At 41.4% G+C, this 57671-nt stretch carries 59 protein-coding genes and 1 riboswitch (2 of these 60 cut by a window edge); of the genes, 49 read left to right on the top strand and 10 right to left on the bottom strand.

The features are described 5' to 3' along the window. The 6 genes from ACFQV5_RS11005 to ACFQV5_RS10975 form a co-directional block, all read left to right on the top strand. Nucleotides 1-3132: the 3' portion of a HAMP domain-containing protein gene (locus ACFQV5_RS11005; protein ID WP_379246619.1), read on the top strand. It extends 2619 nt beyond the left edge of the window; only the last 3132 of its 5751 coding nucleotides appear in the window; the start codon falls outside the window, past its left edge; the stop codon is at nucleotides 3130-3132. A gap of 233 nt (nucleotides 3133-3365) precedes the next feature. Further along, nucleotides 3366-3935 carry a uridine kinase family protein gene (locus tag ACFQV5_RS11000; protein ID WP_379246617.1) on the top strand — a complete coding sequence of 190 codons (570 nt, stop codon included), beginning with the start codon at nucleotides 3366-3368 and terminating at the stop codon, nucleotides 3933-3935. 65 nt (nucleotides 3936-4000) lie between these two features. Further along, nucleotides 4001-4630, top strand: coding sequence for a bis(5'-nucleosyl)-tetraphosphatase (symmetrical) YqeK (gene yqeK, locus ACFQV5_RS10995; RefSeq protein ID WP_483874798.1), 630 nt, complete (start codon nucleotides 4001-4003; stop codon nucleotides 4628-4630). Between the two features lie 80 nt (nucleotides 4631-4710). Continuing rightward, nucleotides 4711-5427: a DsbA family oxidoreductase gene (locus ACFQV5_RS10985; RefSeq protein WP_379246615.1), complete on the top strand. Its 717-nt coding sequence runs from the start codon at nucleotides 4711-4713 to the stop codon at nucleotides 5425-5427. Nucleotides 5428-5543: 116 nt separating this feature from the next. Next, nucleotides 5544-6359, top strand: a complete 816-nt coding sequence (locus ACFQV5_RS10980; RefSeq protein WP_379246613.1) for a GNAT family N-acetyltransferase — start codon at nucleotides 5544-5546, stop codon at nucleotides 6357-6359. Between the two features lie 14 nt (nucleotides 6360-6373). After that, nucleotides 6374-6970, top strand: coding sequence for a DUF4269 domain-containing protein (locus ACFQV5_RS10975; RefSeq protein WP_379246611.1), 597 nt, complete (start codon nucleotides 6374-6376; stop codon nucleotides 6968-6970). Nucleotides 6971-7008: 38 nt separating this feature from the next. Here ACFQV5_RS10975 and ACFQV5_RS10970 read toward each other — a convergent pair whose 3' ends face one another. The 5 genes from ACFQV5_RS10970 to ACFQV5_RS10950 form a co-directional block, all read right to left on the bottom strand. Then, nucleotides 7009-8973, bottom strand: a complete 1965-nt coding sequence (locus ACFQV5_RS10970; RefSeq protein WP_379246609.1) for a CotH kinase family protein — start codon at nucleotides 8971-8973, stop codon at nucleotides 7009-7011. A 19-nt stretch (nucleotides 8974-8992) separates the two neighbouring features. Then, nucleotides 8993-9694, bottom strand: a complete 702-nt coding sequence (locus ACFQV5_RS10965) for a DUF4956 domain-containing protein (protein WP_379246607.1) — start codon at nucleotides 9692-9694, stop codon at nucleotides 8993-8995. A gap of 5 nt (nucleotides 9695-9699) precedes the next feature. Continuing rightward, nucleotides 9700-10413, bottom strand: a complete 714-nt coding sequence (locus tag ACFQV5_RS10960; protein WP_379246605.1) for a polyphosphate polymerase domain-containing protein — start codon at nucleotides 10411-10413, stop codon at nucleotides 9700-9702. 266 nt (nucleotides 10414-10679) lie between these two features. Then, the gene (locus ACFQV5_RS10955) at nucleotides 10680-11954 is read right to left on the bottom strand and encodes an MFS transporter (protein WP_379246603.1); all 1275 of its coding nucleotides are present in this window, start codon (nucleotides 11952-11954) and stop codon (nucleotides 10680-10682) included. 168 nt (nucleotides 11955-12122) lie between these two features. Beyond that, nucleotides 12123-12281 carry a hypothetical protein gene (locus ACFQV5_RS10950; protein WP_379246601.1) on the bottom strand — a complete coding sequence of 53 codons (159 nt, stop codon included), beginning with the start codon at nucleotides 12279-12281 and terminating at the stop codon, nucleotides 12123-12125. A 206-nt stretch (nucleotides 12282-12487) separates the two neighbouring features. On the opposite strand from ACFQV5_RS10950, the gene ACFQV5_RS10945 reads away from it, so the two are divergent. From ACFQV5_RS10945 to ACFQV5_RS10895, 11 genes are all read left to right on the top strand, one after another. Continuing rightward, nucleotides 12488-13243, top strand: coding sequence for a DUF2087 domain-containing protein (locus ACFQV5_RS10945; protein WP_379246599.1), 756 nt, complete (start codon nucleotides 12488-12490; stop codon nucleotides 13241-13243). A gap of 25 nt (nucleotides 13244-13268) precedes the next feature. Continuing rightward, on the top strand, nucleotides 13269-13628 hold the full coding sequence (locus ACFQV5_RS10940) for a GIY-YIG nuclease family protein (RefSeq protein WP_379246597.1): 360 nt from the start codon (nucleotides 13269-13271) through the stop codon (nucleotides 13626-13628). Between the two features lie 337 nt (nucleotides 13629-13965). After that, on the top strand, nucleotides 13966-14814 hold the full coding sequence (locus ACFQV5_RS10935; protein WP_379246595.1) for a DegV family protein: 849 nt from the start codon (nucleotides 13966-13968) through the stop codon (nucleotides 14812-14814). 205 nt (nucleotides 14815-15019) lie between these two features. After that, nucleotides 15020-15175 (top strand): hypothetical protein, encoded by a 156-nt coding sequence (locus ACFQV5_RS10930; protein ID WP_379246593.1) that lies wholly within the window; start codon nucleotides 15020-15022, stop codon nucleotides 15173-15175. A 64-nt stretch (nucleotides 15176-15239) separates the two neighbouring features. After that, nucleotides 15240-16544: a beta-N-acetylhexosaminidase gene (gene nagZ / locus ACFQV5_RS10925; protein ID WP_379246591.1), complete on the top strand. Its 1305-nt coding sequence runs from the start codon at nucleotides 15240-15242 to the stop codon at nucleotides 16542-16544. Between the two features lie 64 nt (nucleotides 16545-16608). Then, nucleotides 16609-18870, top strand: coding sequence for a PAS domain S-box protein (locus ACFQV5_RS10920; RefSeq protein ID WP_379246589.1), 2262 nt, complete (start codon nucleotides 16609-16611; stop codon nucleotides 18868-18870). Between the two features lie 185 nt (nucleotides 18871-19055). Then, a complete protein-coding gene (gene rpoD / locus ACFQV5_RS10915) occupies nucleotides 19056-20006 on the top strand; it encodes an RNA polymerase sigma factor RpoD (protein ID WP_379246587.1) in 951 nt (316 codons plus the stop codon). Nucleotides 20007-20053: 47 nt separating this feature from the next. Further along, a complete protein-coding gene (locus tag ACFQV5_RS10910) occupies nucleotides 20054-20284 on the top strand; it encodes a hypothetical protein (protein ID WP_379246585.1) in 231 nt (76 codons plus the stop codon). Nucleotides 20285-20489: 205 nt separating this feature from the next. Next, entirely contained in the window at nucleotides 20490-21512 is a 1023-nt protein-coding gene (locus ACFQV5_RS10905) for a UDP-N-acetylmuramate dehydrogenase (protein WP_379246583.1), read from the top strand. A 124-nt stretch (nucleotides 21513-21636) separates the two neighbouring features. Next, complete coding sequence (locus tag ACFQV5_RS10900) at nucleotides 21637-22566, top strand: manganese-dependent inorganic pyrophosphatase (protein WP_379246581.1); 930 nt, start codon at nucleotides 21637-21639, stop codon at nucleotides 22564-22566. 286 nt (nucleotides 22567-22852) lie between these two features. Further along, a complete protein-coding gene (locus ACFQV5_RS10895) occupies nucleotides 22853-23350 on the top strand; it encodes a hypothetical protein (protein WP_379246579.1) in 498 nt (165 codons plus the stop codon). Between the two features lie 53 nt (nucleotides 23351-23403). Here the strand turns inward: ACFQV5_RS10895 and ACFQV5_RS10890 are convergent, their stop codons facing one another. Further along, a complete protein-coding gene (locus ACFQV5_RS10890) occupies nucleotides 23404-24057 on the bottom strand; it encodes a hypothetical protein (RefSeq protein ID WP_379246577.1) in 654 nt (217 codons plus the stop codon). A 297-nt stretch (nucleotides 24058-24354) separates the two neighbouring features. Here ACFQV5_RS10890 and ACFQV5_RS10885 point away from each other — a divergent pair, with 297 nt between their 5' ends. The 6 genes from ACFQV5_RS10885 to ACFQV5_RS10860 all read left to right on the top strand — a co-directional run bounded on the left by ACFQV5_RS10885 (nucleotide 24355) and on the right by ACFQV5_RS10860 (nucleotide 28869). Then, nucleotides 24355-25131: an amino acid ABC transporter substrate-binding protein gene (locus ACFQV5_RS10885; protein WP_379246575.1), complete on the top strand. Its 777-nt coding sequence runs from the start codon at nucleotides 24355-24357 to the stop codon at nucleotides 25129-25131. Between the two features lie 89 nt (nucleotides 25132-25220). Beyond that, the gene (locus tag ACFQV5_RS10880) at nucleotides 25221-25880 is read left to right on the top strand and encodes an amino acid ABC transporter permease (protein ID WP_379246573.1); all 660 of its coding nucleotides are present in this window, start codon (nucleotides 25221-25223) and stop codon (nucleotides 25878-25880) included. A gap of 15 nt (nucleotides 25881-25895) precedes the next feature. Then, nucleotides 25896-26642, top strand: coding sequence for an amino acid ABC transporter ATP-binding protein (locus ACFQV5_RS10875; protein ID WP_379246571.1), 747 nt, complete (start codon nucleotides 25896-25898; stop codon nucleotides 26640-26642). A gap of 141 nt (nucleotides 26643-26783) precedes the next feature. Next, nucleotides 26784-26987 (top strand): hypothetical protein, encoded by a 204-nt coding sequence (locus tag ACFQV5_RS10870; protein WP_379246569.1) that lies wholly within the window; start codon nucleotides 26784-26786, stop codon nucleotides 26985-26987. A gap of 161 nt (nucleotides 26988-27148) precedes the next feature. Further along, nucleotides 27149-27721 carry an RNA polymerase sigma factor gene (locus tag ACFQV5_RS10865; protein WP_379246567.1) on the top strand — a complete coding sequence of 191 codons (573 nt, stop codon included), beginning with the start codon at nucleotides 27149-27151 and terminating at the stop codon, nucleotides 27719-27721. Further along, nucleotides 27721-28869: a hypothetical protein gene (locus ACFQV5_RS10860; RefSeq protein WP_379246565.1), complete on the top strand. Its 1149-nt coding sequence runs from the start codon at nucleotides 27721-27723 to the stop codon at nucleotides 28867-28869. Before ACFQV5_RS10865 ends, ACFQV5_RS10860 begins: the two co-directional genes overlap by 1 nt. A 106-nt stretch (nucleotides 28870-28975) precedes the next feature. Here the strand turns inward: ACFQV5_RS10860 and ACFQV5_RS10855 are convergent, their stop codons facing one another. Continuing rightward, a complete protein-coding gene (locus ACFQV5_RS10855; protein WP_379246563.1) occupies nucleotides 28976-29644 on the bottom strand; it encodes a pentapeptide repeat-containing protein in 669 nt (222 codons plus the stop codon). Nucleotides 29645-29677: 33 nt separating this feature from the next. Beyond that, nucleotides 29678-30640 carry a helix-turn-helix transcriptional regulator gene (locus tag ACFQV5_RS10850; RefSeq protein WP_379246993.1) on the bottom strand — a complete coding sequence of 321 codons (963 nt, stop codon included), beginning with the start codon at nucleotides 30638-30640 and terminating at the stop codon, nucleotides 29678-29680. 132 nt (nucleotides 30641-30772) lie between these two features. On the opposite strand from ACFQV5_RS10850, the gene ACFQV5_RS10845 reads away from it, so the two are divergent. From ACFQV5_RS10845 to ACFQV5_RS10775, 15 genes are all read left to right on the top strand, one after another. Next, nucleotides 30773-31675 carry an SDR family oxidoreductase gene (locus ACFQV5_RS10845; RefSeq protein WP_379246561.1) on the top strand — a complete coding sequence of 301 codons (903 nt, stop codon included), beginning with the start codon at nucleotides 30773-30775 and terminating at the stop codon, nucleotides 31673-31675. A 245-nt stretch (nucleotides 31676-31920) separates the two neighbouring features. Then, on the top strand, nucleotides 31921-32775 hold the full coding sequence (locus ACFQV5_RS10840) for a hypothetical protein (protein WP_379246559.1): 855 nt from the start codon (nucleotides 31921-31923) through the stop codon (nucleotides 32773-32775). A 31-nt stretch (nucleotides 32776-32806) separates the two neighbouring features. Then, nucleotides 32807-33562 carry a class I SAM-dependent methyltransferase gene (locus ACFQV5_RS10835; protein ID WP_379246557.1) on the top strand — a complete coding sequence of 252 codons (756 nt, stop codon included), beginning with the start codon at nucleotides 32807-32809 and terminating at the stop codon, nucleotides 33560-33562. A gap of 671 nt (nucleotides 33563-34233) precedes the next feature. Further along, nucleotides 34234-34908, top strand: coding sequence for a hypothetical protein (locus ACFQV5_RS10830; RefSeq protein ID WP_379246555.1), 675 nt, complete (start codon nucleotides 34234-34236; stop codon nucleotides 34906-34908). A gap of 33 nt (nucleotides 34909-34941) precedes the next feature. Next, complete coding sequence (locus ACFQV5_RS10825; protein WP_379246553.1) at nucleotides 34942-35508, top strand: peroxiredoxin family protein; 567 nt, start codon at nucleotides 34942-34944, stop codon at nucleotides 35506-35508. Between the two features lie 108 nt (nucleotides 35509-35616). Beyond that, complete coding sequence (locus tag ACFQV5_RS10820) at nucleotides 35617-35949, top strand: LSm family protein (protein ID WP_379246551.1); 333 nt, start codon at nucleotides 35617-35619, stop codon at nucleotides 35947-35949. A 274-nt stretch (nucleotides 35950-36223) separates the two neighbouring features. Next, nucleotides 36224-37075 carry a WXG100 family type VII secretion target gene (locus tag ACFQV5_RS10815; protein WP_379246549.1) on the top strand — a complete coding sequence of 284 codons (852 nt, stop codon included), beginning with the start codon at nucleotides 36224-36226 and terminating at the stop codon, nucleotides 37073-37075. Nucleotides 37076-37105: 30 nt separating this feature from the next. Further along, complete coding sequence (locus ACFQV5_RS10810; RefSeq protein WP_379246547.1) at nucleotides 37106-37306, top strand: hypothetical protein; 201 nt, start codon at nucleotides 37106-37108, stop codon at nucleotides 37304-37306. Between the two features lie 6 nt (nucleotides 37307-37312). Beyond that, a complete protein-coding gene (locus ACFQV5_RS10805) occupies nucleotides 37313-37603 on the top strand; it encodes a DUF4176 domain-containing protein (RefSeq protein WP_379246545.1) in 291 nt (96 codons plus the stop codon). 227 nt (nucleotides 37604-37830) lie between these two features. Continuing rightward, entirely contained in the window at nucleotides 37831-39108 is a 1278-nt protein-coding gene (locus ACFQV5_RS10800; protein ID WP_379246543.1) for a class II aldolase/adducin family protein, read from the top strand. Nucleotides 39109-39253: 145 nt separating this feature from the next. Next, the gene (locus ACFQV5_RS10795; RefSeq protein ID WP_379246541.1) at nucleotides 39254-41323 is read left to right on the top strand and encodes a bifunctional aldolase/short-chain dehydrogenase; all 2070 of its coding nucleotides are present in this window, start codon (nucleotides 39254-39256) and stop codon (nucleotides 41321-41323) included. A gap of 195 nt (nucleotides 41324-41518) precedes the next feature. Continuing rightward, nucleotides 41519-42295, top strand: a complete 777-nt coding sequence (locus ACFQV5_RS10790) for a DeoR/GlpR family DNA-binding transcription regulator (RefSeq protein WP_379246539.1) — start codon at nucleotides 41519-41521, stop codon at nucleotides 42293-42295. Between the two features lie 116 nt (nucleotides 42296-42411). After that, nucleotides 42412-43137 (top strand): (Fe-S)-binding protein, encoded by a 726-nt coding sequence (locus ACFQV5_RS10785; protein WP_379246537.1) that lies wholly within the window; start codon nucleotides 42412-42414, stop codon nucleotides 43135-43137. Continuing rightward, nucleotides 43134-44648, top strand: a complete 1515-nt coding sequence (locus tag ACFQV5_RS10780) for a LutB/LldF family L-lactate oxidation iron-sulfur protein (protein ID WP_379246535.1) — start codon at nucleotides 43134-43136, stop codon at nucleotides 44646-44648. Before ACFQV5_RS10785 ends, ACFQV5_RS10780 begins: the two co-directional genes overlap by 4 nt. After that, nucleotides 44641-45402: a LutC/YkgG family protein gene (locus ACFQV5_RS10775; RefSeq protein WP_379246533.1), complete on the top strand. Its 762-nt coding sequence runs from the start codon at nucleotides 44641-44643 to the stop codon at nucleotides 45400-45402. The genes ACFQV5_RS10780 and ACFQV5_RS10775 overlap by 8 nt, the downstream gene beginning before the upstream one ends. 108 nt (nucleotides 45403-45510) lie before the next feature. On the opposite strand, the gene ACFQV5_RS10770 is transcribed toward ACFQV5_RS10775, so the two are convergent. Further along, a complete protein-coding gene (locus tag ACFQV5_RS10770) occupies nucleotides 45511-46365 on the bottom strand; it encodes an SDR family oxidoreductase (RefSeq protein WP_379246531.1) in 855 nt (284 codons plus the stop codon). Nucleotides 46366-46544: 179 nt separating this feature from the next. On the opposite strand from ACFQV5_RS10770, the gene ACFQV5_RS10765 reads away from it, so the two are divergent. Beyond that, nucleotides 46545-46781: a ferredoxin family protein gene (locus tag ACFQV5_RS10765; RefSeq protein WP_379246529.1), complete on the top strand. Its 237-nt coding sequence runs from the start codon at nucleotides 46545-46547 to the stop codon at nucleotides 46779-46781. Nucleotides 46782-46874: 93 nt separating this feature from the next. On the opposite strand, the gene ACFQV5_RS10760 is transcribed toward ACFQV5_RS10765, so the two are convergent. Next, nucleotides 46875-47945, bottom strand: a complete 1071-nt coding sequence (locus ACFQV5_RS10760) for an Mrp/NBP35 family ATP-binding protein (protein ID WP_379246527.1) — start codon at nucleotides 47943-47945, stop codon at nucleotides 46875-46877. Between the two features lie 206 nt (nucleotides 47946-48151). On the opposite strand from ACFQV5_RS10760, the gene ACFQV5_RS10755 reads away from it, so the two are divergent. The 10 genes from ACFQV5_RS10755 to ACFQV5_RS10710 all read left to right on the top strand — a co-directional run. After that, complete coding sequence (locus tag ACFQV5_RS10755) at nucleotides 48152-48481, top strand: four-helix bundle copper-binding protein (RefSeq protein ID WP_379246525.1); 330 nt, start codon at nucleotides 48152-48154, stop codon at nucleotides 48479-48481. A 168-nt stretch (nucleotides 48482-48649) separates the two neighbouring features. Then, nucleotides 48650-48782, top strand: a riboswitch (cyclic di-AMP (ydaO/yuaA leader). A 3-nt stretch (nucleotides 48783-48785) separates the two neighbouring features. Next, entirely contained in the window at nucleotides 48786-49259 is a 474-nt protein-coding gene (locus tag ACFQV5_RS10750) for a C40 family peptidase (protein ID WP_379246523.1), read from the top strand. 95 nt (nucleotides 49260-49354) lie between these two features. Continuing rightward, complete coding sequence (locus tag ACFQV5_RS10745) at nucleotides 49355-50302, top strand: aminoglycoside phosphotransferase family protein (protein ID WP_379246521.1); 948 nt, start codon at nucleotides 49355-49357, stop codon at nucleotides 50300-50302. 34 nt (nucleotides 50303-50336) lie between these two features. After that, nucleotides 50337-50726 carry a 2Fe-2S iron-sulfur cluster-binding protein gene (locus ACFQV5_RS10740; protein ID WP_379246519.1) on the top strand — a complete coding sequence of 130 codons (390 nt, stop codon included), beginning with the start codon at nucleotides 50337-50339 and terminating at the stop codon, nucleotides 50724-50726. A 91-nt stretch (nucleotides 50727-50817) separates the two neighbouring features. Further along, on the top strand, nucleotides 50818-51222 hold the full coding sequence (locus ACFQV5_RS10735; RefSeq protein ID WP_379246517.1) for a VOC family protein: 405 nt from the start codon (nucleotides 50818-50820) through the stop codon (nucleotides 51220-51222). A gap of 40 nt (nucleotides 51223-51262) precedes the next feature. Next, complete coding sequence (locus ACFQV5_RS10730) at nucleotides 51263-52876, top strand: response regulator (protein ID WP_379246515.1); 1614 nt, start codon at nucleotides 51263-51265, stop codon at nucleotides 52874-52876. Continuing rightward, nucleotides 52873-54675 carry a cache domain-containing sensor histidine kinase gene (locus ACFQV5_RS10725; RefSeq protein WP_379246513.1) on the top strand — a complete coding sequence of 601 codons (1803 nt, stop codon included), beginning with the start codon at nucleotides 52873-52875 and terminating at the stop codon, nucleotides 54673-54675. The genes ACFQV5_RS10730 and ACFQV5_RS10725 overlap by 4 nt, the downstream gene beginning before the upstream one ends. Before the next feature lie 26 nt (nucleotides 54676-54701). Beyond that, nucleotides 54702-55658 carry a substrate-binding domain-containing protein gene (locus tag ACFQV5_RS10720; RefSeq protein ID WP_379246511.1) on the top strand — a complete coding sequence of 319 codons (957 nt, stop codon included), beginning with the start codon at nucleotides 54702-54704 and terminating at the stop codon, nucleotides 55656-55658. Between the two features lie 180 nt (nucleotides 55659-55838). Beyond that, complete coding sequence (locus ACFQV5_RS10715) at nucleotides 55839-57335, top strand: sugar ABC transporter ATP-binding protein (protein ID WP_379246509.1); 1497 nt, start codon at nucleotides 55839-55841, stop codon at nucleotides 57333-57335. Nucleotides 57336-57372: 37 nt separating this feature from the next. After that, on the top strand, nucleotides 57373-57671 hold the beginning of the coding sequence (locus ACFQV5_RS10710) for an ABC transporter permease (RefSeq protein WP_379246507.1). Its footprint extends 676 nt past the window's final position; 299 of the gene's 975 nt are visible here — the first part of the coding sequence; its start codon is at nucleotides 57373-57375; its stop codon lies off the right edge, out of view.

Genomic DNA, 57671 nt, shown 5'->3' with positions numbered 1-57671 from the left:
AAAGGTGAAATCGCGGAATTGACCGATACCATCAATAACATGATTGATACACTTGCGACGTTTGCGGATCAAGTAACGACTGTAGCCCGTGAGGTCGGAGCCGAAGGGAAGCTTGGTGGCCAAGCGAATGTACCAGGTGCAGCCGGAACGTGGCGTGATCTGACAGATAACGTTAACTATATGGCGAGTACGCTTACAACACAGGTTCGAGCGATAACGAATGTTGCCACAGCGGTTACGAAGGGGGATTTATCCCGTTCAATCGATGTAGCGGCTGCCGGAGAGGTAGCAGCACTGAAAGACAATGTGAACGAAATGATTCGTAATCTGAAAGAAACGACTCGAATTAATACGGAGCAGGATTGGCTTAAGACGAATCTCGCTAAGTTTTCAAGAATGTTGCAGGGACAGCGTGATCTGAATGCGGTCAGCCGAATGATCTTGTCGGAGCTTGCTCCGCTAGTATCTGCTCAGCACGGTGTTTTTTATCTGAATGAGGAAATCAATGGTACACCGCTGTTAAGATTGTTCTCTAGTTATGGATATCAGCAGCGCAAACATCTTTCGAATGAGTTTCGTGCAGGAGAAGGCTTGGTTGGACAGTGCCTGGTCGAAAAGCAACGCATATTGCTGACGAATGTTCCGTCCGATTATGTTGTTATCTCATCTGGGCTAGGAGAGGCTACGCCTCTGAACATTGTGCTGCTTCCTATTATTTTTGAAGATCAAGTACTTGCAGTGCTGGAACTGGCTTCATTCCGTACGTTCAGCGATATTGATCTTGCCTTCCTGGATCAATTAACAGAATCTATAGGAATCGTTATCAATACAATGCAAGTTAATCGTAGAACCGAAGAGTTGTTGGTTCAATCTCAATCTCTTACCGAAGAGCTGCAATACCAGCAGCAAGAACTTCAGCATACGAATGAAGAACTGGAAGATAAAGCGAAGCTTCTTGTGATTCAGAAGGCTGAGGTCGAGAGTAAGAATGATGAGATTGAACTGGCGAAACGTTTCTTGGAAGAAAAAGCGGAACAACTCGCACTGACTTCCAAGTATAAATCCGAATTTTTGGCCAACATGTCTCACGAGCTGCGAACACCACTCAATTCTTTATTACTTCTTGCAGAGCAGCTGGCAGAAAATCCAGACTCAAATCTGACCACAAATCAAGTGAAGTTCGCTAAAACAATTCAGGATTCTGGTATTGAGCTATTGAATTTAATAAACGATATATTAGATCTGTCAAAAATTGAATCGGGAACCGTCACACCTGATTATAATGAAATCCAAATCAGCGAATTGATTGATGGTTTAGATCGCAGTTTCAGGCATATCGCTGAGGATAAAGGAATTGGTTATAGTCTTACAGTTGAATCGGGAGTGCCGAATAAGATTATTACGGATTTTAAACGCCTGCAGCAAATTATGAAGAATCTCCTGTCCAATGCTTTTAAATTTACAGAAGAGGGCGAGGTCTCCTTGTATATTGCACCTGCTACAGAGGGGTGGAGCCGCGATAATGAGGCATTAAACGGAGCGAAGACGGTGCTTAGTTTTATCGTAAATGATACAGGCATTGGTATTCCAAAAGAAAAGCAACAGATTATATTTGAGGCGTTTCAGCAAGCAGATGGAAGTACGAACCGAGAGTATGGTGGAACCGGACTAGGACTCGCGATCTCCCGTGAGATTGCGGCACTTCTGGGTGGTGAGATTACTTTATTCAGTGTTCAGAGCAAGGGAAGCACATTCACTCTTTATTTACCATTTAATGAGGAGCTCTCCGGACCTGACCCTAAGCCGAAGTATGAGCCTGAAGTGATAGATGTGGCGCCTCCGTTACGAACACGCTCATTTACTCGAACGATGCAAAAGAGCATTGTTGACGATCGTAATAATATTCAGCCAGGAGATCAAGTTTTTCTTATTATTGAAGATGATTTGGTGTTTAGTGAAATCTTACTTAATATTTTGCATAGAAAAGGTATTAAAGCAGTCATTACTTCTATGGGATCAAATGCACTGGAAATGGCTCGGAAATATAAACCTGCAGCCATTACGTTAGATCTGCGGTTGGATGACATGGATGGATGGCTTGTAATTGAGCATTTGAAGAACGATCTTAGTGTTCGTCACATTCCGGTATGTGTCATTACGATTGAGGAAGATGAAGTTGGCTTGAAGCAAAAAGGCGTCTTTGATTATGTGTGCAAACCGGTATCTAATGAGGATCTGGAAAATGCAATTGATCAATTAAGCAATTATGCGAAGCAAGCTGTTCATCAACTCCTTGTTGTCGTGAGCGATGACTCAAGACGCAAAGAAGTAGTGAAGATGATCGATAACAAGGATCTTAATATAACTGCGGTAGAGACAGCTAAGAAAGCACTGAATCAACTTAATACGAAACAATATGATTGTATTATGATAGACAACGATCTGTCGGATATGGGTGTCTTGTCCTTCATAAGAGAGATTCAGAAAAATGCGAAGCATAAACATATGCCAATTGTTTTGAATCGGAGCAAAAAATGGAATGCAGAAGAAGAGAACGAACTTGAAGAGTTGTCCAAATATGCGGTAATTAAAGAAGTGAAATCTCCTATTCAAATTATTGATGAGACCGCATTATATTTGCATCGCAAGTCCGAGAATCTTCCTGAAGGACCAAGGGAGACACTTGTGAAATTGCATCAATCCGATGAGATGATTGAATTCAAGAACGTTCTGGTTGTAGACGATGATATCCGTAACATTTTTGCGCTGACAACGATTCTGGAGCGTCATAATATGAAGGTTATTCCTGCGGAGAATGGACATGAGGCTTTGAATATACTGGATCAAACACCTGATATAGATATCGTTCTCATGGATATTATGATGCCGGTCATGGATGGTTATGAAACGACACGGGCAATTCGTCAGAAACCACAATTCAGTGATCTTCCGATTATTGCGTTGACAGCTAAGGCAATGAAAGGTGATCGTGAGGAATGCCTTGAAGCTGGAGCCTCCGATTACATTACGAAACCTGTTAACAGTGCACAATTGCTGTCGATGATTCGAAGCTGGATTCGGGAGCCAGAGGCAGAGAAAGGCGAGGGAGAAGGTCCGAGCCCTACAGAGTAAATTAATCAGGGCGAGTAATTTAGCCATTCCGGCTAGGTTACTCGTCTTTTTGGTATATTCAGATGGGGAGAATCGTGACAACGATGCTGAACTATCAATAACCTTCCTTCCGTTGTATAATTATGGAATACACATCAGTGATGATAGGAAGTTTTTACATAAGAGATTAGTTAAAGAGGAGGTAATTTGATTGTTCCAATGGACTTGCTATGACACCTCTTGTGTGACAGCTTATGAAGCGTAATCATGTACAGACGATAGGTATTGCAGGAGGGTCAGGTAGCGGCAAGACCAGGCTTAGCTTGTATCTTGAAGAACAGTTAAGTCCTCTTGTTGTGAAAGTTTTTCATATGGACCGATACTATAAGTCGGTGAGGCCGTTTGTTAAAGCTCCCTTTTCGGAAAAAGAATATGAGGATTTTAATCATCCTGATGCAGTGGATATCACGAAACTTTATAATGAATTATTAACAGCTGTTCAAAGTCAAACTTTTGATGTCATTATTATAGAAGGTTTTTTATTATTTCATTTTCCAGAGCTACGAAAAGCGCTGGATTTAAAGGTTTATATCGATGTTAGAGCTGATGAACGGATGATCCGCAGAACAGCTTGGTTTGTTGAAAAGGGTTACATTTATGACGATATCATGAGTGAGTATTTGGATTTAGTTCGTTATCGACATGACAAATATGTAGAACCAACGAAGTGGTATGCTGATTTCATTATGAACGGGTCAGCAGGTAAATATAAAGGAACAGAAATGCTTCTTAAGTGGATTGTAATGAGAAGTCGGGGAATGTAATTAATCGAAGATATAAATGAAATCACAAGTATACATATGGCTTGCTATGTTAAGGGAGGAATAATATGAATCATCATAATGCTCTAACTCCATATTTCGATCACTATAACGAGAGTGAAGGCTTGTTCTCATATTTGGAAACATTCTATACCCTGCATCATAGCTTGGACACATGGGAGCATTGTCAGAAGGTAGCTACAGAAGCGAGACGGCTTGCTGCTACTTATGACGTTGAACCTGTAATCGCTGAACAAGCAGGCTGGCTGCATGATATCGGGACGGTGGTGCCAAATGATGACAAGGTGCGTTTATGTAAAGATCTGAATATTTCGGTGCTTGATGAGGAGCAGGTGTTTCCATATATTTTGCATCAAAAGTTATCAAGGGAGATGACAGTTCAAGTGTTTGGACTTTCAAATTCACTGTTGCTTAATGCAATCGAATGTCATACCACATTAAAGAACGATATGAGCACGATGGATAAGGTGCTTTTTGTTGCGGATAAACTGAGCTGGGATAATGCGGATGCAGCGCCATATATCAAAGAAATGAGAATAAAGGCTTCAGAATCGTTGGATGCGGCGGCAGTGGTCTATTTGAATCATGTATGGAAAAACCGGGAACATATGAAAGTTGTTCATCCTTGGTTAATAGAGGCTAGAGAGATTTTGATACAGAATGTGCATAAAGTATGATTACATGATAAGCTTGAAGAATTATCGAATGCAGGTTACAATAAGTAAGTTGCAATTATACCGTAGGGGGTTTATCTAACATGAAGGTAGAGATTTGGTCGGACTTTATGTGTCCATTCTGTTATATTGGTAAACGTCGCTTTGAGGCGGCTCTAAATCGTTTTCCGCAAAAAGATGACATCGAAGTAATTTATCGCAGTTTTGAGTTAGATCCGAATGCAGCTTATAAACCAGGTGTATCCATGGCTGAGCTGTTGTCTGTCAAATATGGAATGAGCGTAGAACAAGCACAAGCTTCGAACGATAATATTACCCGTCAAGCTGCGCAATTGGGACTCACCTATCATCTGGATAAGATTCTTCATGGTAATTCTTTTGATGCACACCGTTTGGTTCACTTTGCATCACAACATGGCAAAATGAAGGAAATGACAGAACGACTCTTTTACGCTTATTTTACGGAGGCAAGAAACCTTGAGGATAAGGAACTGTTGGCTGACTTAGCTGCTGAAGTAGGACTTTCACATGAGGAGGCCACTTCCGTTCTAAAGGGAGATGCATTCTCGGCTGAGGTTCGTGCGGATGAAGAAGCCGCCCATCGTATCGGAGTTCGAGGTGTACCGTTCTTCGTATTGGGTGGTAAATATGCCGTATCAGGAGCCCAACCGGAAGAGGTGTTTATGGATGCTCTAGAAAAAGCATACGGTGAAGAAAAGCCATTAATCCTTGTTAATGAGGATGACAACAGCGCGGGTGCATGTACTGACGGTTCTTGCGATATTCCTTCAAAATCTTAAAGATAAGCTTGCTTTAGTGTATAGATATACTTGAGAATATGAAAACAGGCGACTACTGGATGAATCCTCCGAGTCGCCTGTTTAATATGTATCTTAATCGAAGGAGCTGAATACGAATGAAGTTACTATCAGTCCCGACAGAGCAGCTTATACTTGATATCGAGTCTTCTGAAATGAATTACATGATAGATCGCATGACAGCTATTAAAGAAAGAGATCATAATCCGGAAGGTGTTGAGATCGAGCGAATAGGCAATGCTGTATGTTTATATAGTAAAACGATGCCATGGACTTCGTTTAACACGGTGAAAGGAATTCGAACTGCCGATATCCCATACATTGAGGAGATCCTTCGATTTTATAAATCGAAGGAACGTAAATTTCAGATTGAAATTGTACCTTCTCTTGTCGATTCGGAGTTGTTGAAGGTATTAGCTGAGAAAGGCTTATATCACTCTGGCTTTCATACTTCAATGTATAAGCAGATAGAATTGGGAACAGAAGAAGTGGATCCCAGTATTGATATCGTTCCAATCGAACAAGGGGAGTTTGAGAAGTATGCTGCTGTTCATTGTATTGGGACGGGATTGCCTCTGCAGGGCATTCCTTCTGTAGCAAGAAACAACGAAGTGCTATACGATCGCCCAGGATGGAAGTTCTATATGGTTTATACCAATGGCGAGCCTGTTGCAACTGGAGTGATGTATATCGAGGGTGAAATAGCTTCTTTAACCTTTGCTGCTACTGTACCTGACCATAGACGGAAAGGTTTACAGCAGGCACTACTCAGAAAACGTCTGACAGAGGCTGTAATGAAAAACTGCCGGCTCGCTGTAAGTCAATGTGCATTCCTATCTCAGAGCCATCGCAATATGGATAGGGTAGGAATGAAGCTGGGGTATGTGAGAACAACATGGACTGAAAGGGGTTAATGAATATAAATAATGTGAATTTTAATGAGCTTACTTATTTAAAGTTTGGTAATCAGAAGCAGCAGGAAGTGTATAAGATCATGACAGAGTTGCAACTCATGGAAAAGCTGCGCGAGTTCGATCCGATTTTGGTAGGGACTATACCTTTAGCGATTGATCTGCCGGAGAGTGATCTGGACGTTATTTGTTACGTATCGGATTTGAGATACTTCAGGGAAGTGATAAAAGAACGATTAGGTGATACACACAAGTTGCATTTTTCTTATTCCTCAAATGATGACTTAGAAAGCCTAGTTGTTCAATTCACTTATAAAGAATGGCCCTTTGAGTTGTTTGCTCAGCCTATTTCAACTAAGCTGCAGAATGGATATAGGCATATGGTTGTAGAGCACCGTATTTTATCCATTCTTGGTGATGAAGCTCGTCACAGCATTATTAAACTTAAACGATCCGGAATCAAGACAGAACCAGCATTTGCTAAGATGCTTGGCTTAGATGGTGATCCGTATGAGCAATTGCTTGTCTTATCGGAATGGTCTGATGATAGGCTTCGTGAATTTGTAGTGAATAAGGATTACATAGTTGTAAACAAAGAAGAATCTCCCCAATGATTGAGGAGATTCTTCTTTTTAATACATGTGATTTAAATTTATAGTCGTTTACGTTTGTACAGAGTGACAAACAGGCCAGACAAAAGAAGTAGGATTATTGCGATTCCCGTATAAATGGCTTCTTGAGTGCTTCCTTGTTGTTCTGTTCCATCGGGGCCAAAACCATCAGGTCTAAAGCCCCCGCCGCCACCAAATCCTCCTTCGGGTCTTTGGCCGCCCATTTGCCCCATATTCATGTTGCCCATGTTACCACCGAACGGATCTGTTTGATCGTTCTGCTGTCCGGTTTGCGAATTCTCTGTTTGATTTTCAGCCGCGTTAGGTGTGGTAGTTGAAGTTGAGTTATTCGCTGTGTTTGAATCAGCGTTATTATTCTGTTCAGTACCTGTATTTCCACCTGTAGGCATCTGTGGTGTGCCATTGGCATCAGTTGGTATATCTCCTGTTGGAGCATTCCCAGTTGGAGCATCTCCTGAAGGCATATCTTCAGGAGGCATATCCCCTGAAGGCATCTCTCCTGTTGGCATACCTTCTGGTGGCGTAGGCGGATTTGTCTGACCATTAGCATCCGCGTTCTCATTCGATACGTTTGTACCAGCAGTATTAGCATCTCCAGGAGCACTAGCGGCATTGTTGGTATTGGATTGGTTATTTGTATTGCCGCCTGTGGCGCGATCTCCGTTCATGCCCTTACCCATGCCACGGTTTCCACCACCAAACCCCATTCCGCCACCGCTACCACTGCCGTCTCCTGAGGAGGGGCTGGTTCCATCCAATTGTTTTTCAATGCTTTCATTATTGCTTACTATAAAATTGGTGAGTGTAGGAATAGCTTTTTCATATTCTTCATAAGAGTAGAATGGTCTCGGATCATTTTTTACATGGGAAGAAATCAGTTCTTTCAATTCCTGAATTCTTGCAGTAATAGTATCTTCTTTCAAATATCCATTAATCATTTCACTGAGTATCTGATGATATTGTTCCTTATACTCATCTACAGCCAGAAGCTTAGCGATGAGAGGGCGTTCAGCTACAGCGCCTTGTGTTGGCTCGTCTATTAAGATATTAGAACCTCCGAAACCACCGAAAGCCATATTATAATCCCAAGGAAGAACATTAAAAATACCGTTATCCTCATACAGATAGTAGTTCTGTTTGTTGGATCCGAGGTAACTGTCCATATTGGAGGCTGCTACGTTTAATGCGATATATTTCAAGGCATTGTCCACATTTAATACCTTTTCATAATCTGTGCCGTTATTCAGCTCATCCAGCATATCGATCAAGATATCATTATTCGATTTTTCGGACTTCATAACAAGTCCAGTATACGAATCGATATCATCTCCAAGCCAGCTTAAATCACTACCGCTACCGGTCATTTCAGCCTTGTACAAAGCACCTGTTGAATTTCCAAAGTTTCGATTGAGATATGCTTCATCGATCTGTTCAACGGCTAAGTAAAAGCCCCAGAGTTCGTCGTTCACATATACATTGACGAATGAGTAACCAGGTGTCGGAAGACCGACTGACTCTGCTAGTTCATAAGTCAAGAATTCACGCATGTATGAGGCATCACTGTAATTGTTATTAAGGTTAATTTTACTGATGCCATTGAATTGCTGGTTTACATACTCGTCAAAAGAAAGTTTGAAGCTGTATCGATCAGAGTCTGAACCCACTACACTTCGAAGGCTCAAATTCCCTTTAGTACGGATACCAATATGATCAAATTGTTGTCCGTTGTAATTGACGGAAGCTTCCTTATATTCCTCTTTGCTTGCGTTATCCAGCATGTCCTGAAAATCAGCTTCATCTATAGTTATTTTTACATCAATAACTTTGTCCTTCGGAAATACCTCTTGAAGTTTCATTGTTTCATTAGAAACGGTACCTGTATCGTCCGTGTTTGTCCCTGCAACACTTGAGCTACAGCCCGTTATATTAAACAGAAGCAGCAGGCTGCAGAAGCCCATAAGAACGGGTTTAAATTTGGATTTCATCGTCCTGACACCGCCTGTCTTAGGATACATAATCGCCGCTGTAGCTGATCAGTACTGCGTTCTTAACACCGCCCAGCTCCGAAATTTGATTTACAAAGCGGCCTTCCTCGTCCTGAAGACGAACTTCCAGCGTGATTTCAATGTTATCTCTTGTTACCGTTTTTTGTTTCACATTGTAACGCTTAACTACTTTACTTATCTGTTTATGAACTTCTTGTTCACTGGAATCATTGTCACAATTTATGACAAGCAGGTAAGGTGTTTCTACGGAAGCTTTCTTAATAAAGAAGAACAGAATTAAACCGATAATAATGGAGCCTACGGCTGCCAAAGTATAGAAACCTGCGCCTGTCACAATACCAGCAACTGCAGCCCAGAATAAGAAGATAAGGTCTGTTGGGTCTTTAATAGGTGTTCTGAAACGAACAATAGACAATGCACCGACCATACCGAGAGACAGTACGAGGTTAGAGTTGATAGCAATGATGACCATAGCTGTGATCATCGTCATACCGATTAGGGATACATTAAAGCTTTTGGAATACAATACGCCACTGAATACACGTTTATATAGTAGATAGATAAAGAGACCAATTACAAAAGCAATACCAAGTGTAATTAGAATCTTGGATATGCTAATATCAGATACGAAATTTTCCATTACTGATTTTTTTAGAATATCAGAAAAATTAGTTGTTGTTTCATTGGTAGTGGTGTTCATTGATTTTAATAATCCTCCCAAGTGTTATATTTCAGAAATTTTCTGCAGATGACGTACTTGCTAGCGGATTGCCTATTCAGTCCCTCTAGCTGCAGCGCCACTTTGATATAATCGGGTAAATATTCGTCGTATTTGACTTCCATAATCATGAGATTCTCATCAATCGCCCGCACAGGATCCAAATTTTTATTGAATAGGTCAACGGAGTGAAGCCCGCTCCGGAGCTCTTTATCAAATGTGATTCTTACATTTCCGTGGTGACAAACATAAGGCTCCCGTACATAGTCCACAATGACCTTTGGTCTTAGCAGATTCGTTTTCATTTCATGGTAAATTTCCATAAAAAGAGGCTTGTCCGGCTGATACAAGCCTTCGAAATTGCCTGCGATAATCTGATCGGTCAACTCCCGAGTGAGGGGCTCTTTGACCTTAGCAATAAAGTCTTTGAACTTAATTTTTTTCTCGAAATGAATCGTGGTATCCTCGACATTGTAGATTCGGATTCGATACTTCGCCCGGTCTCTAATTCCGCCTAGTTTCTCATGAAGGGCCTTATTGTTAATATCATCAAAATATAAGCTGCGGATATGATATTCACCTGAAGGACCTGCATGCTTATCAGCAGATACCAAATTTCTCAGACGTTTGGAGATAATCTGATGTTGATGTTGATTCACAAAAAATTTCAACTCATTTCGATACTTCAGTTTCGTTTTCATTAATTCACCTCGTTTTCTCTTTAAAATGTACACTATGGATCGTTCATCCTGGACCATAGTGCTTGTCATGGAGTTCATACTAACAGCCGTTCCTGATTTCTTTCTTAAGAACACCTGAAAGAAAACTGAAAGTTAATATAGCGATAACACTTCTGGAGTAAAATATTTACTCCTTAATTCATAACTTAGATGGGTGCGGTAATCGGAAGAATAGGGGAATTGCAAAAAAAAAGCGGATTGACATAAGTCAGTCCGCTTTTTTCTATTTAAAGTGCAGGAGATATTGGTGCAATACTTTTTTGTTTACGTTCTCTGAACATCCAGAAGTAAAGGAGAGACGAAGCCACATACAGTGTTCCTGTTATACAAAATGTAATGGCATAGCCCCAGTAATTTCCGTAGTTGGTGACAAGCATTGCTTGTACAGGTCCCATAGTTGCCCACCCTAGCATAAAGGCAGTCTGTGTGAACGAGTTGGCAATCCCCCTTCGGTGATCAGGAACCCGGTCGATAAGTATGGAAGATTGAATTGGGTTAGCTGCATTCATCAATGCTTGCCGGAATAAGAAACCGATCGCTGCGACACCAAAAATGTTTGTGAAACCCGTCAGCAGTAAAAATGGCAGCGACAGAATCTGAAAACTGACAACAGCCCGAACTGCTCCAACTCTATTTACAAGGAAAGGACCGATCAGCATAGATACAATGGTCATCACTTGTCCCAGCGAGATAAGAATGCCTACAGCAGATATAGATACCGAGAAACGGTTCGTAAAATACAGGTTAAGATAAGGAACCACCAGACCGGAACCTAACCCAATCAAAAGCTGAGCCAAGGCGAATTGACCAATTATCTTAAAATCAGATCGAAGATTACCAGTATTTTTCTTCTCTGGAATCACTACTGGTTCAAGCTTCACGTTATCCTGTAATTTGGAATCGTTAGTGAATAGCAACGGGATAAACGCAGCAAAAGTACTAGCTCCGCCGATCATCAACACAATTTTAAGGCTTAGCACCTGCTCTACACCGAATAATTGTATGAAGTCTGCCAAAAATCCTCCCCCCATACCTCCAAGGACTTGAGCTGCAAGTACGAGAGAAGCGTGAAAGCTAAAAATTCGCATGCGTGCAGATTTTACGGTATTCTCGGCCAGAAAAGGAATGGCTAAGACCTGAAAGAAGGAAGAGAATAATCCTGTAAATACGGCAAGGCCAAGCATACTAAATTCTGATTCCAATAAAGATCGGGCCATTAGCCCAATACCACTAAGGAGGGCACCCATCACAAGGATTTTTTTTCGACTTCCTCGGTCACCCAAAAAACCAATAGGAATAAACAAAAGTGCTGTTGCTAAAGATTGGACACTGACGACGGTTCCATTCATGGAATCGGCGTAACCTAAACCTTTTATGTATAAATTGTATAGAACACCAAACATACCGGTACCCACCTGGTACAGCACATTAGCTAGAAAAAAAAGCTTGATGTTTCTTGGCCAATTTCTCCATTCTTTTGCTGACTGTTGTATGATTCGCACGCAAATACCTCCTTTTCAGCAGCAACCTCTATATTCTAGCAGTTTATTAGCTGCCTATAAAGGATAAATCTTCTAGATAATAAGCGTTTACAATACGTTGGAGCATACACAAAATGAGCCTTTCCGCTTTACGGAAAGGCTCATTTACATTTAAACAACTATCTTTAATTAGACCTCTGGTTGATTCGTGGTTCTAGTTTTAGTTTTATCTGACAAGTATTTACCTTTAAGCGTTTGAAATTGGTCCATCAATTTTTGGCGACTGTCTTTGTTACGTAACAGATACGCTGCTCCTACCCCTGCAGCGGTCCAAAGAGCTTTCCTCATTTTGATTACCTCCTTCAAAGTATGTTCTCTAAATGTAATATTGTTCGGTATGTATAAGAAATACCCGATCTTCGATCAAAGAAACATCTACTTAAAGCAAACGATGATGAGAAAATATCGTTTCCATTGTAACATGTTTGACATTTTATAGACGGAATAATAAAATATCTATAAAATAACAAACAAAACTGGGAGTTGTCTTGTTAATGGAGCTGCATGATCGTTTTTGGAACGCATCAATTGAAGAATTGAAGCGTGGCTATATTGAGGAAGAGCATGGCTGGGTATGTCTGCTCTGCGGAAGCGGGATCGAGAAAGGAATCATTTATCCGGACAACGATAAATTGTATGAATCACAACGGTATATGGCGCTGCACGTGGAACGTGAGCACGGATCTGTCTTTGAATACTTGACTGGCTTGGATAAAAAGTTAACAGGTCTTACAGATCATCAGAGTCGATTATTGCAATTATTCTATCAAGGGAAAAGCGATGCTGAGGTACAGCAAGAAACGGGGATTGGAAGTGCATCAACCATCCGTAATCATCGTTTTGCGTTAAAAGAGAAGGAGCGGCAAGCCAAGGTGCTGTTAACGCTGATGGAGCTGCTGAAGGAAAGAGATGAACACGCCCCCTCCTTTGTCCCTTTGCACAAAACCGCCAAAATGATTGATGATAGATACAATGTCACGGAGGAAGAACAAGCTTCCATTTTGAGTAAACTGTTTCCTTCGGGTACGAACGGAAAGCTGTTGAAGTTTAATTTGAAAGAGAAGCAGCGTTATGTCGTTTTACGTGAAATCGCAAAGAGGCTTCAGCCAGGGAAAACTTATACAGAGCCAGAAATAAACGAAATATTAAAGGGTGCCTACGATGATTATGTTACGGTCAGACGTTTCTTAATCGAGTACGGTTTTATCGACCGGGAACCGGACGGTAGTAAGTACTGGCTGATATCGTAACTTTTTATGACCAGGAGGAGAAATAATGAAGAACCGGAGAGAAGAATTAATTCAGATGTACAAGGAAGTCAAAATTGAAGCAGGTGTTTATCAGATTAAGAATACGAAAAACGGTAAAATTTTGGTTGTAGGCACACCTAATCTTAAGACGATGAATGGTAAGCGATTTGAGCTTCAGATGGGAACAAGCTATAACAAAGTTATGCAGAAAGAGTGGAATGAATATGGGGAAGATGCTTTTGTATTTGAAGTTCTAGAAGTCATCAAACCTGAGGAAGATCCTTTTTATAATCTGAAAGATGTGGTGAGTAAAAGGGAAGAACACTGGATTTCGGAATTACAACCTTTTGGAGAACATGGTTATAATCCAGTTAAGCCCAAATAAAAACGATTAAGTTATTAGAGCTTCTCTTCAGTCTTTATCAGATTGGAGGGAAGCTCTTATTTATGTTAAATTAATGCTTAAGGACTATTTTTGTCCGTATTTTCAACGTCATTAAGCATATCGATTAACGACATTCCCACTTATACTTTAAGCTTGAGGATCACCTGTAGCATATTCATCAAAGTTTTTGTGATGAACATGGAAATAAGGGGAATAGTAAATGGATAATTACTTCCATTTGCATGAGTGGATGAGGTTGATATATTATTCTGAGTAACGGTTACTATATTTACTAACATTAATGTTTGAACTACACGAAAGTGAGACGTGATCAGAAATGAGATCCATAGCATGGGTTACTGACAGCACAAGTACCATAGACCCAGAGTTTGCCAAAAAAAATCACATCTATATTGTGCCTTTGCGCCTTATTCTTGGCCAAGATACGTATAGAGAAAGTGTTGATGTATCGGCAGATGACTTCTATGAAAAAATGCGCCACGAGTCTAAAGTGAGCAGCTCTCAACCACCCATTGGTGAATTTATTGAGCTTTATGAGTCATTAAAAGACAAATATGATGATGTTATTGCAATCCATTGCTCTTCAGAGTTAAGCGGAACTTTTAATACATCGATACAGGCAGCGGTGATTGCTGAAGTTCCTGTGATTGGGATTGATTCGAAATTCGGAGCGTTCCCTTTACGTGAAATGGTTCTTGCTGGTATAGAGTGGCATAAGATGGGACATTCAGCTCAAGAGATTAAGGAAAAGATTGAAGAAATTATCCAAAGTACGTCTTTTTATGTTATACCGGCAAGTCTAAACCGTCTGCACAGCAGCGGTCGAGTGTCGGGTACACAATTACTATTGAGTAATTTGCTGCGAATCCATTTGTTACTGCGTTTTGAAGAAGGGAAAGTTATCGTTGAGGAAAAAATACGGACCTTCAAGAAGGCTAGACAAAAAATGGTGGATATTGTAAAAGAAGATATTCAGAAAATTAAAAAGGTATGTATCATGCATGCGAATAACATAGAAGAGGCAAGAATTATAGAAAAAGAACTAACAGAATTACATCCATTACTGAAGACTGAGGTCATGACATTTATACCTGTTGTTGGTCTTCTAGCAGGCGAAGGAACGATTGCCATGTCATGGATCAAAAACCAGCCTTCTTTTTCTTAAATACATCTAAATACAACCCCTAAGCAGCCTGCATACTTCTGTCGGGCTGTTTTTTTTATCTGTATTTAGAGAGAGGGCAGATGATTTTATGGTAGTATACATGAAATGGTCGTTTCTAACTTAGGATATGTGTTGTATGTGTAATAGGAGGCGATGAAATGCGAGTTGCACATCAAGGATACATGGAGCTAGAGGGAGTTACATTATGAAGATTATGATCAGTCAACATGAAGCGATGGAGAAAAAAGTTTGGGATGAGATTATGATCATGTTTGGTTTGAATAAAGATGATGAATTGTGGGACAATGAGCAGTTTATTTTAACTGAAGAGCAGGCTAGAGAGCTTGGTTTGATACAATAACCCATTGCAGCCGCATCAGAATGCGGCTTTTCTTCGGATTAGATGTGAGGAAGGAATGTGTGGCATGAAGGGATATACATATATTTTATTGTTTATGGGTTTACTGATTGTATTAATCACCGGTTGTGAAGATGGCTATGATACGGGTGCTAAAGATACACTGGTACCGACCCAGACAGACACAAGCAATGATCCTAAGGAGTTGCACGAAGACTCAGAAGAAGTAGTAATAGAGAGCTCAACGAGCAATGAAACCGATTTAGTGAATGATCCAGAACTTAAGCTGCTCGAAGAGCTTACTTTGGAAGAGAAAGTGGGTCAACTGGTCATCGTAGGCATGGAGGGCACCTCGGTGGATCATTCTTCACGTAAACTGATTGATACATATCATGTTGGTGGATTTATCTTTTTCAAAGATAATATAGAAGATACTAATCAAGCGGTTAAGTTGTTTAATGGCCTAAAGAAAGCAAATTCGGATAATCCGGTTCCGCTCTGGATGAGTATCGATGAAGAGGGAGGACGAGTTACGCGAATGCCGGAATCATTTCCGCGTTTGCCATCCAGCGGACTCGTTGGTAAACAGAATGATCCTGCAATAGCTACAGAAATAGGCAAGCATATCGGGCTAAGGCTGACGGGCTTTGGTTTGAATATGGCATTTGCTCCTGTGCTCGATGTCAATAGCAATCCCGACAATCCTGTAATTGGTGATCGTGCATTTGGAAATAGCGCAGATCGTGTAGGAAAGTTAGGCATAGCTGCAATGAAAGGGATTCAGGAAACGGGTGTGGTTTCCGTTGTCAAACATTTTCCTGGACATGGTGATACATCTGTAGATTCCCATTTTGGCTTGCCCGTAGTAGACTATGACCTGAATCGACTCCGTACGCTGGAGCTTGTTCCGTTTCAGAAGGCAATTGACCAAGGTGCTGACGTTGTTATGGTTGGCCATTTGCTAATGTCGAAGATCGACTCTGACACTCCTGCTTCTTATTCGAAACCAGTTATTACAGATCTTTTAAGAGAAGAGCTCGGGTTTAAGGGAGTTGTCATTACCGATGATATGATCATGGGAGCTGTTAATAATGGTAAGATAACCGTAGGCGAGGCAGCAGTTCGATCTATTTTAGCGGGGACTAATATTGTTCTTGTTGGCCATGAATATGATAAGGAAGAAGCTGTAATTAGATCTCTACTAAAGGCTGTAAACAATAATCGGATCCCAGAGGAAATTTTAGATGAACGGGTGCTCACCATATTACGTCTGAAACATAAATACAACATCAATGATAATCCAGTGAAAGGTCCTGATGTGACGCAACTGAATGAGGATGCTCAGCAGTTAATGAGTAGGTTGAAACCGTAATACTTAAATAAGAGTCGTCTTTTGAAATAAATGATAGACTGAACTAAAGGGACGGAGGTAGCTTATGAACGGCGAAGCCATTGATCATAACAACATATTTAAATATTTGTATCAACACGCGCCTATCGGTGTCGCCATCGTCTCCTTGGAAGGCAAATGGCTGAAAGTAAATCCTGCTTTGTGTCGAATGCTCGGTTATTCGGAGTCAGAGCTGCAGCGAATTTCATTTGAAGATATCTCTCCACCTGAAGATAGGGATCGTATAGATAATATGTTCGGCTTAAATAACTGCAATATCATAAATGATGAGATTGAACAGCGTTTTATTTGTAAAGATGGGTCAGAAATGGTTGCATCGCTTTATTTGTCTCTTGTCCGTGATGATTCAGACGAACCATTATATTACATTAGCAATATTATTAATATTACAAAACGAAAACGAAATGAAGATATATTGAATGAAGCGGAACGGATCGCGGCGATTGGCAGCTGGGAATGGGATGTGAAACTTAAACAGATTAAGTTATCTGATCAAGTTTATCGTATTTGTAAGATAGACCCGGACAAGCTTGATTTAAGCGCATTTAATATCTTCGATTTTGTTGCTGAAAGTGACCGGGCAGAATTAGAGAGAGCGCTTCGCCGAGCGTTGACAGCGGGTTCATTTAATTATCAATATCGTTTGCTTCACGATGACAATACAATTCAGTATTTTCATCTCAAAGGAATCGTGTCTTATAACGAAAACGGTAAACCTGAAAAAATGATAGGCACGATTCAAGATATTACTGAGCGCATTGAAATGGAGCTTAAACTCCAAGAAACGGTGGAACGATATACTTCTCTGAAAAAATACAATCATGACGCAGTTATATCTCTTGATCTGAATGGGAATATCGTACATGGAAACATGATGGCTGAGAAGCTTACCGGATTTAGTATTCAAGAGATGGCAGGTATGAGTTTGACGCATTTTGTAGGGGTTCATAACTTGAATAAAATTATTAAGAATTCACTAAATGATATGCCAAAAGATAATTATATTAATTATTTTAAACATCGGGATGGTCATTTGATCGAAGTGATGACTACGATAGCGCCAATTATCATTAATAGTGAAAATGTGGGCTTCTATGTGATAGCAAAAGATATTACAGAACAGAAGAAATTACTCATTGCGAAGGAAGCTGCAGAGAGTACAAATCGTGCGAAGAGTGCATTTCTGGCTATGATGAGTCATGAGATTAGAACTCCGATGAATGGAGTTATCGGAATGACAGATTTGCTGATGGACTCCCCGGGACTTGATGATGAGCAAAAAGAGTATGTTCAGATTATTCGGAAGAGCGGAGAGTCGTTGCTGAGTATTATTAATGATATTCTAGATTTCTCGAAGATCGAATCCGGTAAAACTGTACTGGCACATGAACCTTTCCGTCTGGAGGAAGTGGTTGGAGAAATTTTGGACTTATTAAATCCTAAAGCTGTTCAGAAGAAATTGGACATGGTATGTACGGTAGCACCAGAAATACCGAAGGTGCTGATTGGTGATGCCGGCAGATTGAAGCAAGTGTTAATAAACCTCATTGGAAATGCGTTGAAGTTTACGTTTTCTGGTGGAGTCAACATTCGTGTTGAAGAGGGAGAGTCGTTTAATAATCGAGTTCAATTGAAGTTTACAATCCAAGATACAGGCATTGGTATACCGGAGGAAAAGGCAAGCGGCTTATTCCAGCCATTTTATCAACTAGATCACTTTATGACTCGAAAGCATGAGGGTACGGGGCTGGGCTTAGCGATCAGCCGGAAACTAGTGGAGTTAATGGATGGGCAAGTTTGGTTAGAGCCTAGCACGAAGCCAGGTGCAACCTTTAAATTTACAGTGATGTTTGATCGTGCCAAAGAAGATATGCAATATACTGACACTACTTGTGGTGTTTCTATTCCTGATCGGAGAAAGAATCTTCGTATTTTGGTTGGTGAAGATAACGAGACGAATCAGGTTGTTATTCTAAAAATGTTGGAGAAGGATGGTCATCAAGTAGATATTGCATCAAGTGGTATGGAAGTGCTTGAAAAGGTTCAGTATAATCATTATGATCTTATCTTCATGGATGTTCAGATGCCGGAAGTAAACGGACTAGAGGCTACGAAAGCGATCAAGAAGATGTTTCCTTCGGATGAGGCTCCTGTGATCGTTGCGGTCACAGCTAATGCACTTAAGGGCGACAGGGAGCACTGTATTGCCGCTGGTATGGATGAATATATTAGCAAGCCAATCAAGAGAGCTATGCTCGTAGATGTCATTGATCAGTTTTTTGGTTGAAAGCGGGTTGAGGTCAACAAAAAAAACCGATCTCTTAAGAGATCGGTTGGCTTTACATAAACTAGAAGTTGAAATCATAGTTTTAATATGATAGAATGACGGATAAATAATTATAGGCTTAAAGTCATAATAATCTAAATTAAGATTAGCATAAAATATCAGAAATGTCAACAGGGGGGCATAGAATGGAAAACCGTCACGATGCGGATTTCGCAATAGAACGTGAGGCTGCGGAACCGGAGAAAAAAGTGAGTTCTCCTTCGGAAGATTTTTCGGTACACGACGACCTAACGCTTCCTCCAGGTATTAAGATCAGTGATCCGGTTCGTATGTATTTGAAAGAAATTGGTCGTGTACCTCTTCTTTCAGCAGATGAAGAAATCGAACTGGCAAAAAGAATTAATAATGGTGATGAAGAGGCTAAACGTCGTTTGGCTGAAGCGAATTTGCGACTTGTTGTCAGCATAGCAAGACGCTATGCTGGGCGAGGCATGCAATTCTTGGATCTTATTCAAGAAGGTAACATGGGTCTGATCAAGGCTGTAGAGAAATTTGATTATTCTAAAGGTTTTAAATTCAGTACGTATGCTACTTGGTGGATCCGACAAGCTATCACACGTTCGATTGCCGACCAGGCTAGAACTATACGTATACCAGTGCATATGGTTGAAACAATCAACAAGCTCGTAAGAATTTCACGTCAGCTTCTACAGGATCTTGGACGCGAACCAACGCCAGAAGAGATTGGTAAAGAGATGGACATTAGTCCAGAAAAAGTAAGAGAAATCCTCAAAGTTTCACAGGAACCTGTATCGCTTGAAACTCCGGTTGGTGAAGAAAGTGATTCGAATTTAGGTGATTTCATTGAAGACCATGATGCACTCGCTCCTGCGGACGCTGCGGCTTTTGAATTGTTGAAAGAGCAATTGGAAGAAGTGCTTGATACATTGACCGAGCGTGAGGAGAATGTACTGCGTCTCCGCTTTGGACTTGAGGACGGCAGAACCCGGACACTAGAAGAGGTAGGTCAAGTGTTTGGTGTAACTCGTGAACGTATTCGTCAAATTGAAGCGAAGGCACTTCGCAAATTAAGACATCCTAGTCGTAGCAAACGTTTAAAAGATTTTCTGGAATAGTCTTGTACCGTTCTTGACTAAATTGATGAGGCGGAGGCTGAAACGTTATGAAACCTGGATTTCTGATTACATGTTTGCAATGCGGAGCTGAACATTCAGTTCTGCCTGGGAAACGGCATTATCGCAAGGAACAAATCGTTTTCGGTACAGATAATTACGGCTCAGATCAAATCTCTTGTGAATGTGGGAACGCATTAGAAGAGCATAGTCAATACGAGGGTGCAGACCACGAAGAGTTTGTTGTCGAATGGAGAGATATTTCCACCCCTAAATCATAACATTTCCTAAACTGCAGTTCCTTGAAGGCTGGGCAGCTTTGATGCTCATTTCAAGGGACTGTTTTTTATTGACAATGAAAACTGCGGTAGAATGAATTGACATGGGTCAAGGGATTCCATCATAATTATGAAACGTGAATAGATATCATCATGATGATCTTAACGCGTTGAACACGATTAATGATAGAGGAGTGACATGGCAACGATGAGTTTACATACATCCGCTGTAGAGCGGTTATGCTTACGTGATATACCGCTGTCAAGCTACTCTACGTATGGCATTGGAGGAGCAGCTAACTATGTGGCGCTGCCAGAAACAATAGATGATCTGACAGCTTTGTACCAGGACTGCAAGCAAAAAGGGCTCCCGTGGTATACCTTTGGTATGGGATCCAATATATTATTTCCTGATCAACCATCAAAAGACATGGTGTTTATATCACTTAAGAGATTTACTGAACTGAAAGTGGATCGTGGTAAATGGTTTGTGTCCGCTGGAACTCCAATGTCAATGCTTTCTCTTATGGGACTTAGTGGCGGGACAGATTTGCTAGACTTTACTTTTTTACTTCCAGGATGTCTTGGGGCCGGTATTTATATGAATGCCAAGTACAATCAAGGGCAAATCTGCGATATTATCGATACCGTATATTATATAGATCTATCTTCGCCGTCTTTGTCTGTTCAATCGATTCACTCATCAGCCTGTGATTTTGCCTATAAGCAATCTATTTTTCAGCATCATCCATGGATTATTGTAGGAGCGGATCTGAGTGTTCCTGTTCAATCTGAAGAGCAGATTCAATATATGTCTTCGTTAGTACCTGTATGGAAAGACAGAGGAAATCATCCTTCTTCATTACCGCACTTTTTCTCTTTTTTCTTAGGGGAAGTGCATGCGCTGGCAGGAAATGGTTTTGCAACACCTCAATCAATGCTAGATGTTATTAAATACAGAACAGGTAAACGGCATTTCGACTACCCTTCTTGCGGATCTGTATTTAAGAACAATTACGATTATGGAGTTGCGACTGGATCGCTGGTAGAGCAGCTTAATCTAAAAGGATTAGAACATGGTGGAGCAATTATATCTCCTCATCATGGAAATATGATTTTGAACCAGAACCAAGCAAAGGCTTCTGATATTCTGTATCTGATGGATGTAATTACAGAAGCAATTGAGAGAAAGTTTGGCTTTGTTCCAGAGCCGGAAATTGTACTCGTATGATGTATTTTATTAAAATCATTGTAAAGTAATTGGAATAAGTAGAATTTAACGATATAATCAGATAGAATTATACCTACAGACGTTTCGCAGGAGTTAAGATAACAATCGACGGAGGGTATTTATTATGGAAAAAACTTTAATTTTTGGACACAAAAATCCGGATACGGATACAATTTGTTCAGCAATTGCGTACGCTGAACTTAAGAAAGAACTGGGTCTTCAAGCTGAAGCTGTTCGCCTGGGTGATATCAACGGCGAAACCCGTTTTGCACTTGAATACTTTAAAGTTGATGCTCCACGCTTTGTTGAGAGCGTTGCTAATGAAGCAAAAGACGTTATTTTGGTTGACCATAATGAACGTCAGCAAAGTGCGAGTGACATTGATCAAGTTCGTGTAGTGGAAGTTATTGACCATCACCGTATTGCTAACTTTGAGACAAGCCATCCATTATATTATCGAGCTGAGCCGGTTGGATGCACAGCTACGATCCTGAACAAGATTTATAAGGAAAAAGGCGTGGCTATTCGTAAAGAGATCGCAGGTTTGATGTTGTCTGCAATCATTTCGGATTCCTTGTTGTTTAAGTCTCCTACCTGCACAGAAGAAGATGTAGCAGCAGCACGTGAACTGGCTGAAATTGCTGGTGTTGATGCTGATGCTTACGGATTGGACATGCTGAAAGCTGGAGCGGATCTAAGCGATAAATCCATTGCTCAACTAATTTCTCTCGACGCTAAAGAATTCCAAATGGGTGGTGCAAAGGTAGAGATCGCTCAGGTGAATGCGGTAGATACGAATGATGTTCTTTCCCGTCAAGCTGAATTAGAAGAAGCTATTTCTGCTATTATTGACGAGAAAAAATTAGACCTATTCGTGTTTGTTGTAACGGATATCCTGAACAATGATTCCATCGCTCTTGCACTTGGTCAAGAAGCACAAGCAGTAGAGAAGGCTTATAATGTAACTTTGAATAATAATCAAGCGTTCTTGAAGGGTGTTGTATCCCGTAAGTCGCAGATCGTTCCTGTTTTGACTGAATCATTTAACAAGTAATATATAGAAAATAGCAGTTTATTAAACCCGTTTGTTACACAATTGTGTGATATGCGGGTTTTTTGCATGCTGAAGGTTGAATTATTGTAATGATTTAAAGACGATTTGAAACCCTTTTTGTTAACGATCTTTCTATAATAGAAATATAAGAACGACAAAGAAAGTAATGTATACCTAATGAAATGGTTTTAAGATCCATCTATGAGGGTAATTATTATATAGATGTCCGTTCTCCACTCAATACATAAGGGAGCGATGATTAGTTATGAAAAAATCGGTTTGGAAAATGACGACAGTATTGTTGATGGTAATGGTTATGATGACGAGCATTGGAGTAGCCTCAGGTAATGAAGAATATACGCCTGTAGTAAAAGCATCTAATCAAGAAGCTGTGTTCATTCATTCTATAGAAATAAAAGATGGCAATGTATATCTGAATGTTGATCCGATTGAGTGGTATGAAGGAGAAGAAGCGAACGAAGTATTTCGTGAACGTGAGCAGGATCCTGAAATGACGGAAGCACCGGATGGTTATTACATTGTGAACGATACAGAAGAACAGGTAGTGCTGAAGGTTGCTGATGACGCTGAGGTACAATTGCAGTTATATGACCATACAGGACGTGTAGAAGACGCTCAGATTTTTTGGAATCAAGCGGTTAGCCTGAATAAATTCGTATCTGTATTTAATAAAGATGATATTATCGATATGAAATGGTTTCCTTACCATGTTACCGTTGAAGATGGAACAGTCGTTAAGATCATCCAACAGTATACTCCATAAATTGATTAAGACGATCTGCTAAGAAGCAGATCGTCTTTTTGTCATTGGACGTATTACTGTTGAGAACTACTTGTTGTTTCCTTCTTCGTTTTCGAATTTCGACCGTAAACAAAATCTGTTACGAACTCTTTAACCTTCGCTTTACGCTCCGCATACTGCTCTTGTGAGAGCTTTCCTTCTGCCAGTCGGTGGTCTAAATGGTCTGTGATCGCTTTAACTTGTTGATCGATTACAGACTTAACACTGACACCATTCTCATTCGCGATATTGGCCAGCGTTTTGCCTGAATGAAGATATTCTTTAAGCTGATCGGGTGTTACTTTCAAAATTGCAGCCAATTCATCAGCATGAACCAGTCGGCCATGGCGCCGTTTAGGTGAGTGATGCCAACCGCCTTTGTTATCGATCAGTTTGTCCGCTGCTGCGGAGAAGTCCATTGTTTTTCCCAATGGTGCAGGTTTGTCAGCTACACGAGCCTTCATCATTTCTATCACTTTAGCCTTCAGCTCAGTTCGATCGATGCCTTGCTCTTTTGCTATATCGGCAAGTGATTCTGTCTGAAGTTTGTCATTCATTGTCTTTGGATCAAGTTTGAGATATGTTGCGAGTTCCTTAAGCATTCCGCTTCCGTGGTGGGAATGTTTTTCCCTTATTGTACCGTTATCCTTATTTGCTTCATCCGCATGGGATACTCCGTAGCATGACATGGAGATTGTGAAGGTCAAAGTGAGGATTAGGAGCCTTTTGAACCATAGATTATTCATTCTCAAATCAGTCTACCGCCTCTCATTGTTGTTCATGTTTCTATCCATCAGTGTTTCCGGTTAATCTGAAATCATCCTTAATTTTTGCTGAAAATATAAAAGTTACCAAAGCTACGGTGTTGAATTACGTCGACTTCTGTCTTCTAATGTGGTATCATGGAACCCTGATAACGTGGTAAAGCGAAAAAGAGAAGGCTGGTTATTTTGTTGAATCAGTCAACCGCATAGGGGGACATTGGGATGAGAAAGACGTTGTTATTTATGATGAGCATACTGCTATTATTATCGGTCATCGGGTGTTCCACCGCTGACAAATCAGCGAGTGGTGAAAAAGAGTTGATCGTTGGCATTGATGATAAATTTGCGCCAATGGGATTCCGTGACGAGAAGAATGAAATCGTCGGATTCGATATTGATTATGCACGTGCTACTGTTGAGAAGATGGGTTATAAAGTGAAGTTTCAACCGATTGATTGGAAGACTAAAGAATCGGAGTTAATGAGTGGCCGGATTGATCTGATCTGGAATGGCTACACCATTACAGAAGATCGTGTAGAGAAAGTGTTGTTCTCAAAACCATACTTAAAGAACAGTCAGGTCGTCGCAGTTAAGGCGGATTCTGATATCCATAAAATCAGCGATTTAGCAGGCAAGAACGTAGGTCTTCAGGGTCTTTCTTCTGCTGCTGACGCACTCGATGCGAATGAGATCAAATCTCAAATTAAAAGTGTTACTGAATTTGCCGACAATGTACTCGCACTAAGTGACTTGAAGAATGGCCGTGTGGATGCAGTTATTATTGATGAAGTTGTTATTAATTACTACATGGCGAAAGAAGAAGGTACTTATAAATTGCTGGAGGATTCACTTGCTCCGGAAGAGTACGGCATCGGAGTCAAGAAGGGAAGAGAAGATCTCCTGAAAGAGCTTCAGACAGCTTTGGACGCCCTCAACTCAGATGGGACATCGGCTGAAATATCCACGAAGTGGTTTGGTGAAGACAAAGTTCTGAAATAAAGTAAGGCACGAGCATATCATCTAAAAAAATGTGGACTGTCTTTTTGAAGCCATGCCACTAAATGTTTTTCTTATGGGAGCATGAAATTATGGACATAAATTATCTAATTGACATCACGATTCCGATGTTGGAGGGAGCACAAAAGACGATATTGCTGTTTATTATCGCCATTCTTGCTTCCATTCCTTTAGGCTTTTGTTTTACATTAATGGTAAATAGCGCGATTAAGCCGCTCGTATGGTTCGCGAATACTTATATTTACGTCATGCGAGGAACACCGTTGTTGCTGCAGCTCCTGTTTTTTGTATATGGACTGCCAATCTTACCTGTTATAGGTGAGTACTTAGTAATGGACCGTTTTGTAGCAGCCAGTCTGGCGTTTGTGCTGAACTATGCGGCTTACTTTGCTGAGATTTTTCGTGGAGGCTTACTCGCTATTGATAAAGGCCAGTATGAAGCATCTCAGGTGCTAGGGTTAAGTCGCTGGCAGACGACAACGCGAGTTATTTTGCCGCAGATGTTCCGTGTTGCCCTTCCGTCCGTAGCCAATGAGTCGATAACGTTAGTGAAAGATACGGCGCTTTTATATGCGGTGGCAGTTCCGGAAATATTACACTTTGCTCAAACGGCTGTTAATCGGGATTTTAAGTTGCTACCTTTCTTTGTAGCGGGGATTATCTTTTTACTTATGACTTTAGTATTGACGTTATTGTTTAAGTATCTTGAACGAAAGTTCAAATTTGAATAAAGGACTGTCGAAGAAATGGCTATCATCGAAGTTTCTAACTTAAAAAAATCATTCGGCGATTTAGATGTACTGAAAAATGTATCCTTTGAAGTTAATAAAGGTGAGGTTATCGCAATCATAGGCCCCTCAGGATCAGGGAAGAGCACGATGTTGCGCAGTCTTGTTCATTTAGAAGAAGTGAATGACGGGACGATTCGGATACAGGATGAGTTCCTTGTCCAGAGTGGTGTGTATCCCAGCAATAAAAAGCTCAAACAAATCACGGCACGTATGGGAATGGTGTTTCAGCACTTCAATCTATTTCCTCATCTGACTGTAGCGAAGAATCTTGAACTGGCACCGAAATATGTTAAAGGGGAATCAGAAGAGCTCGTACGTCAAAAAAGTGCTGAGTTGCTAAAGAAGGTAGGCCTTGCAGACAAGGCTGACGTACATCCAGGCAAGCTCTCTGGTGGGCAGAAGCAGCGTGTAGCTATAGCGCGGGCGCTTATGATGAACCCTGATATTTTACTGTTTGATGAGCCTACCTCAGCTTTGGATCCAGAGCTAACAGGAGAGGTGCTGCAGGTCATCAAGCAGATTGCCGAAGAAAATATGACGATGCTCATTGTAACGCATGAGATGGGCTTTGCAAGAGATGTGGCTGACCGTGTTATCTTTATGGATAACGGAGAAGTCATCGAGTCCGGTACACCCGAACAAATATTCAATCGTCCGAAAGTGGAACGAACCCGCGCTTTTTTGAACAGGGTTTTGCATTAATAAAAACGAAAGTAATGGCATGTTCAATGCTATGCTTTCGTTTTTTTATTTGAGTATAAAATTAGGGGTCATCATCAATATTAATGATGCGTGGCAGGCGGAAGGGTTACATTTATTTTGAATGTTCAGGAGGTGCGATATTTGTTTATGGAAGAACAGGAGCCGGATGTATTTGTAAGTGCAGAACATATTCCTGAAGAGGTGCTGGAGCAGTCATACGCTGAATTATACCGTAATATCGAACATTGGGTGCAGCAATCTGAAGGGATTACGAATGTCCCTAAGCGACAAGTAATTGAAGATAGAGACATAAGTATGGAGGAAATTCCTGAGAAGTTAGAATAAAACAGGGTGAAAAAATAACTGTATATAAACTTGATATAATAAGCGTCAGGACAGCTGAGTATGAGTAAATTAACTCATTCGTCCAGACTGCTTTTTTTATTATTCGGATTTTTTCGTGAGAAGGGAACCGGGTACAGAATATTGTAGTCTTATTGTTTGAGGTGAATGAATTGGATGTAGATTTGAATTATTTACAGTATACAACGGAGATGGACAATCTATCATTAGAAGAAGTGATGGATCAGTATGGAACGGATGTGTGGAATTATGCTTATTTTTTAACAAAGGATACCGAGATGGCCGATGATATTTCGCAGGAGGTATTCATTAAATGCTACAAGAGTATTGGGAGTTTTAAAGGAAGAAGTACTTTAAAAACTTGGCTTCTTACAATCACTAGAAACACGACATTTACATACCGAAAGTCGCGTTATTTTCGTTCCAGGAGCTTAATGGAATTATTTCATTTGCAGGATTCACAGACGTTAATGGATCAACGTTCAAATGCTGCTTCTGCAGAGAGCGAATACTTAGCCCGTGAACATGTTAATGAAATATGGGATGTCATTATGAAGCTGCCTGACAAGTTGCGCGAGGTGCTGGTTCTAGATTTGAAGTTCGATATGTCCGTTGCGGAGATTAGTGAATTAATGGGAATTGCAGGAGGAACAGTAAAATCGAGACTTTACAGAGCTAGAAAAAAAGTTCAGGAAAAGCTGAGGGGGTTGGAGTGATGAATGAAACAAGACCAGAGTGGTATGAAAAGGCTAAAGAAGGACCGTTTGAGAAAAAAGGGTTTACAGCTAATCATAAGCATGCAGTCATGGTGAAAATTCAAGAACGTAAATCATCCTCATCTAGGTCTAGATATACGAATGGCAACCGTAAAAGAATGTATTGGGGATACACTGCAGTGGCAATATTAGCTTTAGTGGCAGCGGGTTGGTTATGGAATTCAGAATTAGTCAACACAAATCCAACATATCAGGCGCAGACCATTCTGACAGACGTTCCTCCAAACGGTGTGACTGATGCTGTATGGAACACAGCCAGATCAGCAATGCATAAAGTGGTAGGTAAAGAAATGAAGTTCGAAAGTAGTGAGAAGCTGGATGACAATCAAATGCTTCTGACTTTCCGTGGCGAAGGCGATGATTTTGCGAATTTATGGATAGACATAGCTTCAAACGAATTGGTTCGAACCATTTCCACTGCGGACTTGCCTAAAGAATCTGTAGCTTCATTTGAGGATAAAGCAGAAATTGAATTGGAAAAGCTCGGTTACAAAGGACAATTTGATTACTCCGTAGGACGCCATGTACTGTATAAAATGGATAGCGATACTCAGAACACTGTTCTTACATCACTTAAGAGTGAGGATGCCAAAGTTGATTTTTCCAATGGTGAAATGGAGTCGGTATGGTTATCTAAGAGCATTGATGATGTACCATTAGAAGCGAAACAAGCAGCGGATACAGCACTCAAAAAGCTTCGCGGTCAAGAAGAGATTCCTCCATTAACGGAATCGTTCGAAATTAATTATTTCAGCCTTGGTCATCATGTTCTTGAACTGCATTATGGTGAAGATGCCACTGTCTATTACGAACTCAATCAAAAAGAAATCGTTCAGGTTAGTGATTGGTCTTTAGGAGGAACTGCCCAGAGCAGCACTTATGTCAAGGATGAAAATACGGTTAAGGAACAAGCAGCCCCTTTAATTAATAATATATTAGGGATAGATGTTACGAGTTACAGCGTGACTGTTGACAAGAAAAACCCAGGTAGTTACCTATTTGTAAAGGAAGGCGAGCCTTCGATCGAGGTGGCTTATAATGCTCATAAATATGTTTATAGTATCATTAAACATATTTATGAGGATTGAAGTAAATCGGTTTAGTGTTCAATAGACGATAAAAGAAGACAAGCTTCTGCTCTTGATGGGACAGTAGCTTGTCTTCTTTTTGCCTATAACGCGAAGTGACAGGGGGTTACTCCTTAACAACTAAGCCGAATATTTTGGTGAATAGAATGGCTTGTGATGGTGAAATAATACAACCCTGTAGATCCTCTAAGGTACAGCCTAAATTATGAAACTCTGTTTTGCTTAGATCGATTCCAGCTAATTTTGTGCCTGAGAACTGTGCTTGATCGATATTGGTCTCATCAAACTCAACTTTGGATAATTCGGAATGATAGAAATCCGATTTGACTAGTGAAGACGAACGAAAGGACACTTGCTTTAAATTTGCAAAACGCATAGTAGCGTACTCTCCACCACAATGATGAAAGACTGCATTTCGAATTGTTGCTGCGGTGAGATCCATACCAAGTATTTTGCAATGATTAAACTGCGTCCTGTGAATGATGGCCTCACTTAAATCAATATTGGATAAGTCACAGTGGTTAAATACAACGTCTGTCAGTTCCACATGCTTGAGAGAAACATGTTCAAAAGTAACGTTATTAAACACCGTCTGATCAAAAAGTACTTTATTTGCATTCAGATAAGAAACTTGTTCGTCTTGAATGACAACCTGCCTAAAGCTAGCTTCATCCTCGATCCCGATATCTGACAATAAGATGGAATCAAGTGATTTAGGAATTTTGGGTGGTGCAATTTTGATACTCTTGGGGGTCGGGCTTGAAGTCTGTGACACTCAGATTCCTCCGTTCATTTCATCGAATTAGGTCTATTCTTCATTAACGGTTTCATATTGTGCGGCAATTTGTTGTGCCTGGTTCAGTACTCGCTCTTTAAGTTCTTCTGGGCTGTGGACGCGAATAGCGGGACCGTGGGACAAAATAATCTCACAGGCTGACTCCAGCGTATCAAACTGCACTTCTGCTATTAGCCAATTAGGTTTATAGGGCGACTTGTTCATGATTCCAACATAGCGCTCACGCTCAAGTCTGGATAACCTTGATTCCTCGATAAATATCGTAGCAGGATAACGTGGTAAGTTCTGCTTGAACTCGTTAATAGATGATTCCCAGCACTTCGCTAAATCAAAGTCAGTTGGTCTCTCGAAAGTTTCTTCGAGTATTTTGGCGTCCAGAAATCGGGATATCCGGTAAGTGCGTAGATCGCCGTCAGTTTCAGCGACTACATACCATACATTCCGTTTAGCGATTAGTCCGAGAGGATGTATGATTCGTTCGACGATTTTATCCTCGCGTTGGTACTGAATTGTCAGTTTTCGTTCGCTCCACACCGCCTCTTGTACCGTATTTAACCACGATACGGAATCATGAGATGGGCTCCAGCCTGCTCCGTCGATATGAATACGTGATCTTACGATTTCGGCATCTTTACGGATGGAATCCGGAGAGGAGGCTAATAATTTCTGAAAAGCAGATTCATAATGCTGCCGGATCCCTAAATCCATCAGCAGATGGTCCTGATTAGAGAGGAGCAGCGACATCAGCTCTTCTTTCTTCATACCTGTCAATTTGGTCTGGTATTGATCGGATAGACGCCATCCTCCGTGTAGTCCGCGTTCTGCATAAACGGGGATACCTGCGGCACTTAGTGCCTCCATATCGCGATTAATTGTTCTTTCCGATACTTCAAGCTTTTCAGCGAGATTACGCGAGGTCATTTTGCCTTGGTTCTGTAAGATTAGAAGAATAGACAGAAGTCGGTCAGCTTTGATGATGTTCACCCCTCACTTAAACAAGATATTATAGTAATTTTAACATGGAAATAAGACAAAGGATGTCATATATGGTTTGCTACACTGATTACATCGATTTGTTTATTATGATGAAACAGGAGGAATATAAGTATGGATACGAAACCTTTAACAGGAAAAGTAGCGGTCGTGGCGGGCGCAACAAGAGGAGCAGGACGTGGTATAGCTGTAATGTTAGGCGCTGCGGGAGCTACTGTTTATTGTACGGGAAGGAGCACAAGAGAGGGCCGTTCAGATCTTAACCGTCCTGAGACGATCGAAGAAACAGCTGAAATGGTCACTGCACGTGGAGGTGTGGGTATTCCGGTTCGGGTTGATCATACGCAAGAGCATGAAGTTGAAGCGCTATTTAAACGTGTGGATGAAGAGCAAAATGGACAGCTGGACATTCTTGTTAATGATATATGGGGTGGTGAGCAATATGTACAATGGGGAGTCCCATTTTGGGAACATTCGCTTACAGATGGTTTGCTGCTACAAGAACGATCTGTCCGTGCACATCTCATTACGAGCTATTACGGTGCCCCTCTCATGATAAGACGTAAGCAGGGAATCATTATAGAAATGACAGATGGTGTCGGGTACAGTTACCGAGGACAGTTATATTACAGTTTGGCTAAAATATCTCCAATTCACTTAGCTACCGCTATGGCGGAAGATCTTCGCCCATTCAATATAACCGCTGTGGCTGTAACGCCAGGCTTTCTACGATCTGAACAGATGCTCGAGTATTATGGGGTGGCGGAAGAGAACTGGCGCGATGCTGTGGAGAAGGAACCGCATTATATAGAATCCGAAACTCCATATTTTGTGGGACAAGCGGTGGCGGCACTTGCTGCAGATCCAGAGGTTTTTTCAAAATCGGGCAAATCTCTTAGTAGCTGGAGATTATCCGACGAATATGGATTTATCGACGTGGATGGAAGAAAGCCACATTGGGGGAACTATGCGCTGAAGCATGGTTTAATGACTAAGGATCAACTTGGTATGGAGTGACCATCATCAAAGTGATTGTTTCATATAATAAAAGAGGTTTAGCATCAACCTGTTTGGATTTAATCCAGACAGGTTGTTTTTTTGCGGTTTCTGAAATGATAATCATGAAGCTTATATCATTTGGAATAGTATGGTATATTAAGTCCGAATATGGAATTGTGAATATCCGAATCACGGTCAGGAACATATCGATATGATCACACTCTAATGTTACCGTGTATCCAAGTAGAGGGAGAGTGACAGGAATGAACCGTATGGAATCTCATAGGTATCGCAGCCAGATAGAACAGCTTATACAAGGGTTTTCTGCTGAAACGATAGGTATGCTTACAAGTTTGTCTGATGAGGCACTACAGGAGAAATTAGACGGTATAATAAATTTCCCCATTATATTAAGAGACCATACCGATTCAGAATTAATCGAGTTTTATTACACTTCCTCCTATGTATATCTACTGGAAACCTTAAACGTTCCTAAGGATGCTAAACTCTTCGAAATCGCTGCAGGCGACACTATTTTTATTCCTAAAGCACTGAACGCTCACGCTGAACTAGGAGCAAAATACGTTACGGCCAATCTCAACACAAATTTATCTCGTGGCTTCAAGGAAAAAGCTTCAGTGTTAGATATTGAAATTCAGGTTATTGAGGATGATGGTGTAAATATATTGAATTACTGTGGACAAGGATCTATGGATGTCGTCGTATTTCACCACGCGATGAATGATATTATACAGACCATTATTGCTCAGCGCGAAGGGATCGATACCATTCAGGTAGATTGGTGGACGGCAGAACCACAGATGCTGCAGGCGGTAATGGCTTATCATAACCGAAGAGAACTTAAGAGTGCAGCTTACGATGAGTTCATTCATATTATTGAAACTTGCATGAAGTTGCTTAAAGAAGATGGGTACTTTATTTTTGATAACTGTACATACGCTGGTTATGAAAGCATGGGCTACAGCTCTGAGTTCCACAGTAACTATATTGAGCTTGCTAGAGAATGGATTGGTGAGGCGAATCTCGGGCTGCAGGAAATAGAGTTGCCAGGTTTTGATCCGAAGTGGTGGATGGTACTACAGAAGGTTAACTTGTAAGATCTATTAAATTGTAAAGGATTGAGATAACGTGCACGAATATTATGGAAGTCTTTGTACAGAAGTCTATGATCTTAGTAAGCCATTAGGGTTTTCTTTTGGCGATGTGGAATATTATAAGGAACGTTTAAAAGATATTCAGGGAAAAGTACTGGAAGTCGGCTGCGGCTCGGGACGTGTGCTCATTCCTTTGGTACAAGCGGGTTATCTGGTGGAGGGACTAGACAATTCTGAGGAAATGTTAGAGTCATGTCGTAGCAGATGTAATGAGCTTGGATTATCACCGCTGCTGTATAAGACGGAAATGCATAATTTTCAATTAGAAGAGAAACAGTATGATGCCATAATTATACCTGCGGGTTCTTTTCAACTGCTTGAAGGTCGAGAAATAGCCATCGCAGCACTTCAAAATATATATAATCATCTAGCTGTTGGAGGAAGGATAATATTAGATTTATTCCTTCCCAATGATTTCGATACGAAATCTGTCTCGACAAGGACATGGGATAATGAAGCCGGAGAAGTCCTTACACTTGAAGAGAAACGGATTGAGGTTAATTTGCTTGAGCAGCGGATGGTATCGTTGTTAAAATATGAAAAGTGGAAGGAAGGCCGACTGCTTCAATCGGAACTTCAGAGATTTCCACTAAGCTGGTATGGACGCTATGAATTTGAACTGCTGCTGGAGAAGATTGGATTCCGTCAAATCACTGTTTCTGAGAATTATAAGTACGGTCAAGAACCTAGCAGTTCCGAACATATGTATACATTTGAAGCGATAAAATGATAAGAATGAATGCGGTGATGCGTTAGTGCTGACGAACCGCAGACAACTTATGCGAAAGACCAAGAGGGCCTTCCGAAATTCAGAGGGCCCTTTTCTTACCTATTCCTGAGCACTCTGGGAGCTTAGGAGAGTACTTATAAGCAAGTTAAGTAGTATTCCTATCATTAAAACCCCAAACACCATAGGTGCATCACCCATCACACCATCTGCAACAGTAACATGATAAGCCAAATAGTTAACGAAGTATCTCAATAAGAAAAACGACAAGAGGATATGTATACATCCAAACAAAATGCCTGTGAACCAGCGACGATTGTAGATAAGCCCCATTCCCGGAAATAGTAATGACAGACATATAGATAGCATTTTTCCCCTATTATTCACCACTAATCCATCCCTTTCTGTTAAAAGGTGTTATATCAGTTTAAAACAATAATAGGCAATTTAAAACAATGGTCTACTGCTATCACAATCCTATTTTGAATAAATTAACAGAGTGGAACGATTACTTACTTCAAACGTAGAAGTTGATATGTTCTCTCGGGAAAAAGATAATGAAGATGTTTGTTGACATGTTCTAAGAATCTATCTAAGATACAATATATACCCCTATGGGTAATTTGGGGTGATAACAAATAGTAAGATGAGTGCTGCGTTAAGGAGGGAATTATTTGAGTGCCATAGCTTTAGGTCCACTGGTTATCCGGGCAGACATTTTGGTGTTTCTAATATCCGCTATCACTGGTTTCATTGTTCTTAAAATGCGTCTTCGTGGCCGGGAAGAATCAGGCTGGATTATGGATACTTATGTTAACGCATTGATCATCGGATTTGTTGTATGGAAATTTAGTATTATCATATTTGATCCCGTACGAACGATTCAAAATCCATTATCACTGCTGTATTTTACAGGTGGCGATAAAGGAATACTGCTTGGTACCGCGTTAGCCTTGTTATATATTGGGATTCGATTGAACAAGAAACGGTCGTGGGTCATTCCCTTAGCGAAGGCATCGCTATTAGCTTTTGTAACCACAAGCTTTATAAAATACATCTTATTATGGCTATTGGATGATGCGTTGGGTATGATTGGCGTTATGTACATACTGTTCCATGGATTCTTTTCTGTATGGGTTTGGATGAAATACGATGCATCCATTCGCGTATTCGGGTCATTTATTTTGTGGTACAGCATCGGCTCTGTATTCATTCCTTTTTTTGACCAGGACCGATACGCTGTCGTGGCAGGATTTTCTGCTGTACAGATTGCCTTCGGCATTATAGCCATTGCCGTCTTGATTGTGGATATGATCATTGGCAAACCCCAACAACACAAAAACGGATGAATGATCTTTAACAATGTGAGGGAGGCAATGTCTATGAGAAAAAACTGGATTGCTATTTTGATATTACTAGGCTTGGTTTCCTGGGGCATATACGATTATGTCAACAAGAAAGATGCTAATCAGGTATCAGAGGACAATGGTAATAGAGATGTTGATCTATCGATCCCGGAAGGACTTAAGGTTGGAAACAGGGCGCCTGAGTTTACGCTTCAAACGTCTGATGGACAGTTGGTGAACCTTTCGGATTATCGTGGACAGACGGTTTTGCTGAATTTCTGGGCCTCTTGGTGCCCCCCTTGTAAAATCGAAATGCCTTATATGCAGGATTTTTATGAGGAATACAAGGATAAGAATACGGTTGTATTGGCGGTAAATATGACACATTTGGAGAAAAACTCAGATGATGTGGAAGCATTTCTTAATGAGGTAGGTGTTACTTTTCCGACGGTGTATGATCACAAAGGACAGGTGACGGATGAGTATCAAATCATTGCATACCCTACAACATATGTACTGAATTCACAAGGGATCATTACAGACCGATTTCAGGGAGCTATTGATCATAACATCATGATCAAAGCCTATGAGAAATCTCGTTAACGCTGTTCATATACATAAAGTAATCTGTAAAAAGTAGACATTTATATCTGTCAGGAACTCACCTAGTGGAATAGAATGAATCAATTCGATGGGTGAGGAGGATGAACGGTGCATAACATTTATCCACTTTCAGTAGATACATGTAAGCCTTATATTGGTCGTCAGGTTTGTGCGGTACTCCATGATGGTAGACATATAACAGGAACCCTTAAAGGCGTAAGTGAAAGAGGACTGGAGTTTGAAGAAGGATATCCGAGTGCTTTTATATTGTCGACTAAGCCAGCTAAGGCTAAGAAACAGATAAACTCAATGATAAAGAAAGCAGAAACCTCTGCTTTTGGTCCAGGATACGGATACGGGTATGGTTTTGGATATCCAGGAGCCGCATTGGCGTGGGCGTCTATAGCGTTGTTGTTCCTAATACCATTCGCATTTATATAAAAAACAATATCAATTATTCAGCAGCTCTGATCTAGAGCTGCTTTTTTTACTATAAAAATAACTTGATATACGAATTTGAGACTATAGACCGACCCCTAATAGGTGACTCATTCCTGAATTGAATCTAAAGATTCATTGTGAATTTTGTTGTCTAAAATTTAAAATAGAAAAATGTGGTTACAACAATTCAAAGTGTGGTTAATAGTTTATTAGTCGAAGTCTGCATCCTAAATTTCGTAATATTTAGGATAATAAAGAGAAGGAGCGTTTTTGTATGTCTAATCGTATTTTGGTTACGCCTGAGAAAATCGATCTGGTATCACAACAATTTGCTCAGTCTGGTCAGCAGAGCAGCCAGATTGTCCAGCGACTTCAACAGTGTATACAGCAAATGGAGGGGCAATGGGAAGGAATAACCCGTGAAAGGTTTTACGGAGAATACCAGCAGGCGCGGGTCACTATGAATAAATTTGTAGAATGCTTACATACGGTGTCAACAGAACTTAAACAGATTTCTGTGAAATTTAAAAGTACCGATGAATCCATCACGGGTTCTGCTGCAGGGGCATCGATATCGAGTAGTGGGTTTTTTGCTGGAGCAGGTGCTGGAGTTATAGCAGCCGGAGCAGGAGCTGCGGGTGCTGCAGGAGCTCTGGATACAGCGAAGGTAAAGGATAATAAAAGCTTGATGGATAAAATGATTGATGGTGTTGAGGTCAGTGGCAGTGTGGTTGAACATGAAGAGAATGGACTCTATGTAAAAGCGATTTCTGGTGAAGCTGGAGCCGGTCTGACCTCTGGAGCGCACGCGGAAGCTACCATCGTAGAAGGTGGATACTCCAATGATTATGTAGAGGGTTCCGTTAGCGTGGGTAAGGCAGAAGTAGAGGCAGCAATAAAAGACGGCAATTTAAGTGTTGGAGCGGAAGCTACGCTCAATAAATACGAAGGCGGAGTGAAAATCCCATTGCCTTTCACGGATAAAGAACTGAATATTGGCGGATCTGCTTCTCTTGGTGTAGTTGGTGGATCAGCTGAGATTGGGAAGAGTGGAGTGAAATTCCATATTCCACTCGGACCGGGTGCGAGTCTAGTTGGTGTTGGTGGCAGTGTAACAATAGAGTGAGCATTGTTTATACAGAGAGGAGTATGAAGTTTGAGCGATAAACAGACCAGGTTTAAGCAGATTATGATCGCCATTGCCATCGTTGGTGTTCTAGGCTCTATTATTCCGAACCTACTGGATTCCAGTTCAACGACAGCGGAGAAAGCGGTTGTTAGTATTACCTTCCTTATCTGTATCCCGCTCGTCGTTACGGCCGTATATTTTGTTGGAAAGAAAATGATGAAAGGATGATTGTACTTGGAACCCATACAAAAAGAATTATTACCGATCGGATCGGTCGTGAAATTTAAAGACTGGGATCAAACGTTAATGATCTATGGCAGAATGCAGAATGATTCTAAGACTCTCAAGAGATGGGACTATGTTGCATGCTTTTATCCTCATGGGAACTTAACGAAGGATTCAAATATCTTTTTTAACCATAAGGATATAACTGAACTGGTATTTAAAGGATACATAAATGATGAGGAGATTTCATTTCGTGATGCATTAATTGAAGGAATTGCAAAAACGGAGCAGGCTCGCTAATTCTAGTGAATGTATCCACCCTATAATACACCGTAGTTCCTTATTAGGTATGAGTAGGCTGTCTCTTAAACAGATGATTCTGTTTAAGGGACAGTTTTTTATTAGTTTAATACGTGTGATAAATCATTGCCTAATGGTTTTATGTGAAGTAAACTCAAAGAAAGAAAAACAAAAGAAAACAAACGTTGAAGATAATTGAAAATGTTTGTTATTTGGAGGCGGATAATATGCAAACGGCATTGCTTCACCCAGCAGATCAATTATTGATGATGATGGAACGGATTTATGGTTATGGAATGACGACGACATCGGGAGGTAATTTATCCATTAAGGATGAGAATGGGGATATTTGGATCACGCCTGCTGGAGTTGATAAGGGAGCATTAACCAGAAGCGACATCGTATGTGTTAAAGCAGATGGAAGCGTTTCAGGTCATCATAAACCTTCAAGTGAGTATCCATTTCATCGTTTGATTTATACTACACGTCCTGATTTAAAGGCCGTTGTACATGCACATCCGCCAGCGTTAGTATCATTTAGTATTGTAAGAAAAATTCCGAACACAAAACTCCTTCCCAACGAGGAACTTATTGTTGGTGAAGTAGGAATTGCAGAATATGCGCTCCCAGGAAGTGAAAAGCTTGGTGAGAATATAGCTGCCGTATTTGGGAAAGGCATTAACAGCGTGATGCTCGAGAATCATGGTGTTGTTGTAGGCGGTACCAATTTGTTTGAAGCTTTCAGGGCATTTGAAACATTGGAATTCTGTGCAAGACTCCAGATTAATGCGAATCGGATCGGTACCCCGATTACGCTGAAAGCAGTTAATAGAGATAAACCGCAGGTGACAATGGAGGAGTTTCAAGCAGAGAGTTACACGACGGAGGAACGTGAAATACGGAGAGAAATGTGCTTGCTTATATCGAGAGCGTATGATCAGAGCTTATTCACCAGCACTCAAGGAACTTTCTCTCAGCGTATGTCAGATGGATCTTTTGTGATTACTCCTTATGGAGATGATCGGAAGTATTTACAGCCAAGTGACTTGGTTCGTGTTCAAGAGGGCCGACATGAGGCAGGTAAAATCCCAAGCCGTTCGGTTCAATTTCATGATCTAATCTATAAAACACAACCGCATGTCAAATCAATTATTATTGCACATCCGCCGAACATTATGGCATTTGCTGTGACTGATACAGACTTTGACTCACGTACTATTCCAGAAAGTTATATTTTGCTTAGAGATATGCCAAAGCTTCCATTTGGTATGGTTGTCCATCAAGCTGAAGAAGCCGCAGCATACTTCAAGAAAAACACACCGCTAGCAATAGCCGAAAATGACTGCGTTATCGTGACAGGTTCATCTTTGCTTAATGCGTTTGATAGGCTTGAAGTAGCAGAATACAGCGCCAAAGCATTTATAGATACATTCGTATTAGGTCAGGTACAGCATATCGATGATGCAAAGATTGAAGATCTTAAAGTAGCCTTTAACTTGGATTAGGCATATTTGAAACAAAATAATTGAATAAGATTAAAATTATGCCCGTTTATTTTTGAAATAAGTGTATTCAATCATAAACGGGCATGTTATTATGTTTTTAATTGGTATAATCCAAAATTATCCGATCTCGGAAGGAGACTGTTTCATGGTTCAAAGTTTGTGGGACAAAACAAAAGCTGATCAGGCGAATAACACCTTGGATGAACTCGTATATCGCTCTAATATTATTGGTGCAGACCGCCGTGTTTGTAACTGGGGCGGTGGTAACACATCTAGCAAAACAACAGTGAAGGATTTCCGCGGACGTGATGTGGAAGTAATGTATGTTAAAGGAAGCGGATCAGACCTTGCTTCGATGAAAGCGGGCAATTTCACCGGGCTTCGGATGGATGATATCAGACCGCTGTTTGAACGTGATGCCATGCCGGACGAAGAGATGGTAGCGTACCTGGCACACTGTATGATTGATGCAAAAGATCCAAGAGCCTCCATTGAAACCTTACTCCATGCCTTCCTTCCGTTTAAACATGTCGATCATACGCATCCCGATTCTATTATCAGCCTGTGCTGTGCAGACAACGGTAGAGAATTAGCTGAGGAAATCTTTGGTGACCGTTATGTATGGGTTCCGTATGTAAGACCGGGCTTCACATTGTCAAAAATGATTGCTGAAGGTGTTCTGAGTAACCCGAATGCTGAACTGGTTCTTATGGAGAAACACGGACTTGTAACATGGGGGGATACATCAGAAGCATGCTATGCCCAAACGATCAAGATCATTAGTGAAGCAGAAGCTTTTATTGAAAGTAAATTTAAACAGGATCAATTATTTGGTGGTGTGAAGCATAAAGCCCTTCCTGAGGAAGTCCGCAAACGTATTGCTGCAGAGGTGATGCCATCGGTTCGGGGTGCAGTCAGCGACGTGAAGAAAATGATTCTATCCTTCGATGATGAGGAAGATATCCTGGCCTTTGTTGGTGGAAGAGATTCTGCTGAATTATCACAAGTGGGTGCAGCATGCCCAGATCATCTCGTACATACCAAAATGGTGCCTCTCTTTATTGATTGGACCCCTGATGCCGACGATGTGGAAGGTCTGAAGGAGAAGCTTCAAGAAGGCATTTCTTCATATAAAGAACAATATCAAGCTTATTTCGACCGTAACAAGCATGAGGGAGATGTGATGTTTGAAGCTGCTCCTCGGGTAATACTGATTCCAGGCGTGGGTATGATCAACTCAGGAAAAAGTTGGTCGAACTCGAAAGTGAGTGGAGCGCTCTATCACCGGGCGATAGCGGTTATGCGTGGAGCAACGGCACTTGGGAAGTTCGTCTCACTGAGCGAGAACGAATCTTATAATGTAGAATATTGGCCTTTGGAGCTGTATAAATTGACCTTGGCACCGAAGGAAGCTGAATTTTCCCGTCAAGTTGCCTTTATTACCGGGGGAGCCGGTGGCATTGGTAGTGAGACAGCACGCCGACTCGTATCTGACGGAGCGCATGTTGTGCTTGCTGACCTGAATCTTGAAGGTGCAGAGAAGGTAGCAGAAGAAATTAATGAGAAGTACGGTGAAAACCGGGCTATCGCTGTTAAAATGGATGTGACAGATGAAGAAGCGGTATACTCGGCTTATCAGGCATCTTCTATTACGTATGGTGGTGTCGACATCATCGTCAACAATGCAGGCTTGGCAACATCCAGCCCATTTGATGAAACAACACTGAAAGAATGGAACCTCAATATGAACGTTCTCGGAACGGGCTATTTCCTGGTGGCACGTGAAGCGTTCAAGATTATGAAGCAGCAAAGTATTGGAGGCAGCATGGTATTTGTTGGTTCTAAAAACTCTGTCTATGCAGGAAAGAATGCGTCTGCGTACAGCTCTGTGAAAGCACTGGAAGCACATTTGGCGCGCTGCATTGCAGCCGAAGGCGGCCAATTCGGTATTCGTGTTAATACAGTTCTTCCAGATGCGATCCTGCAAGGCTCTGCAATCTGGAATTCTAATTGGCGTAATGAACGCGCTGCTGCTTACGGTATTGAGCCGGATGAGCTTGAAGAATATTACCGTAAGCGGACAACACTGCTTGTTAATATCTATCCAAGAGATATTGCAGAAGGCATCGCATTCTTTGCCTCCTCGCGTTCCGAAAAGACGACAGGCTGTATGCTTACGATTGACGGAGGGGTCCCTGCAGCATTCACTCGATAAAAACCAATATTTGAATGAAAGAGGTTTAATAACTTCCTTTCTCGAAATGGTTAAGAATGTTAGGTTGATAAGGCATTCAATAGGAGTTAAAGTATATGAACCATAACAAAAGACAGAGTGACTTGTGACTTATGAAGGAATTCGTCAAATCATTAATTTGACTCCAAAAATATTATAGTAAGGGTGTAGAGATTTATGTTGGTTGCGGAACGTTATGAAAAAATTGTACAGTTGGTCAACGAAAGAGGAAGTATCCGGGTAACCGAGTTAAGTGAGATTTGCGGGGTGACGGAGGAGACCATTCGCCGGGATTTAGACCGTCTAGAGGATTCAAAACGTCTTCGCCGTTCTCACGGAGGCGCGGTTAGTGTTAAAGATCAACCTTTTTCATGGCGTTCACAACCTGAAGTCCCTTTTACAGAACGTGAGATTATGCACTCCGAAGAGAAGCAACGGATTGCTGAAGAAGCTGTAAAGCTGATTGAGCCGAATCAACGGATTTTACTGGATGCAAGCTCCACTGCATGGTATATGGCACGTCTGATCCCTGATTATCCTTTAACGGTATTGACCAATTCTATCAAAGTTGCGGCTGAGCTTGCCGGTAAGGAGAAGATTGAGGTCATTACCACCGGTGGCATAATGGCACATCGTTCATTATCTTTTGTGGGGCCGTTAGCTGAACGCTCATTGGATTCATATCATGTGGATAAAGCATTTTTATCTTTTAAAGGGATTCATTTAAAGAGAGGGCTTAGCGAATCCAACGAGCTTCAAGCGAGAATTAAACATAAAATGATCGGAATGGCGGATCAGGTAATCCTTCTAGCAGATGCAAGTAAATTCGGTGTGCAAGCTTTTACTCAAGTAGCGGATCTTGAACGTGTTGAAACAATTATTACCGATCAGCGTCTTTCGTCAGAAGATGCAGAACCATATATCAAGCGAGGGATCAAGGTGATCTCCGTTTAGAATGAACCTCTACCCCCGGTTACGGGGGTTCTTTTTAACCATTGTGTAAACGCTACCGACAATCTATTTTTTCTTAAAATGTAATGTCTAACTGAAAAGTAAGCGGGGTGCTACTTATGAAGATATCCTTGTTTGTAACATGTTTAAGTGATGCATTGTTTCCTCGAGTATCTGAGGCAATGGTTCGGCTCTTGGCACGTTATGGTGTAAGACTGGAGTTCCCTGATATTCAGACTTGCTGTGGACAGCCTGCCTACAATAGCGGTTATTGGGATGAGGCGCGGAAAAGTGCGAAGACCATCCTGGATGCCTTTGAGGATAGTGACTTTGTCGTTTCTCCTTCTGGTTCCTGCACTTATATGATCCATCACTATACAGATTTGTTTAAGGAAGATCCTATTTATTTGAAAAAGGCCAAGGATTTACAACAGAAAACTTATGAATTCACACAGTTTCTCGTCAAAGTTCTTGGTGTAACTCATCTTGGGGCGACATTTCCACATAAAGTAACTTATCATCCATCCTGTCATGGCAGTCGTCTGTTAGGAATTAAGGACGAACCGATGGAGCTACTCCAGCAGGTTAAGGGGCTTGAATTTGTACCGTTGCCTTTTGCAGAAGACTGCTGTGGCTTTGGCGGTACTTTCGCTGTTAAGATGGCGGATATTTCAGGAGCTATGGTTACTGAGAAAGCAGATCATGTCGTTGAGACTGAAGCATCTGTATTGGTCGGTCTTGATATGGCGTGCTTAATGAATATTGCTGGGAACCTCAGGTATCGCGGTGAGCAAGTAAGGGTAATGCATTTAGCCGAGCTTCTATATGAAGGGGTGAAGGCATGAGTGGAGCAGGTTCGAAAAAAATGAATGTCAAAGAACGTTCTCGTCTGGCACTAAACAATGATTTCTTGCGAAGTGCTGTACGATTTACAACCGAAAGGCTGCGGAATGGAAAATTACAGGCATCCTCAGATCACGGAAACTGGGATACATGGCGAGAACGTGGACGACAAATTCGGCTGCATACGATTGCTAATCTTGATTATTACTTGAATCTTTTCGCAGATAACGCCCGAGCTAATGGGGTTCATGTTCATTTTGCTGATACTGCAGAAGAAGCTGTGGACATATCGCTCCAGATTGCTGAACGGAAGTCGGCTAAATCGGTCGTGAAATCAAAGTCCATGGTATCAGAAGAATTGCATCTCAATAAGGCACTTGAATCGATTGGCGTGGAAGCTATCGAAACGGATTTAGGAGAGTATATTATTCAACTTGCCGACGAGACCCCTTCGCATATCATCATTCCTGCTATTCACAAGAATCGTTATCAGATCGCGGATTTGTTATCGAAGGAGGCGGGAGAAACTCTTCCGCCAGATACATCCATCTTGGCGGGATTCGTGAGAAATAAACTCAGAGAGAAATTTCTGGACGCGGATATTGGAATGACAGGCTGTAATTTTGCAATCGCCGAAACGGGTTCAATGGTCTTGTTCGAAAATGAAGGCAACGGTCGAATGGTAACTACTCTGCCTAAGACACAAATTACACTGATGGGAATGGAACGGATTATTCCATCCTGGTCCGATCTTGAAGTTATGGCAACGTTACTTCCTCGTTCAGCAACTGGTCAGAAATTGACAGTATACATGTCCGGAATTACGGGACCACGAAGAGAGCAAGATGGAGACGGTCCAGAGGAAATGCATATCATCATCATTGATAATGGGCGTTCACTGCAGCTTGGAGATCCTGAGTTCCAAGAGCTTCTTAACTGTATTCGCTGCGGCGCCTGTCTTAATGCATGTCCTGTCTACCGTCAGATTGGGGGACACGCATATGGAGGCACTTACAGTGGTCCAATTGGAGCAGTTCTTACGCCAGCACTGAAGAAGAATGTCGCCGAATGGGATGATATCGCGAATGCTTCAAGTCTATGTGGTGCTTGTTATGAAGCTTGTCCTGTGAAAATCCCTCTCCACGATATGCTAGTATCTCTACGTCGGCGCAAAGTAGAGGCGGGAAGAGGGAATAGACTAGAGGGAGCTGGAATGACGGGTTTTGCTGCGGTAATGGGGAATTCTAAACGCTTTAGAGCAGTGGTAAGAATCGGAAAGATTGGTCAGAAGCTAGTTGTTCGCGATGGAGAAATCCGAACGAAAGTCGGACCGCTAAAAGGCTGGAACTCGTACCGTGTTACACCAAGTTTGCCTAAAGAGTCTTTTCGGGATCAGTGGCCAACACTTGAGCAAGAGATTAGACATGGAATGAAGGAAATGGAAGCGGGAACAGTTAAGAGGCTGAAGCAAATCTTAGATGACAGAGGAAAGGGTGGCGGGCAGCATGAGTAAACAACAATCTCATCAGGAGTGGCTTGCTGAGCTAGAGTTGAAGTCTAAGAAGAAGCAAGAATCATTTATGAATGGGATCGCAAGCAAGCTGAATAGGCCGCGTGTGCTTGAGAAGCCAGCTCACCCCTACCGTGGAGCTCCGGACTTCTGGAAAGAGTTTACATGGACTCCTGAAGAGCGTATGAATCAATTTACATTAAATATAGAAGCTGCAGGCGGTCATGTAGTTCATTTATCAGATATGGAGAATGTGAGACAGTTTATTACATCAAAAGCAGCAGAGATGAGAGCAAGCCGAATTATACGTCAAAATCAAGAAGAGCTTGCTTGGCTAAATCTGGAGAGTGATCTTCCAAATACTGAAATCACGGTATGGAGTGATACCGCTGAGACGAATTTGCGTTCTAAAGCAGCAGAAGCAGATTTCGGGATTGTTGTTGCAGACTATGCTGCAGCATATACGGGCTCAATGGTCGTTACGTCCTCTCCTACAAAAGGGAGATCTGTTAGTCTGCTGCCAACGGTACTTATTGCAATTATTCCTGTTGAACGGTTGATGACACGACTTGGAGAAATTCTGGTGCATTTCGATGGTAATGAAAATGAAAGACTCCCTGCCGGTATTCATTTCATATCGGGTCCTAGTCGCTCTGCCGATATTGAGAATGATTTAACGATTGGTGTTCATGGACCTGGTATTGTATACGCACTTATTGTAGATGACTTTAAACCAATCCCAAATCTTATTAAATAGGAATATATTCATCGAATAGCCTCTTTCTCATCCCTGTAATTTTAGGTTGTTTGAGAAAGAGGTTTGTTGATGGGTAGGGATTATTTCATTATGTGCAAATGAAGCCATCTATTTACCACGTCGTGTTAGTGTACCAAGTTCATCCCACTGTTCTGCAGTGATTTCGGCAAGTTCGTTAAATTGACCAGCACCTTGGAGCCATTCACCTCCATCAATTGTAATAACATCTCCATTAATGTAACCGGCGTAATCGGATATAAGGTAGGCGGCCAGATTGCCTAGTTCTTCTTTATCGCCTACTCGGGCAAGAGGTACACGATTGATCATCTTCTCCTCGAATTCCGGAGTAGGAGATAACCTGGACCATGCTCCTTCCGTTGGAAACGGCCCGGGCGCGATCGCGACATGCCGTATGCCGTACCGAGCCCACTCTACAGCAAGGGAGCGAGTTAAGGCGAGTACACCTGCTTTTGCGGCTGCAGAAGGGACAACATAACCGGATCCTGTTGAAGCATAGGTTGTGACGATATTAAGTACTGTTCCGGAAACACCTTGTTCAATCCAGCGCTTACCTATTTCTAACGTCATATAAAAGGTACCGTGAAGCACGATGTTCAGCACTGCATCTACGCCTCGATGGGACAGTCGTTCCGTAGGACTAATGAAATTACCCGCAGCATTGTTAACGAGGACGTTAATATTACCGAAATGCTGTTCAACCGCATCTACCAGCTTATGGACTTGATCTGGATCCCGAACATCACAGCTCTTGTAATATACTTCTTGTCCTAAGGTGCTCATTTCACCTGCTGCTGTCTTAAGCACGTCTTCGCGCCGTCCACAGATCGCAAGTCGAGCCCCCAGTTCTAGAAACTTCTCACCCATAGCACGGCCAAGCCCAGTAGCGCCTCCCGTAATCAGCACAGTTTTGTCTTTTAACAAATCTTTAGTAAACGGTCCCATTATTCATGCCCCCTCAGATCAATAAAACCATATTGACAATGGTATGAATGAAACGGATAATTATTTTATATTTATGTTTAATAACTGCAAAATGAGTTTTTTTATCCTTCCTTTGATTGTTTTGATGTATTATTATATGAAGCTAGATTAGATTAGAATAGCGGAGAGGGGATTATTACATGTATGTTATAGGATCGGCCTGTATAGATGAAAAGGCAGGGGAATGTGTCGATGTATGCCCTGTAGATTGCATTGAAGAAGGAGAAGACCAGTTCTATATCGACCCGGATATTTGTATTTCCTGCGGCGCTTGTGAAGCGGCTTGTCCGGTGACAGCAGTATTTTATATCGATGATTTGCCAGAAGAAGAGAAGCCGTATTACGAGAAGGCTGTTGAATATTATAAAAACAAATAATATATCGTATTATATTAAACACCCTTCCTGATAGATGCTGTTTATGTCCCAGCATATCTTATCCGGAAGGGTGTTTTTTTGTTTATTCGCATATTATTGAAAAGTTCGAATAATGTGAATCGCTATATTATCATAGATTCGTTCGAGAAGGTTAGGTTTCGTTGGTTGTTGTTCATCCGGGATGATTGGGATCTGTGCGAGAAGAGAGGTGTTAAGCTGATCAGCTAATTTTTCTCCACCACCTCGACCAAAAATATAATGTTTATTTCCCGAAGGGTCTTCGTAGAAAGACATGTTCTCCACAACCCCAATAATTCGGTGATTGGTCTGGAGTGCCATTAGCCCAGCACGTTCTGCAACGACCGCGGCAGTTGATTGCGGTGTTGTGACGATGATTTCTGAGCATTCTGGGATCATCTGATGAATAGCCAAAGCGATATCACCTGTTCCAGGCGGCAGGTCAATAAGCATGAAATCCAGTGAGCCCCACCTTACATCATTCAAGAAGCTGGACAGCATTCTTCCAAGGCGTGGACCCCGCCATAACACAGGATCATTCCCTTTTGTGAAAAATCCGGTAGAGATGACTTGGATTCCATTCATTATCAGAGGAGTAAGACGGTTGTTTGTAGGTTCCGGCTTCTCGTGAATTCCCATCATATCAGGAATGCTGAAGCCATAAATATCAGCATCAATGATCCCAACTCTCTTACCAGCTTTATGTAATGCTTTTGCGAGGTTCAAGGTAACAGTTGATTTTCCTACACCACCTTTCCCGCTTGCAACCGCAATGAAATTTACACCTGCAGCGATCATTGGACTTATAGGAAATGGATTTGGTGCAGCAGGTTTTTTAGCGGGCGTCTGCTGAGCTTGATTCATCTCTTGTGCCCTTGTAGTAATGCTATGCTTCTCCTCTTTCGTTACAATCTTGATCCGGATATGTATATCTGAAATACCGATGGTCCGAAGCAGCCCTTCAATCTGCTTTCTCAGAGTTTCTGTTGTACCTTCTGCTTGATCTTGTTCCGTTACGATAAGAGTCATAGCAGCCTTATTATCTTTCAGCATAACATCACGGATTAATCCTATCTGAATCAAGGGAAGGTTAAGATTGGGTTCTAGAATTCTTGTTATTTCACGTTCAAATATTTCTCTATTCATAAGTCACCTCTATGCTTCCTTCTTGAATATGGATTTTCTGTTCAGTGTAAAGAATGTGTGAGGGCTAGTCAACACGAGCTCACACGGGGATATTCTTGAAAAAAACTAAAACTATTATTTTCCACACAGATTCCACACAAAATGTGGTTATTAATATATAGCCTTGCTGAACAAGGTGAATTACGACTCTGAAGGGAGAACTAACAATGTCACATGAACAAATGCAAAAATGTATCGATGAATGTCTACGCTGTATGCAGGCTTGTAATCATTGTTATTCCGCCTGTCTAGAAGAAGAAGATATGAAGATGATGAAGGATTGCATTCGTCTTGATCGGGAGTGCGCTGATTTATGTGCGTTTGCAGCTCATGCGATGTCAATCAATAGCTCTTATGTCAAACAAATTTGTGAGGCATGTGCTGAAATATGCGAGAAATGCGGTAATGAGTGTAAGCAACATGATCACGAGCATTGTCAGCGCTGCGCTGAAGCATGTTTTAAATGTGCTGAAGCTTGCCGTGCAATGGCAGCTTAATATAGCAAATAATAGTAGGTCGAAAAAAACAGCCGACATATCCCGGCTGTTTTTTTGATATGTGATCTTAAGATATACACTATTTTTATTATAAAAATTACATTTTTGTCACTATGTCATTGACAAATCTAGCCAAAATATATTAACCTATGATAGGGTTACAAAAATTTAATGAATTTGCCGAATTTCGTTTTTGAAAACGGGGGAACCGATCCGGGTGAATTATTCTTGATGTAGAGGGAATATAGGGGACCTTCAGCCGAACCCTTAGCTAACTCCGTAGGCACCGAAGGGAGAAAGTGTTTTGAAGAAAGTCATACTATCATTGCTAGGGTCTGCACTTATTTTTTCTTCTGGCGCCTTCACAGCATATGCTGATCAGGCGAAGCTACAAAGTCAAGTAACTCAATTGGTTGGAACTCCTTATAAGTGGGGAGGAACGACTGAAAGCGGGTTTGATTGTTCCGGATTTATTTTGTACATTTTCAACAAATATGATCTGGATTTACCGCGCACTTCTGCTTCACAAGCTAAAGCTGGTGTTCATGTGGATCAAGATGATCTTCGACTCGGAGATTTAGTCTTCTTTAATACGAGTGGCAAGGGAATTTCTCATGCAGGAATTTATGTCGGAAATGATCAATTTGCACATGCTTCCACTAGTAGAGGTGTAAGAATCAGTAAGTTGTCTGAATCATACTATAAGAATCGTTATGTAACCGCTCGTCGAGTTATCAGTCAAGAAAATTATGCTCAGATGGTCGGAAGTGTAAATTAATAATTACAATAATAGAAGTCCGCGATGAATTCGTGGGCTTTTTGTTATATGATAGGATGTAAAGAAAGGCGATGAACTCGGAGGTCTTGAAAGCGATGTCATATCTATTTCAAAAAACGATTAACAATTGGAATGCTTGGGGAGCTGTCTATCAGTCCATAGAAGACTTCAGACCTCTAATAGAAAAGATATTTACCAATGAACACTTGCTCGGGGCGGAGCATATCTCTCATTTGAAGCCGGGGACCAATGCCGTGTTTAAAGTTGGAAGTTATGTGATTAAGATTTTCGCCCCAACCGAGTCGGGCCTAAACACAGATCAGGACTATACGGCCGAACAGGCTTCGATGCAAAGAGCGATTCATCAAGGCGTTCGTACGCCGTCCATTGTCGCTACTGGTGAAATCGTTGATAAATATGTATTTAAATATCTCATTATGGATTATATTGAGGGAGACAGTGCTGGTGATGTGTTAGGTTCATTTACAATGAAGCAGAAAAGTGTCTTTATAGAACGCTTGCAGCTTGATATGGAGAAGCTGAACACCGAACCGGATGAAGAGTTTAGTCCTGCGGTTATCATCGAGAGATCTGTTTATAATGAACGTTGGAATATCTTACTTCCAGAAGTAAGGTTACAGGTTGCAGAATTTTTGAATCGATATGAGATACAAACTTTCGTTCACGTACATGGTGATCTTACAGATGATAATGTGCTGATTGACTCGAATGAATTCATTTATATTATTGACTTTGCCGATAGTACTATTGCACCGATAGAGTATGAGTATCCTCCCATTATTTTTGAACTGCTGCGGTGTGACATCGAAGGAGTAGAACAGTTTATTAAAGGACTCAATATGAAGTATAATGAGTTTATTGAGCGATTATTTGCGGGAACGATGCTGCATGATTATGGAGCGAATTTCGTGAAATCAATCTATGAGAAGTATACAGAACAAGAGATCGGAAGTTTATCTGATATTTACGAGTTTAAGAGATTGATTCATAAGCATCTTATGCCGAATTCCCTGAGTACATAAATGTCATATGTCAGATAGAGGAGGGAAATGCAGCGTGTTCAAATTCTGGAAAGGGCGGGAGAAGAACAAGGTCTTGTCCGAAGTTTCCTCAACACCTGTTCCGAATATGGAAGCAAGTTCAGAAGAGAAGATTGTAATGCTAAGAGGAAGAAATACTGAGCAATACGTAGCCCCAGTGATCGGTATGACAATACTGGAACTCGCAGAACAGAATGAGGTGGATTGGAATTCCTTTTGCAAGAGAGGGACCTGTGCCCGCTGTCGTTGCCATGTTAGTGAAGGGTTAGAACACTTGTCTATACCGAATCAAGCCGAAGAGAGTCGGCTTGATCCCGAAGAGATTGATGAGGGGTACCGTTTGGGTTGCCAGAGTAAATTTGAGAAGATTGGCGTTACCTCGATTAAGCACGCACCATATTTTTGAAGAGTTTTCATCATGACACTACCCGGAGACCTGTGATCAGGTTTTCCGGTTTTTTTATATCATGACATGATAAGACATTAGGAGGGAAATCATGGACCGTTCGAACCCAAATGCCCCAGGTTCAACAAGCCCGATTCAGAACAAGATAGGGAGCGTTTTTGTTCCTGTAAAAAATATTGAGCACGCTCGTGACTGGTATTGTCAGCTTCTTGGAATTGACTCAAATGAATGCGAAATCTTAAATGGACATTTATGTCCTCTTCCAATGCAGGGCACAGGGATCATTTTGGACACCATGCCAATGTGGGGTGGGAAGGAGCCAAGTGGAGCGCCTCCAATTGCCACTCCTGCCTTCATGCTGCTTACGAAAGATTTGGAAGCATCCTTGTCCTATGCCAGAGCGAAGGGTGTGAGTATTATGACAGTTAATGAACAAGACCCATGGTTTGTTATTAAAGATCCAGATGGAAATGCACTGATGGTATGCAGGGAATAGTTAATAACAGACAATGTAGATCGCTTGGGGGTGTTATTAATTGTATAAAATCATAATTGTTGATGATGAACCAATCGTCCGTGAAGGTATCCGCAATCGAATTAGCTGGGCGGACCATGGTTTTGAATGTGTTGGTGTTAGCGAGAATGGACAAGAGGCGTTAGGAATGATTGCCCACTTTCGTCCGGATGTCGTCATGACCGACATATATATGCCTTTTATGGATGGACTGGAGTTATCACGGCATGTTGCGGAACATTATCCAGGAACGAAGATGATCATTCTGACAGGTTATGACGATTTCGAATATGCACAGCAAGCTGTGAAGCTTCAAGTGACTGATTTTATTTTGAAACCGATTACATCTGCGGAACTTCGTGAGGTGTTGGACAAACTGAAAGTTCAAATGGACGAAGAGCGAGGACATCTTGAACATTTAAATCGGTTAAAGCAGCAATTGAATGAGAGTCTCCCACTACTCAAAGAAAGATTTCTTGAACGGATGGCCACCATGGCTCTGAATGAATGGGAAATTAGAAGCAAAATGGCTTATTTTCAGATTCCGTTATCTGGTCCATTGTTCGTAACTATAGCTACGGATATGGATGAGTGGCCTTCTGAGGATCAAGGTACCGACAATGAACTTTATTCGTTTGCTGTTTACAATATCATTCAGGAGATTATGGACAAAGAACCAGATTCAGCTGTATTCCGGTATAAAGGGAACAAGGTTATAACGATCTTGTCCGGTTCAGGTGAAGAAGAGATTTACACCCTTGCTCAAGAACGGGCTGAGGAAATTCGTGCTTCAATTAAGCGGTATTTATCAGTTACGGTAAGTGTTGGAATCGGTACGATCTGTCGTGAACTGAAAGACATAAGGCATTCGTGCCGTGCCTCTGTAGCTGCACTCGAATATCGTTTATTGATTGGCAGCGACCAAGTTGTGAGTATATCAGATCTGGAGAACAGGCGCTCTAAGCCGTTATATGATGGAGCAGAATCGGAGAATTCGCTTATTTCCGCGATTAAGACAGGGTCACCTGAGGATGTGGATCGCTCTATTGGTAGGATCATTAGCGAACTCCAAAATGCCTCCATATCAATTGAGCAATGCTATGTTCGAGTACTGCGTACGATGCTGGCTGTTCTCCAGGCTTTACTGGAGATCGGCTGTAATGAGACAGAGTTGTTTGGAAAAGAGACTCGTCTCTTAACTGAACTTTACTCGTTTCGTTCATTAGAAGAGATTGAATTTTGGCTTAAGGATATGTGCGGAAAAGCGATGATTGGAGTTGCTGAAACACGTAGAAACATATCGCGCAACCAAATATCGGAGGCGGTACAATTTATTCATCATAATTATGATGATATCGAGCTATCCGTCAAGATGGTCAGCAGTCGGATTTTCATGAGTGCGAGTTACTTCAGCTCTCTATTTAAAGCACACACAGGAAAAACATTTGTAGAATATGTCACGGGATATCGAATGGAAAAGGCCAAAGAACTATTGAAGCATTCATCCTTGAAAACGTACGAAATTGCTACGAAAACCGGTTATCAGGATGCTCAGTATTTCAGTGTACTATTTAAGAAATGTACTGGGGATACACCGACGGAATACCGCCAGAAGATGATGGTTGACGGAGCATGAAGATATGGCGTCAGGTGAAAATAAAGAGCATCCAATCCCGTATTGCAGGCACTTTTGTCATGCTAGTACTATTGACAGCTTTGCTGCTTATCTTTATTTCCTATCGACTGTCAGAATCTGCAGTTCGAGAGACTGCAGAGAGTTATACCACCGAATTAATTAATCAAGTAAATGCGAACATCCAGACGTACATCACAGGTATGAAGGATATTTCGCTTACAGCAATGAACAACCCCGATGTTCGGGATTACTTAACATACGGTAAATCTCTTCCTCCGGAAGATCTGTCTGCGCTCGAGTACAAAATATCTGAATACTTCCACTCAATCCTTGTCTCTCGAAAGGATATTACATCCGTTAATATTTTCGGATATAACGGATCATTTATCTCGGACCGTAGAGGCGTGCAATTGAATCCAAACAGTCCTCCATCGGAACAGTTCTGGTACAAGCAGGCCCAGGAAGCTTCAGGACAGGTTGTTATTTCCTCCTCGCATGTACAGCCGGTGATCAAAGATGAATATCAATGGGTAGTTTCCCTGAGCCGGGAACTTCGTGGCATTGATCGTTCTCAAGGACTAGGCATATTACTCATTGATCTCAACTTCAAGGTTATTAATGATATGTTAAATCAATTGGATCTGGGCAGCAGAGGTTATGTGTTCGTGGTCGATCGCGAAGGGAATATTGTCTATCATCCTCAGCAGCAACTCCTCTACAGCAATCTGAAGACGGAGGAAATTGATCGTGTGATGAAGGAAACCACGGGTGGATTTGTTACAGAAGAAGGCGGGGTTAGTCGAATTTATACGATTCAGGATTCGGGATTCGGTTGGAAGATTGTTGGGGTGTTTTATGAGAATGAGCTGGTAGACAACAAAAAACAAATGAAACTATCGTTTGCAGTTGCTGGCTTGTTCTGTATCGCGGTCGGTGTGATGATCTCCTATCTTATTTCTCGTAATCTGACACGTCCTATTAAAAGATTACAGGAAAATATGAATGAGGTAGAGAAAGGGAACTTCGACATTCGGGTCCCTGTCGGGCACTCGAAGGAAATATCCAGCTTGGCCCGAAGCTTCAATTTAATGATGATGAAAATTAAAGAATTAATGCACCAAATCGTGGTTGAACAGGAAGTTAAACGTAAGAGTGAACTGAATGCACTGCAAGCGCAGATTAATCCGCATTTTCTTTACAACACACTCGATTCTATCATTTGGATGGCTGAGAGCAAGAAGCACGATGAGGTTATTCTCATGACTTCCGCTTTAGCCAAGCTCTTCCGGGCTTCTCTTAGTAAAGGTCAAGAATTAATCCCCATTGCAACAGAAATCGAACATATTACTAGTTATTTGAAGATCCAAGAGATGAGATATCAGGATAAGATGGGATATACCGTTCAATTTGATCCATCTCTCAAACGTTATATGACATTAAAGGTCTTGCTTCAGCCTCTTGTAGAAAATGCTATATATCATGGTATCAAGAATAAGCAAGGAAGGGGTATGATTCGTATTTACGTAAGTCGGGTCGGAGATGATATAGAACTCCGTGTTATCGACGATGGAATCGGAATGGATGAAGAAACAATACGTACAATTCTATATTCTACGGAAACGCAGGAGTCTAAGATGGGTGTCGGCATCGCTAATGTACATCAGCGTATTCAGCTGTATTTTGGAATGAATTATGGATTATCTTATAAAAGTGTCGTGAATGAAGGAACGACTGCCATTGTGACGATTCCTGCCATTTACTTTGATGAGAAGAAAGAGAGTGAGGAGGAGTCAGCCTGATACGTTCGATCAAAGTACGATATATATTGCTGTCACTTCTGGCCTTGGGTATGCTGGGTTTTGTTATTGTGAATCTGTGGGGAAACAATTCTTCATCAGAACCAAAGAGGATCATCGTAGCAGTCAAAGCGACGAAAGAAATAGATTTCTGGAGAGTTCTAACTGATGGGGTGCATACAGCGGCGAGGGAATTTGGTGTAGAAACTTCAATTATAGGTCCACCCAAGGAGAAAGAAGTCGATTTACAGATTTCGATGTTAGAAAACGCACTATTAGAGGGGCCAGATGCGATAGTTATGGCGGCGGGTGATTTCAACGGTCTCGTACCCATCGCTAAGAAGATCAGGCAGGCGGGAATTCCCCTAATAATGATTGATTCGGATATCAATGGTGATTTTGCGCACAGCCTGATCTCTACGGATAATATCGATGCCGGGCAAAAGGCAGGAAGAGAACTGGCTGCTTTGCTTCCGGTGAATGCCAAGGTGGCTATTATAAGTTATGTGCAAGGAGCATCTACACAGATCGATCGGGAGCACGGCGTTCGAAGTATTCTTAAGGAGCGAGAAGGCACGGAAATTGTAGGAACCTATTATAGTGAGGGCATGGTAGAGACGGCTTACACGCTTACGAAAAAGCTTCTTCAAGAACGTAATGACCTCGACGGCATTGTCGGTCTGAATGAGCCTTCTACAGTGGGGGCCGGCCGGGCGATTCAAGAACTTGGGCTAGCGGGCAAGGTTAAGCTTGTCGGATTTGATAGCTCCATTGAAGAGGTGAAACTCCTTGAGGCAGGTGTCCTTCAAACGATAGTTATACAACAACCATTCAGTATAGGCTACCTGGGTATTAAAACAGCGGTGTCCGTTATGGAGGGAGACAAGGTTCCTTCCGAGATTTTTACGGACTCCGTAGTTATTAATAAAGATAATATGTATACAGAAGAAACTCAAAAGCTGCTCTTTCCCTTTGTGGAAGAGTAGTTTTTTTGGGGATGTTTGATCCGATGATTCGAACACATTGGGCTAGAAGGAAGGGACAGAAAGCACTAATTTAATATAAATAGTTGAATATTCAACATGAAGAGGAGGAAATTCTATTCCTCGGATTCCTTGAGACTAATACAATGATTCATACAGACTTCATGCAAAGAGGTGAGAAGCTTGGGAGAAGTACTAGTATCTATGACAGGGATCGAAAAGGGGTTTCCTGGCGTTCAGGCGCTAAGTGATTGCCGTTTTGAATTGTTGAGTGGTGAGGTTCATGCGTTGATGGGTGAGAATGGTGCAGGTAAATCCACGTTGATGAAAGTTCTTACCGGTGTTTATCAGAAGGATGCTGGTTCCATCTTGTATAAAGGTCAGCCTATCGAATTATTAAATCCTAAAGCAGCTCAAGATATTGGTATCGGAATGATTCATCAAGAATTAAATCTTTCACATGATTTAACGGTTGCCCAGAATATATTTATGGGACGTGAACCGAAGAAGGGCTTCGGACTCTTTCTTGATGAGAAGGAACTTCATCGTAGAGTACTACAGCTCTTTGAGATGATGAGCCTTGACATGGATCCATCCACAGTGGTATCGGATTTGACTGTAGCCAAGCAGCAGATGGTTGAAATCGCTAAGGCTTTGTCTTTTAACTCGGAAGTATTAGTGATGGATGAACCGACTGCTGCTTTAAGTGAGATCGAGATTGAAGATTTATTCAGGATTATCCGGCAGCTTCGTTCGAATGGAGTTGGAATCGTTTACATTTCACACCGGATGGATGAAATTAAACTAATTACAGACCGGATCACTGTAATGAGAGATGGGCGTTATATCGATACGGCGCTTACTTCAGAAGTAACGAATCAACAAATTATATCGATGATGGTCGGTAGACAAATTTATGATATTTCGAGACCGGAGAATGCAAGGAATGATAGGGAAACTGTGCTTGAAGTTATTGGGTTGAATCGTGGCAGAACACTTCATAATATCAATTTTACGCTTAAGAAAGGAGAAATTCTTGGGGTAGCCGGCTTGGTAGGAGCGGGACGGACAGAGCTTGCTCGTGCAATATTTGGAGCTGATAAAATCCAGTCAGGAGAGATTCGGATACATAACCGAAAAGTCAGCATTAAAGAACCCCATGATGCGGTTCGGCAAGGCATCGGTTATTTGTCAGAGGATCGTAAGAGATTTGGGTGTGTAGTCGATCTGGATGTGAAATCCAATGTCGTGATTGCTTCTTATCGTAAATTTAAGTTTGCTGGATTTATCCATTCCTCCAAGATCAGAAGAACGACACAAGAGATTGTCGACAAGTTGAAGGTCAAAACACCGCATGTCGATCAGGAAGTTAAATTTCTCTCTGGAGGCAATCAGCAGAAGGTGGTTATTGGTAAATGGCTGACCCGAGATTGCGACATTCTTATCTTTGATGAACCAACAAGAGGAATCGATGTGGGAGCCAAGAGTGAAATCTATAAGCTGCTCAATGATCTGACAGAGCAGGGGAAATCCATCATTATGATCTCGTCAGAGCTGCCGGAAATACTTCGTATGAGCCACCGGATCATCGTGATGTGTGAAGGACGCATAACAGGTGAGCTTGATTACCAAGAGGCTACGCAGGAGAAAATTATGCACCTGGCGACCGCAAGAATGTAAGGTACCCGAACAATTCACGTCAGGAGGATAATATGGAATGAACATAAAACTCAGGTCAAAATCAGGAGCACTTCAGCAAGTATTGGCACTCGCAAGCTTGGTAGTATTAATCGTTACATTTTCGTTATCATCAGGCAACTTCTTTCAATTCTCCAACATCGTCGGAATTTTGTTCTCAACCGCAGTTATTGGTGTTCTGGCACTCGGTTCCACATTCGTCATTATCACTGGAGGCATTGACCTTTCCGTTGGTACAGTAATGACCTTGAGTGCGGTTATGACAGGCGTATTTATCACTTTCTGGGATTTACCAGTTCCGCTTGGGATCGCCGGAGG

The sequence above is a fragment of the Paenibacillus sp. GCM10028914 genome, from assembly GCF_042666275.1.
Classification (GTDB): domain Bacteria; phylum Bacillota; class Bacilli; order Paenibacillales; family Paenibacillaceae; genus Paenibacillus_AQ.
This window is presented reverse-complemented; position numbering and strand designations above follow the sequence as displayed.

Bases quoted from the DNA above. Each gene is read 5' to 3' on its own strand.
- ACFQV5_RS10930 (WP_379246593.1), top strand. From the start codon at position 15,020: ATGAAGATTATGATCAGTCAACATGAAGCGATGGAGAAAAAAGTTTGG.
- ACFQV5_RS10980 (WP_379246613.1), top strand. From the start codon at position 5,544: ATGAAGTTACTATCAGTCCCGACAGAGCAGCTTATACTTGATATCGAG.
- ACFQV5_RS10825 (WP_379246553.1), top strand. From the start codon at position 34,942: ATGAGAAAAAACTGGATTGCTATTTTGATATTACTAGGCTTGGTTTCC.
- ACFQV5_RS10795 (WP_379246541.1), top strand. From the start codon at position 39,254: ATGGTTCAAAGTTTGTGGGACAAAACAAAAGCTGATCAGGCGAATAAC.
- ACFQV5_RS10940 (WP_379246597.1), top strand. From the start codon at position 13,269: ATGAAGAACCGGAGAGAAGAATTAATTCAGATGTACAAGGAAGTCAAA.
- ACFQV5_RS10920 (WP_379246589.1), top strand. From the start codon at position 16,609: ATGAACGGCGAAGCCATTGATCATAACAACATATTTAAATATTTGTAT.
- ACFQV5_RS10775 (WP_379246533.1), top strand. From the start codon at position 44,641: ATGAGTAAACAACAATCTCATCAGGAGTGGCTTGCTGAGCTAGAGTTG.
- ACFQV5_RS10890 (WP_379246577.1), bottom strand. From the start codon at position 24,057: ATGTCATGCTACGGAGTATCCCATGCGGATGAAGCAAATAAGGATAAC.
- ACFQV5_RS10770 (WP_379246531.1), bottom strand. From the start codon at position 46,365: ATGGGACCGTTTACTAAAGATTTGTTAAAAGACAAAACTGTGCTGATT.
- ACFQV5_RS10950 (WP_379246601.1), bottom strand. From the start codon at position 12,281: ATGAGGAAAGCTCTTTGGACCGCTGCAGGGGTAGGAGCAGCGTATCTG.
- ACFQV5_RS10935 (WP_379246595.1), top strand. From the start codon at position 13,966: ATGAGATCCATAGCATGGGTTACTGACAGCACAAGTACCATAGACCCA.
- yqeK (WP_483874798.1), top strand. From the start codon at position 4,001: ATGAATCATCATAATGCTCTAACTCCATATTTCGATCACTATAACGAG.
- ACFQV5_RS10840 (WP_379246559.1), top strand. From the start codon at position 31,921: ATGAACCGTATGGAATCTCATAGGTATCGCAGCCAGATAGAACAGCTT.
- ACFQV5_RS10970 (WP_379246609.1), bottom strand. From the start codon at position 8,973: ATGAAATCCAAATTTAAACCCGTTCTTATGGGCTTCTGCAGCCTGCTG.
- ACFQV5_RS10815 (WP_379246549.1), top strand. From the start codon at position 36,224: ATGTCTAATCGTATTTTGGTTACGCCTGAGAAAATCGATCTGGTATCA.
- ACFQV5_RS10895 (WP_379246579.1), top strand. From the start codon at position 22,853: ATGACGACAGTATTGTTGATGGTAATGGTTATGATGACGAGCATTGGA.
- ACFQV5_RS10905 (WP_379246583.1), top strand. From the start codon at position 20,490: ATGAGTTTACATACATCCGCTGTAGAGCGGTTATGCTTACGTGATATA.
- nagZ (WP_379246591.1), top strand. From the start codon at position 15,240: ATGAAGGGATATACATATATTTTATTGTTTATGGGTTTACTGATTGTA.
- ACFQV5_RS11000 (WP_379246617.1), top strand. From the start codon at position 3,366: ATGAAGCGTAATCATGTACAGACGATAGGTATTGCAGGAGGGTCAGGT.
- ACFQV5_RS10790 (WP_379246539.1), top strand. From the start codon at position 41,519: ATGTTGGTTGCGGAACGTTATGAAAAAATTGTACAGTTGGTCAACGAA.
- ACFQV5_RS10735 (WP_379246517.1), top strand. From the start codon at position 50,818: ATGGACCGTTCGAACCCAAATGCCCCAGGTTCAACAAGCCCGATTCAG.
- ACFQV5_RS10945 (WP_379246599.1), top strand. From the start codon at position 12,488: ATGGAGCTGCATGATCGTTTTTGGAACGCATCAATTGAAGAATTGAAG.
- ACFQV5_RS10960 (WP_379246605.1), bottom strand. From the start codon at position 10,413: ATGAAAACGAAACTGAAGTATCGAAATGAGTTGAAATTTTTTGTGAAT.
- ACFQV5_RS10765 (WP_379246529.1), top strand. From the start codon at position 46,545: ATGTATGTTATAGGATCGGCCTGTATAGATGAAAAGGCAGGGGAATGT.
- ACFQV5_RS10985 (WP_379246615.1), top strand. From the start codon at position 4,711: ATGAAGGTAGAGATTTGGTCGGACTTTATGTGTCCATTCTGTTATATT.
- ACFQV5_RS10785 (WP_379246537.1), top strand. From the start codon at position 42,412: ATGAAGATATCCTTGTTTGTAACATGTTTAAGTGATGCATTGTTTCCT.
- ACFQV5_RS10880 (WP_379246573.1), top strand. From the start codon at position 25,221: ATGGACATAAATTATCTAATTGACATCACGATTCCGATGTTGGAGGGA.
- ACFQV5_RS10875 (WP_379246571.1), top strand. From the start codon at position 25,896: ATGGCTATCATCGAAGTTTCTAACTTAAAAAAATCATTCGGCGATTTA.
- ACFQV5_RS10725 (WP_379246513.1), top strand. From the start codon at position 52,873: ATGAAGATATGGCGTCAGGTGAAAATAAAGAGCATCCAATCCCGTATT.
- rpoD (WP_379246587.1), top strand. From the start codon at position 19,056: ATGGAAAACCGTCACGATGCGGATTTCGCAATAGAACGTGAGGCTGCG.
- ACFQV5_RS10860 (WP_379246565.1), top strand. From the start codon at position 27,721: ATGAATGAAACAAGACCAGAGTGGTATGAAAAGGCTAAAGAAGGACCG.
- ACFQV5_RS10800 (WP_379246543.1), top strand. From the start codon at position 37,831: ATGCAAACGGCATTGCTTCACCCAGCAGATCAATTATTGATGATGATG.
- ACFQV5_RS10780 (WP_379246535.1), top strand. From the start codon at position 43,134: ATGAGTGGAGCAGGTTCGAAAAAAATGAATGTCAAAGAACGTTCTCGT.
- ACFQV5_RS10845 (WP_379246561.1), top strand. From the start codon at position 30,773: ATGGATACGAAACCTTTAACAGGAAAAGTAGCGGTCGTGGCGGGCGCA.
- ACFQV5_RS10745 (WP_379246521.1), top strand. From the start codon at position 49,355: ATGTCATATCTATTTCAAAAAACGATTAACAATTGGAATGCTTGGGGA.
- ACFQV5_RS10760 (WP_379246527.1), bottom strand. From the start codon at position 47,945: ATGAATAGAGAAATATTTGAACGTGAAATAACAAGAATTCTAGAACCC.
- ACFQV5_RS10900 (WP_379246581.1), top strand. From the start codon at position 21,637: ATGGAAAAAACTTTAATTTTTGGACACAAAAATCCGGATACGGATACA.
- ACFQV5_RS10910 (WP_379246585.1), top strand. From the start codon at position 20,054: ATGAAACCTGGATTTCTGATTACATGTTTGCAATGCGGAGCTGAACAT.
- ACFQV5_RS10885 (WP_379246575.1), top strand. From the start codon at position 24,355: ATGAGAAAGACGTTGTTATTTATGATGAGCATACTGCTATTATTATCG.
- ACFQV5_RS10755 (WP_379246525.1), top strand. From the start codon at position 48,152: ATGTCACATGAACAAATGCAAAAATGTATCGATGAATGTCTACGCTGT.
- ACFQV5_RS10965 (WP_379246607.1), bottom strand. From the start codon at position 9,694: ATGAACACCACTACCAATGAAACAACAACTAATTTTTCTGATATTCTA.